The 55,221-nt window shown below is 71.4% G+C and carries 53 protein-coding genes and 1 tRNA gene (1 of these 54 only partly in view); 24 read left to right on the forward strand and 30 right to left on the reverse strand.

The genetic code is table 11. The annotated features are described in order from the left end of the window. The 3 genes from AC3RJ7_RS12485 to AC3RJ7_RS12495 all read left to right on the forward strand — a co-directional run. Positions 1–753, forward strand: a 753-nt coding sequence (locus AC3RJ7_RS12485) for an ABC transporter permease (protein ID WP_491456179.1), incomplete at its 5' end; no start/stop codon positions are given. Then, the gene (locus AC3RJ7_RS12490; RefSeq protein WP_491456180.1) at positions 750–1,673 is read left to right on the forward strand and encodes an ABC transporter permease; all 924 of its coding nucleotides are present in this window, start codon (positions 750–752) and stop codon (positions 1,671–1,673) included. The genes AC3RJ7_RS12485 and AC3RJ7_RS12490, both read left to right, overlap by 4 nt. Before the next feature lie 142 nt (positions 1,674–1,815). Beyond that, positions 1,816–3,471, forward strand: coding sequence for an amidohydrolase (locus AC3RJ7_RS12495; RefSeq protein WP_491456181.1), 1,656 nt, complete (start codon positions 1,816–1,818; stop codon positions 3,469–3,471). A gap of 123 nt (positions 3,472–3,594) precedes the next feature. Here the strand turns inward: AC3RJ7_RS12495 and AC3RJ7_RS12500 are convergent, their stop codons facing one another. After that, on the reverse strand, positions 3,595–4,056 hold the full coding sequence (locus AC3RJ7_RS12500) for a hypothetical protein (RefSeq protein ID WP_491456182.1): 462 nt from the start codon (positions 4,054–4,056) through the stop codon (positions 3,595–3,597). 147 nt (positions 4,057–4,203) lie between these two features. After that, positions 4,204–5,199 carry a helix-turn-helix transcriptional regulator gene (locus tag AC3RJ7_RS12505; RefSeq protein ID WP_491456183.1) on the reverse strand — a complete coding sequence of 332 codons (996 nt, stop codon included), beginning with the start codon at positions 5,197–5,199 and terminating at the stop codon, positions 4,204–4,206. 32 nt (positions 5,200–5,231) lie between these two features. Between AC3RJ7_RS12505 and AC3RJ7_RS12510 the strand changes: the two genes are divergently transcribed. Then, on the forward strand, positions 5,232–5,738 hold the full coding sequence (locus tag AC3RJ7_RS12510; RefSeq protein WP_491456184.1) for a VOC family protein: 507 nt from the start codon (positions 5,232–5,234) through the stop codon (positions 5,736–5,738). A gap of 113 nt (positions 5,739–5,851) precedes the next feature. Here the strand turns inward: AC3RJ7_RS12510 and AC3RJ7_RS12515 are convergent, their stop codons facing one another. Continuing rightward, positions 5,852–6,724 (reverse strand): NAD-dependent epimerase/dehydratase family protein, encoded by an 873-nt coding sequence (locus tag AC3RJ7_RS12515; protein WP_491456185.1) that lies wholly within the window; start codon positions 6,722–6,724, stop codon positions 5,852–5,854. Positions 6,725–6,801: 77 nt separating this feature from the next. Between AC3RJ7_RS12515 and AC3RJ7_RS12520 the strand changes: the two genes are divergently transcribed. Continuing rightward, positions 6,802–7,182, forward strand: coding sequence for a winged helix-turn-helix transcriptional regulator (locus AC3RJ7_RS12520; RefSeq protein ID WP_491456186.1), 381 nt, complete (start codon positions 6,802–6,804; stop codon positions 7,180–7,182). A gap of 17 nt (positions 7,183–7,199) precedes the next feature. Then, positions 7,200–7,775, forward strand: coding sequence for a cysteine hydrolase family protein (locus tag AC3RJ7_RS12525; protein ID WP_491456187.1), 576 nt, complete (start codon positions 7,200–7,202; stop codon positions 7,773–7,775). 53 nt (positions 7,776–7,828) lie between these two features. Here AC3RJ7_RS12525 and AC3RJ7_RS12530 read toward each other — a convergent pair whose 3' ends face one another. Continuing rightward, positions 7,829–9,295, reverse strand: coding sequence for a DUF1254 domain-containing protein (locus tag AC3RJ7_RS12530; protein ID WP_491456188.1), 1,467 nt, complete (start codon positions 9,293–9,295; stop codon positions 7,829–7,831). A 249-nt stretch (positions 9,296–9,544) separates the two neighbouring features. On the opposite strand from AC3RJ7_RS12530, the gene AC3RJ7_RS12535 reads away from it, so the two are divergent. Further along, complete coding sequence (locus AC3RJ7_RS12535; RefSeq protein WP_491456189.1) at positions 9,545–11,050, forward strand: helix-turn-helix domain-containing protein; 1,506 nt, start codon at positions 9,545–9,547, stop codon at positions 11,048–11,050. Between the two features lie 58 nt (positions 11,051–11,108). On the opposite strand, the gene AC3RJ7_RS12540 is transcribed toward AC3RJ7_RS12535, so the two are convergent. The 5 genes from AC3RJ7_RS12540 to AC3RJ7_RS12560 form a co-directional block, all read right to left on the reverse strand. After that, complete coding sequence (locus AC3RJ7_RS12540) at positions 11,109–11,513, reverse strand: DUF7144 family membrane protein (protein WP_491456190.1); 405 nt, start codon at positions 11,511–11,513, stop codon at positions 11,109–11,111. 140 nt (positions 11,514–11,653) lie between these two features. Further along, entirely contained in the window at positions 11,654–12,331 is a 678-nt protein-coding gene (locus AC3RJ7_RS12545; RefSeq protein ID WP_491456191.1) for a GAP family protein, read from the reverse strand. Positions 12,332–12,411: 80 nt separating this feature from the next. Beyond that, positions 12,412–14,766, reverse strand: coding sequence for an arylsulfatase (locus AC3RJ7_RS12550; protein WP_491456192.1), 2,355 nt, complete (start codon positions 14,764–14,766; stop codon positions 12,412–12,414). A 29-nt stretch (positions 14,767–14,795) separates the two neighbouring features. Then, a complete protein-coding gene (locus AC3RJ7_RS12555; RefSeq protein ID WP_491456193.1) occupies positions 14,796–15,098 on the reverse strand; it encodes an SHOCT domain-containing protein in 303 nt (100 codons plus the stop codon). A gap of 54 nt (positions 15,099–15,152) precedes the next feature. Further along, positions 15,153–15,575, reverse strand: a complete 423-nt coding sequence (locus AC3RJ7_RS12560) for a DUF6325 family protein (RefSeq protein ID WP_491456194.1) — start codon at positions 15,573–15,575, stop codon at positions 15,153–15,155. Between the two features lie 210 nt (positions 15,576–15,785). Here AC3RJ7_RS12560 and AC3RJ7_RS12565 point away from each other — a divergent pair, with 210 nt between their 5' ends. After that, positions 15,786–16,115, forward strand: coding sequence for a carboxymuconolactone decarboxylase family protein (locus AC3RJ7_RS12565; protein WP_491456195.1), 330 nt, complete (start codon positions 15,786–15,788; stop codon positions 16,113–16,115). Between the two features lie 3 nt (positions 16,116–16,118). On the opposite strand, the gene AC3RJ7_RS12570 is transcribed toward AC3RJ7_RS12565, so the two are convergent. Beyond that, positions 16,119–18,263, reverse strand: a complete 2,145-nt coding sequence (locus tag AC3RJ7_RS12570; RefSeq protein WP_491456196.1) for a winged helix-turn-helix domain-containing protein — start codon at positions 18,261–18,263, stop codon at positions 16,119–16,121. 361 nt (positions 18,264–18,624) lie between these two features. Here AC3RJ7_RS12570 and AC3RJ7_RS12575 point away from each other — a divergent pair, with 361 nt between their 5' ends. Genes AC3RJ7_RS12575 through AC3RJ7_RS12585 form a run of 3 tightly spaced genes read left to right on the forward strand, consistent with a single transcriptional unit; the run spans position 18,625 to position 21,874 of the window. Next, the gene (locus tag AC3RJ7_RS12575; protein ID WP_491456197.1) at positions 18,625–20,076 is read left to right on the forward strand and encodes an NAD(P)/FAD-dependent oxidoreductase; all 1,452 of its coding nucleotides are present in this window, start codon (positions 18,625–18,627) and stop codon (positions 20,074–20,076) included. After that, positions 20,073–20,465: a cupin domain-containing protein gene (locus tag AC3RJ7_RS12580; RefSeq protein WP_491456198.1), complete on the forward strand. Its 393-nt coding sequence runs from the start codon at positions 20,073–20,075 to the stop codon at positions 20,463–20,465. The genes AC3RJ7_RS12575 and AC3RJ7_RS12580 overlap by 4 nt, the downstream gene beginning before the upstream one ends. A 32-nt stretch (positions 20,466–20,497) precedes the next feature. Further along, entirely contained in the window at positions 20,498–21,874 is a 1,377-nt protein-coding gene (locus tag AC3RJ7_RS12585; RefSeq protein ID WP_491456199.1) for an NAD-dependent succinate-semialdehyde dehydrogenase, read from the forward strand. Positions 21,875–21,968: 94 nt separating this feature from the next. Here AC3RJ7_RS12585 and AC3RJ7_RS12590 read toward each other — a convergent pair whose 3' ends face one another. The 4 genes from AC3RJ7_RS12590 to AC3RJ7_RS12605 form a co-directional block, all read right to left on the reverse strand. Then, the gene (locus AC3RJ7_RS12590; protein ID WP_491456200.1) at positions 21,969–22,619 is read right to left on the reverse strand and encodes a hypothetical protein; all 651 of its coding nucleotides are present in this window, start codon (positions 22,617–22,619) and stop codon (positions 21,969–21,971) included. 121 nt (positions 22,620–22,740) lie between these two features. Beyond that, a complete protein-coding gene (locus AC3RJ7_RS12595; RefSeq protein ID WP_491456201.1) occupies positions 22,741–23,472 on the reverse strand; it encodes a winged helix-turn-helix transcriptional regulator in 732 nt (243 codons plus the stop codon). A 10-nt stretch (positions 23,473–23,482) separates the two neighbouring features. After that, the gene (locus AC3RJ7_RS12600) at positions 23,483–23,941 is read right to left on the reverse strand and encodes a VOC family protein (RefSeq protein WP_491456202.1); all 459 of its coding nucleotides are present in this window, start codon (positions 23,939–23,941) and stop codon (positions 23,483–23,485) included. A 204-nt stretch (positions 23,942–24,145) separates the two neighbouring features. Next, a complete protein-coding gene (locus AC3RJ7_RS12605) occupies positions 24,146–25,699 on the reverse strand; it encodes a PucR family transcriptional regulator (protein WP_491456203.1) in 1,554 nt (517 codons plus the stop codon). A 194-nt stretch (positions 25,700–25,893) separates the two neighbouring features. Here AC3RJ7_RS12605 and AC3RJ7_RS12610 point away from each other — a divergent pair, with 194 nt between their 5' ends. The 3 genes from AC3RJ7_RS12610 to AC3RJ7_RS12620 all read left to right on the forward strand — a co-directional run bounded on the left by AC3RJ7_RS12610 (position 25,894) and on the right by AC3RJ7_RS12620 (position 30,880). Continuing rightward, positions 25,894–27,444, forward strand: a complete 1,551-nt coding sequence (locus AC3RJ7_RS12610) for a CoA-acylating methylmalonate-semialdehyde dehydrogenase (protein WP_491456204.1) — start codon at positions 25,894–25,896, stop codon at positions 27,442–27,444. Positions 27,445–27,543: 99 nt separating this feature from the next. Continuing rightward, positions 27,544–28,953 (forward strand): aspartate aminotransferase family protein, encoded by a 1,410-nt coding sequence (locus tag AC3RJ7_RS12615; protein WP_491456205.1) that lies wholly within the window; start codon positions 27,544–27,546, stop codon positions 28,951–28,953. Between the two features lie 358 nt (positions 28,954–29,311). Beyond that, positions 29,312–30,880, forward strand: coding sequence for a flavin monoamine oxidase family protein (locus AC3RJ7_RS12620; protein ID WP_491456206.1), 1,569 nt, complete (start codon positions 29,312–29,314; stop codon positions 30,878–30,880). On the opposite strand, the gene AC3RJ7_RS12625 is transcribed toward AC3RJ7_RS12620, so the two are convergent. The 8 genes from AC3RJ7_RS12625 to AC3RJ7_RS12660 all read right to left on the reverse strand — a co-directional run bounded on the left by AC3RJ7_RS12625 (position 30,765) and on the right by AC3RJ7_RS12660 (position 38,887). Beyond that, positions 30,765–31,559 (reverse strand): Pr6Pr family membrane protein, encoded by a 795-nt coding sequence (locus AC3RJ7_RS12625; RefSeq protein WP_491456207.1) that lies wholly within the window; start codon positions 31,557–31,559, stop codon positions 30,765–30,767. The two genes, AC3RJ7_RS12620 and AC3RJ7_RS12625, sit on opposite strands and share 116 nt — an antisense overlap. A gap of 128 nt (positions 31,560–31,687) precedes the next feature. Next, complete coding sequence (locus AC3RJ7_RS12630; RefSeq protein WP_491456208.1) at positions 31,688–32,488, reverse strand: amino acid ABC transporter ATP-binding protein; 801 nt, start codon at positions 32,486–32,488, stop codon at positions 31,688–31,690. Next, the gene (locus AC3RJ7_RS12635; RefSeq protein WP_491456953.1) at positions 32,475–33,134 is read right to left on the reverse strand and encodes an amino acid ABC transporter permease; all 660 of its coding nucleotides are present in this window, start codon (positions 33,132–33,134) and stop codon (positions 32,475–32,477) included. Before AC3RJ7_RS12635 ends, AC3RJ7_RS12630 begins: the two co-directional genes overlap by 14 nt. Before the next feature lie 194 nt (positions 33,135–33,328). After that, positions 33,329–34,153 (reverse strand): amino acid ABC transporter substrate-binding protein, encoded by an 825-nt coding sequence (locus tag AC3RJ7_RS12640; protein ID WP_491456209.1) that lies wholly within the window; start codon positions 34,151–34,153, stop codon positions 33,329–33,331. Positions 34,154–34,369: 216 nt separating this feature from the next. Continuing rightward, positions 34,370–34,840 carry a hypothetical protein gene (locus tag AC3RJ7_RS12645; RefSeq protein WP_491456210.1) on the reverse strand — a complete coding sequence of 157 codons (471 nt, stop codon included), beginning with the start codon at positions 34,838–34,840 and terminating at the stop codon, positions 34,370–34,372. A 102-nt stretch (positions 34,841–34,942) separates the two neighbouring features. Then, a complete protein-coding gene (locus tag AC3RJ7_RS12650) occupies positions 34,943–36,457 on the reverse strand; it encodes an aldehyde dehydrogenase (NADP(+)) (RefSeq protein WP_491456211.1) in 1,515 nt (504 codons plus the stop codon). Between the two features lie 32 nt (positions 36,458–36,489). Further along, positions 36,490–37,686 (reverse strand): acyl-CoA dehydrogenase family protein, encoded by a 1,197-nt coding sequence (locus tag AC3RJ7_RS12655; protein WP_491456212.1) that lies wholly within the window; start codon positions 37,684–37,686, stop codon positions 36,490–36,492. Positions 37,687–37,729: 43 nt separating this feature from the next. After that, positions 37,730–38,887 (reverse strand): CaiB/BaiF CoA transferase family protein, encoded by a 1,158-nt coding sequence (locus AC3RJ7_RS12660; protein ID WP_491456213.1) that lies wholly within the window; start codon positions 38,885–38,887, stop codon positions 37,730–37,732. A 117-nt stretch (positions 38,888–39,004) separates the two neighbouring features. Between AC3RJ7_RS12660 and AC3RJ7_RS12665 the strand changes: the two genes are divergently transcribed. Both AC3RJ7_RS12665 and AC3RJ7_RS12670 read left to right on the forward strand, forming a co-directional pair. Then, on the forward strand, positions 39,005–39,766 hold the full coding sequence (locus tag AC3RJ7_RS12665; protein WP_491456214.1) for a FadR/GntR family transcriptional regulator: 762 nt from the start codon (positions 39,005–39,007) through the stop codon (positions 39,764–39,766). Further along, on the forward strand, positions 39,756–40,544 hold the full coding sequence (locus tag AC3RJ7_RS12670) for a cache domain-containing protein (RefSeq protein WP_491456215.1): 789 nt from the start codon (positions 39,756–39,758) through the stop codon (positions 40,542–40,544). The genes AC3RJ7_RS12665 and AC3RJ7_RS12670 overlap by 11 nt, the downstream gene beginning before the upstream one ends. A 3-nt stretch (positions 40,545–40,547) precedes the next feature. Here AC3RJ7_RS12670 and AC3RJ7_RS12675 read toward each other — a convergent pair whose 3' ends face one another. Continuing rightward, the gene (locus AC3RJ7_RS12675; protein ID WP_491456954.1) at positions 40,548–41,639 is read right to left on the reverse strand and encodes a sensor histidine kinase; all 1,092 of its coding nucleotides are present in this window, start codon (positions 41,637–41,639) and stop codon (positions 40,548–40,550) included. Positions 41,640–41,653: 14 nt separating this feature from the next. Further along, the gene (locus AC3RJ7_RS12680) at positions 41,654–42,343 is read right to left on the reverse strand and encodes a response regulator transcription factor (protein ID WP_491456216.1); all 690 of its coding nucleotides are present in this window, start codon (positions 42,341–42,343) and stop codon (positions 41,654–41,656) included. 128 nt (positions 42,344–42,471) lie between these two features. Here AC3RJ7_RS12680 and AC3RJ7_RS12685 point away from each other — a divergent pair, with 128 nt between their 5' ends. From AC3RJ7_RS12685 to AC3RJ7_RS12695, 3 genes are all read left to right on the forward strand, one after another. Next, a complete protein-coding gene (locus tag AC3RJ7_RS12685; protein ID WP_491456217.1) occupies positions 42,472–43,080 on the forward strand; it encodes a M15 family metallopeptidase in 609 nt (202 codons plus the stop codon). 137 nt (positions 43,081–43,217) lie between these two features. After that, the gene (locus tag AC3RJ7_RS12690) at positions 43,218–44,582 is read left to right on the forward strand and encodes an NAD-dependent succinate-semialdehyde dehydrogenase (RefSeq protein ID WP_491456218.1); all 1,365 of its coding nucleotides are present in this window, start codon (positions 43,218–43,220) and stop codon (positions 44,580–44,582) included. Positions 44,583–44,721: 139 nt separating this feature from the next. Continuing rightward, complete coding sequence (locus AC3RJ7_RS12695; protein WP_491456219.1) at positions 44,722–45,513, forward strand: tyrosine-protein phosphatase; 792 nt, start codon at positions 44,722–44,724, stop codon at positions 45,511–45,513. Between the two features lie 54 nt (positions 45,514–45,567). Here the strand turns inward: AC3RJ7_RS12695 and AC3RJ7_RS12700 are convergent, their stop codons facing one another. Beyond that, positions 45,568–45,939: an iron chaperone gene (locus AC3RJ7_RS12700; RefSeq protein WP_491456220.1), complete on the reverse strand. Its 372-nt coding sequence runs from the start codon at positions 45,937–45,939 to the stop codon at positions 45,568–45,570. A gap of 147 nt (positions 45,940–46,086) precedes the next feature. Between AC3RJ7_RS12700 and AC3RJ7_RS12705 the strand changes: the two genes are divergently transcribed. From AC3RJ7_RS12705 to AC3RJ7_RS12715, 3 genes are all read left to right on the forward strand, one after another. Then, positions 46,087–47,613, forward strand: a complete 1,527-nt coding sequence (locus AC3RJ7_RS12705) for an APC family permease (protein ID WP_491456221.1) — start codon at positions 46,087–46,089, stop codon at positions 47,611–47,613. 135 nt (positions 47,614–47,748) lie between these two features. Further along, positions 47,749–48,021, forward strand: a complete 273-nt coding sequence (locus AC3RJ7_RS12710; RefSeq protein ID WP_491456222.1) for an acylphosphatase — start codon at positions 47,749–47,751, stop codon at positions 48,019–48,021. 101 nt (positions 48,022–48,122) lie between these two features. Next, a complete protein-coding gene (locus AC3RJ7_RS12715) occupies positions 48,123–48,482 on the forward strand; it encodes an SPW repeat domain-containing protein (RefSeq protein ID WP_491456223.1) in 360 nt (119 codons plus the stop codon). A gap of 105 nt (positions 48,483–48,587) precedes the next feature. Here AC3RJ7_RS12715 and rplA read toward each other — a convergent pair whose 3' ends face one another. The 5 genes from rplA to AC3RJ7_RS12740 form a co-directional block, all read right to left on the reverse strand. Next, positions 48,588–49,277 carry a 50S ribosomal protein L1 gene (gene rplA / locus AC3RJ7_RS12720; RefSeq protein WP_491456224.1) on the reverse strand — a complete coding sequence of 230 codons (690 nt, stop codon included), beginning with the start codon at positions 49,275–49,277 and terminating at the stop codon, positions 48,588–48,590. Positions 49,278–49,426: 149 nt separating this feature from the next. Next, complete coding sequence (rplK, locus tag AC3RJ7_RS12725) at positions 49,427–49,855, reverse strand: 50S ribosomal protein L11 (protein WP_491425707.1); 429 nt, start codon at positions 49,853–49,855, stop codon at positions 49,427–49,429. 153 nt (positions 49,856–50,008) lie between these two features. Then, positions 50,009–50,932 (reverse strand): transcription termination/antitermination protein NusG, encoded by a 924-nt coding sequence (nusG, locus tag AC3RJ7_RS12730; protein ID WP_491456225.1) that lies wholly within the window; start codon positions 50,930–50,932, stop codon positions 50,009–50,011. A gap of 61 nt (positions 50,933–50,993) precedes the next feature. Continuing rightward, entirely contained in the window at positions 50,994–51,269 is a 276-nt protein-coding gene (secE, locus tag AC3RJ7_RS12735) for a preprotein translocase subunit SecE (protein WP_491456226.1), read from the reverse strand. A gap of 40 nt (positions 51,270–51,309) precedes the next feature. Next, positions 51,310–51,382, reverse strand: a tRNA-Trp gene (locus AC3RJ7_RS12740). A gap of 163 nt (positions 51,383–51,545) precedes the next feature. Between AC3RJ7_RS12740 and dgt the strand changes: the two genes are divergently transcribed. Together dgt and AC3RJ7_RS12750 are read left to right on the forward strand one after the other, a co-directional pair. Continuing rightward, positions 51,546–53,063: a dGTP triphosphohydrolase gene (gene dgt, locus AC3RJ7_RS12745; protein ID WP_491456227.1), complete on the forward strand. Its 1,518-nt coding sequence runs from the start codon at positions 51,546–51,548 to the stop codon at positions 53,061–53,063. Positions 53,064–53,165: 102 nt separating this feature from the next. Beyond that, positions 53,166–55,221: the 5' portion of an esterase-like activity of phytase family protein gene (locus AC3RJ7_RS12750; protein ID WP_491456228.1), read on the forward strand. 200 nt of this gene lie beyond the right edge of the window; the window shows 2,056 of its 2,256 coding nt (coding positions 1–2,056); it begins with the start codon at positions 53,166–53,168; its stop codon lies beyond the right edge, outside the window.

Raw genomic sequence — 55,221 nt, forward strand, 5'->3', positions numbered from 1 at the left:
GTCGGCACCCTGCTGTGCCTCGTGATCGGGCTCCCGGCCGCGTACTGGATGGCCGTCAAGGCGTCTCCGGCGCGGCGGGGCCTGCTCATCGCCCTCGTGATGGTGCCGTTCTGGACCAACTTCCTCGTGCGGACGATCGGGTGGCAGGTCATCCTCGCCCCCGAGGGGTGGCTGTCGACGACCCTGCAGCAGCTCGGGCTCATCGGCGGACCGCTCGACATCCTGTACACGCGCGGCGCGGTGCTCCTCGGTGTCGTCTACAACTACCTGCCGCTCATGATCCTGCCGCTGTTCGTGGCGTTCGATCGCGTCGGCGGGCCGCTCCGCGAGGCCTCGAAGGACCTCGGGGCGGGCCAGTGGACGACGTTCTTCCGGGTGACGCTCCCGCTCTCGCGGCCGGGCGTCGTCGCGGGCGTGCTGCTCGTGTTCATCCCCCTCATGGGCGACTACATCACCGCCACCGTGCTCGGCGGCGCCAAGGGCAACATGGTCGGACAGCTCGTCGCGAGCCAGTTCCAGACCGCGCAGAACTGGGCGCTCGGCTCGGCGATGGCGGTGCTGCTCATCCTCGTGATCATGCTCACCGTCGCCGTCGGCGCGCTCGTCGTGTGGCTCGTCACGCTGCCGTTCCGCTCGCGGTACCGGCTCGTCATCGGCGACGCCGCGAACGCCGCCCCGGCGCGCCCCGTGACGACCGCCATCGCCGCCATCCGCTCCCGGCCCGCGCCGGCCGACGAGGAGGTCTCAGCATGACGGCCACGCAGACGCAGGCGAACGGGCGCCCCGAGGCGCAGTCGCAGGCCCGGCCCGAGGGCGCGGTGCAACAGCACAAGCATCGCCGCCCATGGTCCGACATCGTGCTCAACGTCTGGGGCGTCGCGGTCTTCGCGTTCCTGTTCGCGCCGATCCTCGTCATCATCCTCTCGTCGTTCAACGTCGGCCGGCTCCTCGTGTCGTGGCAGGCGTTCGGCTTCGACTCGTTCCTCGCGATCGCCTCGAAGCCCGCCATCCGCGACGCGGTCGTGATCTCGGTGCAGACCGGCTTCATCGCGGCGATCGTGGCGACGCTGCTCGGCACGCTCGCCGGAATCGCGATGGCGAGGCATCCCGGCAAGTGGGTCTGGTGGTTCCTCGGGCTGCTGCTGCTCGTGTCGGTGACCCCCGAGATCGTCGACGCCGTCGCTCTGCTGCCGTGGATGGTGTTCCTCGGCCAGGACCTCGGCCTCGCGATCTTCAACGACGGCATCGTCCGCCTCGTGATCGGCCACTCGCTGTTCTCGGTCGCGGTCGTCTCGTACCTCGTCCGCGCCCGCCTCGTCGGCCAGGACGCGCAGCTCGAGGAGGCCTCCGCCGACCTCTACGCGAAACCGTTCAACACGTTCCGCCGGGTGACTCTCCCCCTCGCGATGCCCGCCGTGCTCGCCGGCTTCCTGCTGTCGTTCACGCTGAGCCTCGACAACACCGTCATCGCCGCGTTCGTGCAGGTGTCGGGCACCACGCCGTGGCCCGTGTACGTGCTGAGCGCCCTGCGCAGCGGCCTGCGACCCGAGATCGCCGCCGTCTCGACGATCATGCTCGTGCTCACGCTCATCGCGCTCGGCCTCGTCGCCTACGTGCTGCGCCGGGCCGGCGACTCGGCCGCCGACATCGCCCGCACCATGAGCGGCGGCTGATCGGCCGCACCGCAGCGAACCGCATCGCCGAGGGAGCGCGACGAGACCATCGCGGCTCGTCGCGCTCCCTCGTCGTTCGACCCTCGTTCATCCAGACCCCACGCCCCGACCGCACCGACCGCCCTTCAGGAAGGACCCCGCCATGCCCCACGCCGATCTCGTCTTCACCGGCGGCCCCGTCTTCACCGCGAACACGATCCGCTCGCGCGCCACGGCCGTCGCCGTGCGCGGCGGTCGCATCGTCGCCGTCGGCGCCGACCACGATGTGCGCGACCTCATCGGCCCCGGCACGGAGGTCGTCGATCTCGGCGGGCGCCTGCTCGTGCCCGGCTTCCAGGACGCCCACGTGCACCCCGTGTGGGGCGGCCTCGACATGCTGCGCTGCGACCTGCGCGACGGCGAGAGCGAGGCCGACTACCTCAAGACGATCGCGGCGTATGCCGCGAAGCACCCGGATGCCCCGTGGGTGCTGGGCGGCGGCTGGTCGATGTCGGCCTTCCCGGGCGGGACGCCGACGGCCGCCGTGCTCGATCGGGTGCTGCCCGACCGGCCGGCGTTCCTGCCGAACCGCGACGGCCACGGTGCCTGGGTGAACTCGGCCGCCCTGCGCCTCGCGGGCATCGACCGCCGCACGCCCGACCCGGCCGACGGCCGCATCGAGCGCGACGCCGACGGCGAGGCGACCGGCACGCTGCACGAGGGCGCGATGGACCTCGTGCGCCGCCACCTGCCCGAGACCACGCCCGAGGAGCTCGTCGACGCCGTGCTCGAGGGGCAGCGCTACCTGCACTCGTTCGGCGTGACCGCCTGGCAGGACGCGATCGTCGGCGACTACGGCGTCGGCGACGACCCGGGCCTCGCCTACCTCGCGGCGGCGGCCGCCGGCACCCTCACGGGCCGCGTCGTCGGCGCCCTCTGGTGGGACCGCACGCGCGGCCTCGAGCAGATCGACTCCCTCGTCGAGCGCCGCGAGCGCTACCGGGGCGGCCGATTCGCGGCGACGAGCGTGAAGGTCATGCAGGACGGCGTCGCCGAGAACTTCACGGCGTCGATGCTCGAGCCCTACTGCGACGGCCACGGCCACGCGACCGACAACTCGGGCATCTCGTTCGTCCCGCCCGAGATCCTGAACGAGGCCGCGCCGCGCCTCGACGCGCTCGGCTTCCAGCTGCACTTCCACGCGATCGGCGACCGCGCGGTGCGCGAGTGCCTCGACGCCGTCGAGCGGGCGATCGCGCGCAACGGCCGCAACGACCACCGCCACCACATCGCGCACCTGCAGGTCGTGCACCCCGACGACGTGGCGCGCTTCCGCGAGCTCGGCGTGGCCGCGAACATGCAGTCGCTCTGGGCGGCGCTCGAGCCGCAGATGGTCGACCTCACCCTGCCGTTCCTCGGCTCGCCGCGCGATGCCTGGCAGTACCCGTTCGGCGACCTGCTGCGCGCGGGCGCCGTGCTCGCGGCGGGCAGCGACTGGTCGGTCTCGACGCCGAACCCGCTGGCGGCGATCCACGTCGCCGTGAACCGGGTGTCGGCTCCGGGCGAGGAGGAGGGCGAATACCCGCCCTTCCTGCCCGAGCAGGCGATCGACCTCGCGACCTCGCTCACGGCCTACACGGCCGGGTCGGCGTACGTGAACCACCTCGACGAGACCGGCACGATCGAGGCCGGCAAGCTCGCCGACCTCGCCGTGCTCGATCGCGACCCGTTCGCCGGGCCGGCCGACGAGATCGGCGCGACCCGCGTGCTGCAGACCTTCGTCGAGGGCGAGCGGGTGTACGCCTCGGGCGACGCCTGATCCGGATGCCTCGGCGCGAGCCCGGCTCGCGGCAACGCGCGCCGGACCCGGCTGCCCGAGGCATCCTGCAGATGCGAAAGCGGGGGCGCACCCGAAGGTGCGCCCCCGCTTCTCGTTCGCGGGTTACGCGCAGACCGTGCCGAGCTCGGTCATCGTCTTCGAGAGCGCCTCGATGTGCTCGCCCATGGCCGAGAGGTCGGCGTTGGCCGGGTCGGCGAGCATGCCGTCGACGTACTCGACGTAGTCGTTCATCGCCGTCGCGGCGCCGTCGGCGACCGACTTGACGTCGGCGTTCGAGATCTGGTCGGCGGCGTCGTTGACCTGCTGCTGGGCACCCTTGAACGCCTCGAGCGCGGCGGTCGGGTCGTTCATGTCGACGTCCGAGAGCGACTCGAGCTCGGTGAGGGCGCCCTGCACGATCTCGCAGGCCTCCTCCTTGGTCTGGTCCGCGGCGGGCGCCGCGTCGGAGTTGCCGGCCTCGGCGTCGTCGGCGGAGCCGGTGCCGGCGCCGGCGGCGCTGCAGCCCGTGAAGAGCAGTGCGAGCAGCGCGAACGAGGCAGCGGCGATCGGGCGTGATGCAGTCATCGTGATTTCCCCTGGATTTTCGGTACCGAGTCGTTCCCGGTCCCCCGGTACATCCAAGCAGGCCGGTCCGACACGACGAAATGGGGACCCCTGCCCATGCCCGCGTGCCGTCGCGTCGGCAACCCGAGACGGGTCATCGATCCGGGGTCAGGCGTAGCGGGCCGACAGCGCCGCGCCCACCTCGGCGAGCCGATCGCGCACGCTCGCGGGCTCGACGACCTCGCTCTCGGCGGCCCACGCGGCGATGCGCCGCACGAGCACCGACTCGCTCGGCGCCGTGAGCCGCAGACGCACGCGCCCGTCGCCGCCTGCGCCCTCGTCGACGGGCTCGCCGCCGACCCAGCCGCGGAACTCGTCGGCGACCGCGCGATCGACGAGCGCGACCGCCTCGACCCGGCTGCGGGCGCTGCGCGCCGCCTCGCGGAGCTCGACCCACGCCGCGTCGAGGTCGAAGCCCACCGGAGGCTCGAACCGCTCGGCGAGCGCCTCGACGTCGGTCATGCGGTCGACGCGGTAGCTGCGTCGCTCCAGTGCGGGTACGGATGCCGGCTCCTGCTCGCGAGCGGCGCCGGTCGAGGCATCCGTCGCCCGATCGCCGATCAGGTACCAGGTGCCCCGGGTGTCGATCAGCCCGAGCGGGTGCACGGTCCGGATCGCCGGCTCGCCGCCCCACCGCGTGTAGCCGAAGCGCACGGCGCGCCGCTCGAGCACCGCCCGTTGGAGGACGTCGACCTCCTGCGCGGGCCGGGTCGCGGGCGCGTCCCAGCCGCCTGAATCGACGACGATCGACTCGGCGGCGGCCTCGGCGTCGGCGCGGAACGTCGGCGGCAGCGCGCGCATCACCTTGCGCAGCGCCGAGCGGGCCGCCTCGTTCTCGCCGGCACGCGGGCCGAGCAGGAGGAACAGCGCCCGAGCCTCCGAGGCGGTGAACCCGCTGAGGTCGGTGCGTCCCTCGCCGAGCAGCTGCCAGCCCCCGCCACGTCCGGGCTGCGGATACACGGGGATGCCGGCGGCCGACAGCGCCTCGAGGTCGCGCCGGGCCGTCGCCACGGAGATCTCGAGCTCGTCGGCGAGCTGCCTCGCGGTGACCCGCCCCCTCGCCTGCATGACGAGAAGGGTGGCCACGAGTCGGTCGGCGCGCATACTCCGATTCTCCGACGAAAAGTAGTCAGAAGGTGAGCACTTCTGCGTTCGATCATGGATTCATCGGGCGACGAACGGTCGCCGAGAACGAGGAGAACCCCATGCTGCGAGGCATCGCCACCATCAACTGCTACGTCGACGACCCCGCCGCGGCGGCGGCCTGGTACACCGAGGTGCTCGGCATCGAGCCGTACTTCAGCCGCCCCGGGCCCGAGGGCCGGCCGGCGTACGTCGAGTTCCGCATCGGCGACCACCAGCAGGAGCTCGGGTTCATCGACCGCCGGTTCGCGCCCGCCGTGCTCGGCGACGGCACGGGCGGTGCGCTCGTGCACTGGCACGTCGACGACCTCGAGCAGGCGGTCGCGCGGCTCGTCGAACTCGGGGCGACGCCGCTCATGCCGATCACCGAGTACGGCCCGGGCTTCGTAACGGCGTCGGTCGTCGACCCGTTCGGCAACGTGCTCGGCGTGATGACGAACGTGCACTACCTCGAGATGCTCGGCCGCGACATCGAACGGGCAATGGTCGTCCAGGAATAGGGCCATTTCGGACGACGAGTGCCCGTTCGATCGCCGGGCCGCGCGGCGTCGGCGCACAGCCCGCGAGCGCCGCGACGGCGCGCCCGGGCTCGCCGACCCGGGCGCCCCGTCGGTCAGGCGGCGGATGCCTCGTCGCCGACGACCTCGTCGATCACGCTCGTGTGCTCGGGCGACCACCCGAGCGAACGCGCCCCGGCCCCGAACGCTCGCTGGTCGAGCAGCAGCGCGTCGGCGAACGCCGCGCCGAGCCGCTCGCGCGACCGTCCGGCGCCCTCGGCGACGACGCCGGTCGCGTCGCCGCGGGCGACGACGGCCTCGGCGAGCGCCCGCACGCTCGTCGGCGATCCGTCGGAGGCGATGACCCGGTCGAGGCCGTGCCCGTGCTCGACCGCGAGCCGGTAGAGGCGGGCGAGGTCGTCGACGTGCACCCACGTCCAGTGCTGTTCGCCGTCGCCGATGAGCTCGATCCGACCGGCGTCGTCGCGCGGCGCGTCGACGACGAGACCCGCGAGCCCGCGCCCGCGTCCGTAGACGACGCCCGGGACGACGACCGTCACGGCGCCGGATGCCTCGAGCAGGCGCTCCTCGATCGGCACCCGCCACGCGACGAGGGCGGGCGCGTTCGGCGCGGCGTCGTCCGCGAGGTCGTCGCCCGCGCCGTAGGCCCAGATGCCGCCGGTGTGGACGTAGCGCCGACCGGTCGGCAGGAACGCGTCGATCACCACGCCCGCGATCGCCTCGTCGAACGCGGCGGCACCGTCGGCCGGAGCCGCGGTGTGGATCGCCGCGTCGACGCCGTCGAGCTGCGCCGCGAGCCACGAGGCATCCGTCAGCTCGCCGATCGCGGCGGTCGCGCCTCGCGCGACGACCTCCTGGGCCGCCCGCTCGCCGCGCACCGCCGCGACGACCTCGTGCCCCGCGCCGACGAGCTCCTCGAGCACGGCCGATCCGATGTATCCGGTTGCCCCGGTCAGTAGAATCCTCATGCCCGAGACGCTACGGACGCGTCGCCGGTTACTTCAACGGAAGTTCCCTCCGGGGAACCGCAGGTCACGGGGGTCGCATGTCAGAACCGCAGGCGGTCGCCGCCGAGCCGTGGAGCGTGCTCGCTCCCGACTGCCCGAGCCGGGTGATCTTCGGGCGCATCGGCGAGCGCTGGACGATGTTCGTGATCCTCGCGCTCTCGCGCGCCGGCACGCTCCGGTTCACCGAGCTGCGCGCACGCGTCGGCGAAGTCACCCCCAAGGTGCTCACCGAGACCCTGCGGGCGCTCGAGGGCGACGGGCTCGTCGAGCGTCGCGCCTTCGCCGACTCGCCGCCGCGGGTCGAGTACTCGCTGACCCCGCTCCGCGAGTCGCTCCTCGAACCGATCGCGGCGATGCGCGACTGGGCCGAACGCCACGTGCCCGAGGTGCTCGCGTCGCGCGAGCGAGCGCTCGGCTGAGGCGCTACGGTGAGCGGGTGACCCGCGCACTCGTCATCATCGACATCCAGCAGGACTACTTCGCCGGCGGCCGCCACCCGCTCGTCGGCCCCGACGCCGCGGCGGCCGAGGCCGCGCGGCTGCTCGCCGCCTGGCGCGAACACGGCCTGCCCGTCGTGCACGTGCAGCACGTGTGGGACGCACCCGACGCCGCGTTCTTCCAGCCCGGCACCCCCGGGGTCGAGATCCACCCGCTCGTCGCCCCGCTCGCGGGCGAGCCGGTCGTCACGAAGGCGAACCCGAACTCGTTCCTCGAGACCGACCTCGCCGAGCGCCTCGACGGGATCGCCCGGGCGGCGGACCGCTCGGGCCCGCTCGACCTGGTCGTCGCAGGCATGATGTCGAGCATGTGCGTCGACGCGACCGTGCGCGCCGCTGCCGACCGCGGCCACGCCGTCACCGTCGCGCACGACGCGTGCGCGGCGCCCGACCTCGAGTTCGACGGGGCGGTGGTGCCCGCCGCCCAGGTGCACGCGGCCTTCATGGCGGCGCTCGGCGACGGCTACGCGTCGGTCGAGCGCGCCGACGAGATCATCGCCGGCCTCGGCGGATGACGCGATCGGCATCATCCGCCGAAGCGGGGATCACCTGACCCGAGCGCCGCGAGCTACGCGCCGGACGGCTCGATGTCTCCGGGCTTCCAGCTGCCGTCGAACCACGGCTCGAGCGGGCCGTAGAGCCGGAAGATCGCGAACCAGCCCTTGCCGGGCACGGTCTGGATCCAGTTGGACGCGAGCCGCTCGGGCGCCTCGGGCCCGAAGACGAGGTCGACCGAGCCGTCGTCGTTGAACTCGAGCGCGTCGCGCTTGTTGTTGCGGCTCGGCAGGGGCTGTCCAGTCTGCAGCTCGGAGCGCGTCTGCGGGTCGTATACGACGACCGACCAGAAGTCGGCGGCCGGCACGTCGGCGGGGACTCGGAGACGGTAGGTCCTGCCGCCGTCGAGCGGTGCGTCGTCGCGGTCGACCATCGCGGCGGCGTACTGCGATCCCTTGCCCGGCATCTTGAGCGCCATCGCCGGGGTGTTCACCGTCGCGAGGTAGAAGAACGTCGTGCGCGCGTCGAGGTAGCGACCGCCCGTGCCGCCGTCGCGGAGGAAGCGGTAGTCGCCGCCCGGGAACGGGTTGATCCAGCGCCGATCGTCGTAGATGCGGTAGGCCGCGTCGCGCGCCCGGAAGCCCAGTGCGCGCGCCGTGCCGTTGCCGACGGCCACGGCGTCCGTGAGGATGCGACGCATGCGGTCGTCGGGAGCGAACGGGGCGCCCTTCACGATGCCGATCGACGCGAGCAGGCCGCGGGTCTCGGGGTCGATGACGTCGATCGGCTCCTTCTGGATGACCCCGGCGACCTCCTCGTAGAACGTGAAGTCATTCGCGTGCACCGTGTTGATCTCGGTCGCGGAGAGCGTCGTCCATTCCATCGCGGGCGGGTTCGCGCGCGACGCGAACGGGTAGACCTTCACGCCCGACTCGAACAGGCCGACCGCGGCGTCGGTCTTGCCGTCGACGAGGAACCCGCGGATGATGACGAGGTTGACCGCGCTCGGCGACTCGGCGACGAACCAGCCCTCGGGCCGTTCGCCGTCGTAGCCCGGCGGGACGACCAGGTAGGTGCCGCCGGCGCCGCGGTCGGGCCCCGGAGCACCCAGGTCGACGACGAAGCGGAACCACGCGTCATCCACGGTGCCGGGGCCGCACCCCGGGGGCACCTCGATGACGGTCGCGCCGTCGCGCTCGAGGTCGAGCATCGCGATCGCGTAGACGGTGTCGGTGTTGCCCGTCAGGAAGAGCGGGTTCGAGTCCATGAGGCGGTCGGCGATCGCGCCCTTGTGGCAGGCGTCGACGCCGAGCGCCGCCATGCCCCGGCGGATGCCCTCGAGCGATGCCGCCGGGATGCAGTTGAGGAACGCCTCGACCCCGCGCATGAAGTCGAGGTGGTCGTACAGCTTCGCCGTCGTCTCGTGCGTCGGCACGCCGTCGTCGAACCTCAACTCGCCGAGGCTCGTCTGCACCACCTCGGGCGTCATGATCTGCGCCGGAATCGGCGTGTTGTACCCGGGCTCCACGTCCGCGGCCATCGTCGTCCTCCCCTCGGCGCGCAGGCCGATCCCGCACGCCAGACCCGACCAGCATCGCGCACCGACCGGCGACGGGCATCACGTGATCGGGGTGATCTCGCATCGCCCGGCGCCGGCGCGAACGATCGCGAAACTTCTCGCTTCTTCGCACGGTCAGCACGCCGCGTCGCCCAGTGGCAGGACTCCTGGACGGAATTCCATGCATTCTTCCGTTTGCGTGAACGGCGGGCGCGTGTGACCATCGATGGCATGATCACCGTCGATCGCGCGAACCTCGCCCCCATCGATCCCGCGGGCGCGCCCGCCGCGCCCGACGGGCACGGCGAGCTCGACGCGCTCACGCTCGGCCGCCGCATCCGCGAGCGCCGCGTGGCACGGGGCCTCACCCTCGGCGAGCTCGCCCGCGCGATCGACCGCGCGCCGAGCCAGGTGTCCGCCATCGAGAACGGCAAGCGCGAGCCGCGCCTCTCGATGCTGCGCACGATCGCACTCGCCCTCGGCACCAGCGTCGACGAACTGCTGCGCGCCGACGCGCCGAGCGAACGCGCCGCCCTCGAGATCGCCGTCGAGCGCGCGCAGCGCGGCCCCGTCTTCGCCGCGCTCGGGCTCGATCCGTTCCGCGTCGCGAAGACGATGAGCGACCAGACCCTGCAGACGATCCTCGCGCTGCACAACGAGATCGACCGACTGCACCGCGAGCGTGCGGCGACGCCCGAGGAGGCGCGCCGCGCCAACGCCGAGCTCCGCGCCGAGATGCGAGCCCGCGACAACTTCTATCCGGAGCTCGAGCAGAAGGCCGCCGAGCTGCTGGAGGCCGTCGGCCACACCGGCGGCCCGGTCTCGCACCAGCTCGTGGCCGACATGGCGACCCACCTCGGCTACTCGCTCCACTACGTGGGAGACCTGCCGCACTCGACCCGGTCGGTGACCGACAAGCGCAACGGCCGCATCTACCTGCCGACCCAGCAGTCGCCGTCGCGCGACTCCCGCTCGCCCATCCTGCAGGCGCTCGCCAGCCACCTGCTCGGCCACGAGGAGCCCGGGAGCTACGGCGACTTCCTGCGCCAGCGCATCGAGACGAACTACCTGACGGCCGCCATCCTGCTGCCCGAGCAGGCCGCCGTGCGCTTCCTCACCGAGGCGAAGAACCTGCGTCGCATCTCGATGGAGGAGCTGCGCGACCACTTCGCGGTCTCGTACGAGACCGCGTCGCACCGGTTCACGAACCTCGCGACGGCCCGGCTCGACATCCCGGTGCACTTCATGAAGGTCCACGAGTCGGGCACGATCATCAAGGCCTACGAGAACGACCGGGTGCGGTTCCCCTCCGACGCGCTCGGCGCGGTCGAGGGCACCACGGTGTGCCGCAACTGGACGGCGCGAACCGTCTTCGACGTCGAAGACCGGTTCAGCCCCTGGTACCAGTACACCGACACGCCGTCGGGCACGTTCTGGTGCACGTCCCGCATCGAGAAGGCGAAGGAGGGCGAGTACTCGGTGTCGGTCGGCGTGCCGTTCGAGCACGTCAAGTGGTTCCGCGGCCGCGAGACACCGCATCGTGCGGTTTCGCGCTGCCCCGACCCGTCCTGCTGCCAGGCGCCCGCCGGCCTCGCCGAGAAATGGGCGGATGCCTCGTGGCCGGCCGCTCGCACGCCGACCTCCCTGCTCGCCGCCCTGCCGACCGGAACGTTCCCCGGCGTCGACCAGACCGAGGTGTACGAGTTCCTCGAGCAGCACGCCCCGACCGGGGAATGACGAAGGGCCCCGGGCGGGCCGGCTCGACGCCGGCCCGCCCGGGGCCCGTTCACTCGGCTCAGCGCGCGGCGGCCTTCAGCTCGCGGCCGTGCACGGTCAGTGCGTAGATCACGAGGATGTCGAGCACGATGAGGATGATCGACAGCCAGGGCTGCGCGGGGATCAGGAAGAGCTGCCCGACCGCGTTCACGATCGCGAGGATGATCGCGATCACGCGCGCCCAGGTCGCACCGCCGAAGAGGGCGAGCGAGGTGATGATCAGGAACGCGCCGATGATCAGGTGCCACCAACCCCACCCGGCGACGTTCAGCATGAACAGGTTCTCGCTCGTGAGGAAGTAGGCGCTGTCGGGGCCGATGATGGCCATGAGGCCGTAGATCGCGTCGAAGATACCCGCGATCAGCAGCACGATCGCGGCGAAGTATCCCCAGCCGACCCAGCCGGTGGTTTCGGTGTCGCTCATTTGGTTCCTCCCTGTGGGGTACGGCGGCTCGCGGACGTGATCGCCGCGCATCGCGTCGGTTGTGGCCACGCTATCGAGCGCCGCGACGCACAGGCATCACTCAGGTTGCATGATTCCGGGCGCTCGGCGCGCGGGGAGTCTCAGAGTCGGCCGATGCCCGTGACGATGACGAAGACGCCGATCACGAGGAGGATCAGGCCGGTGACCGTGCGGCTGTGCCGAGCCATCCACTCGCGCATGGCGGTGAGCTTCGGCTCGGTGCGCGCCGGAGAGACCTTCGCGGCGATGATCGGGACGGCGACGCTCGAGGCGCCGATGACGACGAACACGACGAGCACTACGGCGGTGTCGACCGCCGTCAACTCGGCGCCCCGCACCGAGAGGGCCGCGGCGACGATGAGCAGCAGGCTCTTCGGCCGGAGGTTCAGCACCATCCCGAGGGCGAAGCCCTCCCACGGACCCAGCCGGTTCATCGACGCGAGCCACTTGGGCGGCTCGTCGGAGACGACACCCCGCTTGCGCAGTCGGCCGATCACGGCGATGAGGATGATGAGCACGCCGACGATGATCTCGGCGATGCCGACGGCCTCGTTCGGCTTGCGCGCGGATCCCTCGCGGGGCAGCGCCTCTGCGAGCAGGGTGCAGCCGATCACGAGGGTGGTCATACCGACGAGCCAGCCCGCGAGGAACGGACCCGACAGCCGGTCGGCGTTCGGCGACAGCAGGATCGTCAGGGTGACGAGGATCGGCACCGAACTGGCCGCGACGGCGATCGCGATCGGCACGACATGTGCGAATGCCTCAAGCGTTCCGCTCATGCCGCGCCGATCGCGGATTCAGTGCTCGCCTCGTCCAGACCGCTCAGGCCCTTCCTCGTTCGTCGTCGCCCGGCGGAGAGTCACGCCTTGGCCGGAAGCCTATACGCGATGTGCACCCGGCCGATCTCACCGTCGAACGCGAAGGGCATCCTGTCGGCGTAGGCGCGCGAGACGGCACCGCCGTACGCGCGGCCGATGTCGAGGCAGTCGTTCGCCGAGAACAGGAGCGGCGCGCTGATGGGCACCGTGCCCGAGCCGACCTCCGAGCCGTTGACGCGCAGCACGACGCTGAGCGGCCCGCCCGGGCGGGGCTCGACGTAGTTCGTCTCGATCTCGATCGTGACGTCGCCGGCCGGCAACGGCTCCGACGCCGCGATCTTCGTGCGCTGCACGAGGAACAGGTTGTACTCGTAGTTCAGGACGCCGTCCTCGACGAAGGCCGTCAGGCCGCCGCCGGCACCGCCGAGCTTGTAGAGCACGCCGTTCGCCGCCTCGCCGACCTTCGCCTCGATCGTGACCACGTTCGGCTTGTTGCCGAGCGCGGGCGCGACGAACTCGGGCATGCGGACGGTGTCGCCCGTCATCTCCCATTCGGAGTACGGCGACGAGATGCGCAGCTCGGGGTGGTAGACGGGCACCCAGAGGCCGCCGCCGATCGGCAGCACGTCGTTCTTCGCCGCCTCGATGGCGAACGACTCCTTGAGCGCGGCCAGCTTCTCGGGATGCTCCGCGGCGAGGTCGTGGGCCTGGCTCCAGTCCTCGTCGAGGTTGTAGAGCTCCCACCTGTCGTCGTCGGGCGTCCACGTGGCGATGCCGGGAGGCGCGCCCGGAACCCACGGCAGGCGCGGGCCGGTCGTGGACGCCATCCAGCCGTCCTCGTAGATCGCTCGACTCGCCATCACCTCGAAGTACTGCACGCGGTGCCGCCCCTCGGCCGACTTCTCGTCGATCGAGTACGCGAAGCTCGTGCCGTCGATGGGATCCTGGTGGATGCCGTTGACCGTCTCGGGGTGCGAGATGCCGAGGATCTCGTAGATCGTCGGCGCGACGTCGATGACGTGATGGAACTGCGTGCGCGGCTCGGGGTCGTGCGGGATGCGACCAGGCCACTGGATGAACATCGGGTTGCGCGTGCCGCCGAGGTGCGACGCCATGAGCTTCATGCCCTGGTACGGCGTCGAACCGGCCCAGGCCCACGCGGCATGGTACTGGTTGTCGGTCGCCGGCGTGCCGAGCGCGTCGAGCCCGCCGAGCTCCTCGAGGGCCGCGATGTGCTGGTCGATCGTGGTCGGGATCATGTTCTGCGCGAGCAGCTCGCTGATCGTGCCGTTCTGGCCCTCGCCCGACGATCCGTTGTCGCCCCAGATGTAGATGACGATCGTGTTGTCGAGGTAGCCGAGGCGCTCGACCTCGTCGATGAGACGGCCGGCCTGCACGTCGGCGTGCTCGCCGAAGCCGGCGCACACCTCCATGAGGCGCCTCTGGAACGGCTTCTGGTGGTCGGGGATGTCGTCCCAGCCCTGCAGCGACTCGGGCCGCGGCGTGAGCTCGGCGTCCTCGGGCACCCAACCGGCCGCCTTCGCGCCGGCGAGCGCCTCCTCGCGGTAGACGTCCCAGCCGTCGTCGAAGACTCCGGCGTACTTGTCGGCCCACTCCTTCATGATGTGGTGCGGTCCGTGGATGGCCCCGGTCGCCCAGTACATGAAGAACGGCTGGTCGGGGGCGAGCGCCTTGTGGTCGCGCAGCCAGGCGATCGCGTCGTCGGCGATGTCCTCCGAGAGGTGGTAGCCCTCCTCCGGCGACTTCGGCGGCAGCACGCTCGTCGTGTTGCGCACGAGGTTCGGCTCGTACTGCGAGGCCTCGCCGGCGAGGAAGCCGTAGAAGTACTCGAAGCCGTTGCCCGTCGGCCAGTTGTCGTAGGGCCCCGCCTTCGTCGTCTCCTCGGCGGGCGTGTTGTGCCACTTGCCCCACGCCGCGGTCGAGTAGCCGTAGTTGCGCAGCACCTCCGCCATCGTCGCGCTCGACTTCGGGATGTGCCCCGAGTAGCCGTCCCAGTCGTTCGCGAGCTCGGCGATCTGGCCGGCTCCCACGCGGTGGTGGTTGCGCCCGGTCAGGAGCGACGCGCGCGTCGGCGAGCACATGGAGGTCGTGTGGAACCGGTTGTAGCCGAGGCCGTTCTGCCGGATGCGCTCGAGCGTCGGCGTGTTCACCTTGCCGCCCAGCGGCGCCGGCAGGGCGGGGCCGGCGTCGTCGATGAGCACGACGAGCACGTTCGGCGCACCCTCGGCGAGGTGGCGCTCGGGCGGCAGCGGCGAGTAGGTCGACTCGGCGAGCGTGCGGCCGGCGAAGCTCCCGGAGGGCTTCGGCGGGAACGGAAGCGTTCGAGCCGGGGGCAGTGGGTCCCCGATGACGGAGCGGCGGTCGTGATCGGCCATGTTCATGTCTCCTCGTGGTTCCGGGCGTCTCAGCCGAGCAGCTTCGCCTTGGCCGCCTCGAACTCGGCATCGCTCAGGATGCCCTGCGCCTTCAGGTCGGCGAGCTTCTGGAGCTCGCCGACGACGTCTGCGCCACCGGCCGGCGCCGCCGGAGCCGGGGCGGGCGGCGGCGCGTACTGCGGCTCCGCGTACTGCGCCTGTGCGGCGGCCTGCTGCTGCATCTCGTACTGCTGCGCTTCGTAGCGCTCTTCTTCCTTGCGCTGCTGGTGGCGCATGACGCCGCCGCTCACCGCCGTCGCCGTACCGGCCACGACGGCCGTGCGGGCCGCCATGCCGATCAACCCGGGCCGAGCCATCCTTCTCAACAGTGGCATCGTCTCTCCCCCTTAACCCGCGACGCGCGCTTCTGCGACGACCGCGTTGACCACCGGTGCGGGGATCCGCACCGAATCGACGACCGCACCGCCGGCCGCCAGCAGGCGGCTCGCGAGGTGCCTCGCCCACACGAGTTCGACGACGAGCAGCAGGGCGGATGCCCCGACCGGGAGTCGCCCGCCGAGCTCGTGCACGTCCTCTTCACCGACGAGTCCCTCACCGGCGAGCTCGATCTCGCCGAGCGTGATGCCCGACTCGTCGATCTCGAGGAACTCGACCCCCTCCTCGGTGCGCGACACGTGCACCAGGTCGAGCAGGCGGACTGTGCCGGCCTCGACGAGGTCGAGCACCGCCTCGATCACACCCGCGTCGGGCGTGTCGCCCTCGTACGCGGCGAGCACCAGCTCGACCGGACCGAATTCGAGATCTTCCATGGATCGCGCCCCCTCGGCGGTTCAATGCGGAGCTCGGCGCTCCGGCGGACGGGTGCGCGGAACACACCCGCTCCCATCGTGCTGGCGCGTCGGACCGGCTGCATCACGCAGATCATGTGATGAGGTGCCGCAGACGCGATCGTCTGTTCTGCGTGATGTGGAATCGCGTGATCCGCGATGGGATCGAGAGCATCGATTGGAGCACCCGCCATGGACCACATCGAAGCGCTGCGCCGCCTCGCGATCGCCGATGACCGCCTGTCGAGCGATGCCTTCGTCGAGCCCGACTCGTGCTCGCTGACGGCGAAGTCGCTCGCGCTGTCCCGGCTCGGTGCGCTCGTCGGCGTCGGCGGAACCGACGCGTCGTTCGCCGCCATGGCCGACGCCGCAGTCAGGGCGGGAGCGACGGCACCCGAGATGGTGCACGTGGTGGTCGGCGTGATCCCCATCGTCGGCGTGCCGCGCGCGGTCGCCGCTGCGCAGCACCTCGCGGTGGCCCTCGGACTCGATCTCGAGACCTTCGTCACCGGCGACGTGTGACGGTCAGCCGAGCAGGCCGAGATCGGCCGCGCGCTCGACGGCGGCGCCGCGCGTCGTGACCTGCAGCTTCCGGTAGATCGACCCGACCTGCGAGCTCACGGTGTTGCGCGAGACGAACAGTCGCTCGCCGATCTCGCCGATGGTGAGGTGCGTCTGCAGGTACGGCAGCAATCGCAGCTCCGCCGGGGTGAGGGGCGACGTGCCGAGCACCTCGCGCGAATGCTCGAGCGACGTGCGGAACTCGTCGACGTCGTCGACGAGTGTGCCGAGGCCGGGGCGGGCCCGCAACAGGTCGTCGATCTCCTGGAGCAGGTGGGCGGCCGTCGCCGCCCGGCCGAGCGCGGCGAACGCCTTGGCGAGTTCGAGGCGTACCTTGACGGCGAACACCGGCATGACGTGCGTGCAGAGGCCCCGATCGCGCATGGCGCTCGCGAGCAGCCGCTCGGCCGTGGTGAGGTCGCGCCGCCGGATGGCGATGCGAGCGCCGATGGCGAGAGCGAGCATCGTCGTGGCGTAGCCGTGCATGTTGCTCGACTCGATCACCGTCAGGGCCCGATCGGCGTGGGCCGCGGCATCCTCGATCGAACCGCGCTCGAAGGCGATGACGGCGAGTTCGGCCTCGCTCAGCAGGATCGTGTCGGAGTTGCCGAACAATTCGGCCTGCGCGGTCGCCTGGCCGTACGCGAGCACCGCCCCGTCGACGTCGCCGCCGAGCTGCTTCGTCCAGGCGACGAGGTGCAGCGCCTGGTCGCGCCACAGGCTCGACGGCGACTCCTCGCCGAGCGCGTAGGCGGCATCGGCGGTCGCCGCAGCGAGGCCCTCGCGCCACATGATCACCCGCACCATCGCCCGGGCCGACTCGTACTGCGGGAGGCCGAACTCGGGTGGCGCGTCGTACTCGATGCGGTCGAACATGCGAGCCCAGCGATCGGCCTCGGCGGGCTGGCCCGCCAGGATGGCGCGAAGACCCGCGTGCACGACGAGGGGCGGGAACGAGGCGATGGCCTCATCGCCGAGCTCCTCCATCCAGCGCGTGAGCGCGGCGAGTTCACCGGCCTGGTATGCCGTCAGCCCGCGTTCGGCCACGAGGCGGACGGACTGCTCGTGGTCGCCCGCGGCGAGGAGGTGCTCGATCGCGAGGTGCACGTGGTCGTGCGATTCGCACCAGGCCGCTGCGAGCCGGTGCAGGTCACGCGCTGCGCCGGGCTCGGCCCGATCGAGTTCCGCGAGCAGGAACTCGCGGAACAGCTGGTGGTAGCGGTACTCGCCGCGGCGGCGGTCGATCGGCACGAGGAACAGGCCGCGCCGTTCGAGATCGCGCAGCCGCGCGCGCGAGTCGTTCCGGTCGAGCACCTCGTCGCAGCAGCCCGCGGAGAGGTGTTCGAGCAGCGCGGTCCGCCGCAGGAAGGACTGGTCGTCGGGCGAGAGCGCGACGTAGCAGGCGCGGTAGAGGTAGTCGGCGACGAACCGGTCGTCGCCGCCGACGTCCACGGGGTCGCCTCCGTCGCGCGCCACGAGCGCGGCGAGCGTGATGCCCGTCGGCCAGCCCTCCGTGTGCGCCACGATCTGCTCGAGCACCTCGTCGGCGGCTTCGGCGTCGAGCACGTCGAACACCCGGCGGGCGTCGTCGACGCCGAGCCGCAGGTGCTCGGCGCCGATCTCGACGACATCGCCGCCGAGCCGGAGGCGCGACAGGAACGGCGGGACGTGCCGGCTCGCCATCACGACCTGCGAGCCCTCGGGGATGCGGGCGAGCGCGACCTCGAGCACGTCCTGGCAGTCGGGGGAATCGGCTTCGTGCACGTCGTCGAGCGCGAGGACGAACGGGACGTCGACGAGCTCGATCGCCGAGGCCAGCAACGGCGCGGCGCGCCCGAGCACCGCCGGCCCGGTCATCGGCAGGGCGGCGACGCCCGCGATGCGCTCGTCACCCGGCAGGGCCTGGTCGAACGCCTGCGCGATCACGCTGACGAGCGCGGCCGGATCGTCGTCGAAGCGGTCGAGCGAGACCCACACGAGCACGCGCTCGTCGAGGTCGGCCCACTCGCGCAGCATGGTCGACTTGCCGTAACCGGCCGGCGCCACGAGGCTCACCAGCGGCGCGCGCGACGTGCGGGCCCGCTCGATCAGGCGTCGGCGACTCACCATCGCGCCGCGGGTACGGGGCGGCGAGAACTTCCGTTCTCGCCGTTCGGCAACGGGCAGGCTCTCGAGCGCCGAGACGGTGCTGGCACCCGACCCCGACGAAATGTCCCCCCGCACGGCCGTCATACCGTCCATATGGTGGAGTCTATTCACGAGAACGGGGTACCCCGGCATGACATCTCGCGCCATTCCGGGCCTTGCCCCGCGAACGGGGGGTACGGATCGGGGTGCTGCGGCACGGCGGACGCCCCGCCGGTCGGACAAGTCGTTCGGCCGCGCGGCCAGATCACGACAACCACCGGTGGCGACCTCGACCCGCCGCCGTCAGGATGGATGACAACCAATCGCATCGGAGTGATTTCCCGTGGGCACCACCGTCTTCGAACGACGCATCCCCAACCCATCCGTCATCGAGCACTCGCTCGCCCGCACCGACCACTCGGTGTTCTGGCGCGACGACCTGCCCGACGCCCTCAAGCCGAGCCGGCCGAAGCTCTCGGGCACGAAGGTCGCCGAGCTCGTCGTCGTCGGCGGCGGCTACACCGGCCTCTGGACGGCGCTCCTCGCGAAGGAGCGCAACCCCGACGCCCGCGTCGTGCTCGTCGAGGCCAAGCGCATCGGCTGGGCGGCCTCGGGCCGCAACGGCGGCTTCTGCGAGGCGAGCCTCACGCACGGCGACGAGAACGGCCAGGCCCGCTGGCCGAAGGAGATGGAGCTGCTCCACCGCCTCGGCATGGAGAACCTCGACGCCATCGAGGCGAGCGAGGCGAAGTTCGGCATGGACTTCCAGTTCGAGCGCACGGGCCAGCTCGCCCCCGCGATCGAGGAGCACCAGGTCGAGTGGCTGCGCGACTGGGCCGACGAGGCCGCGAAGCACGGCGAGGGCGACGACGTCGTGTTCCTCGACGAGGCCGCGGTCCAGGCATCCGTCAAGTCGCCGACCTATCTCGCGGGCGTGTGGGAGAAGCGCACGAACGCCATGGTGCACCCCGCCCGCCTCGCCGCCGAGCTCGCGCGCGTGGCCGAGGAGCGGGGCGTCGAGATCTTCGAGCACTCGCCCGTGCGGCGGCTCGAGACCCCCGGGTCGACGGGCGCGGTGAGCGTCGTCACCGCGGGCGGCCGCGTCGACGCGAAGCACGCGGTGCTGGCGACGAACGTGTTCCCGTCGCTGCTCAAGCGCAACCGGCTGATGACCGTGCCGGTCTACGACTACGTGCTCATGACCGAGCCGCTGTCGGCCGAGCAGCTCGACTCGATCGGCTGGAACGACCGCCAGGGCATCGGCGACATGGCGAACCAGTTCCACTACTACCGCCTGTCGAAGGACAACCGCATCCTGTTCGGCGGGTACGACGCGATCTACCACTACGGCCGCAAGGTGCGCGACGAGTACGAGAATCGCCCCGAGACGTGGCGCAGGCTCGCGAGCCACTTCTTCACGACCTTCCCGCAGCTGGAGGGCCTGCGGTTCAGCCACCAGTGGGCGGGCGCGATCGACACGTCGACGCAGTTCACCGCGTTCTTCGGCACCGCCCGCGACGGCCGCGTCGCGTACGCGCAGGGCTTCACCGGCCTCGGCGTCGGTTCGACCCGCTTCGCAGGCGAGGTCATGCTCGACCTCCTCGAGGGCCGCGAGAACGAGCGCACCACCCTCGAGATGGTGCGCAAGCGGCCCCTGCCGTTCCCGCCCGAGCCGGTCGCGGCCATGGGCATCAACGCGACGCGCTGGTCGCTCGACCGCGCCGACCACAACCGGGGCAAGCGCAACGTGCTGCTGAAGACGCTCGACGCGCTCGGCCTGGGGTTCGACTCGTGACCGGCTCCGAGGGCATGGGCGCCGACCTGCGGCTCGTCGCGGGTGCGCTGACGGATGCCTCGGGCCTGGCGCTCGAGCACGAGCCGGTGCCGGCCGACCAGGTCGTCGCAGGCAGCCCGACGACGGCGTACGTCGCGCTCGACTCGTCCGACGCGGGCGAGATCGGCGTGTGGGAGATGTCGGTCGGCGCGATGCGCGACGTCGAGGTCGACGAGGTGTTCGTCGTGCTCGCGGGCGCGGCGACGGTCGAGTTCGAGCACGTGCCGTCGACCGGACGGCCGGGCGACCCGATCGTGCTCGCCCCGGGCGCGGTCGTCCGCCTCGAGGCGGGCATGAAGACGATCTGGACGGTTCGCGAACCGCTCCGCAAGGTATTCATCGAGCGCTGAGGCTCGGAGAGAGATTTCAGGAGGAAACGAACATGGCGAAGTATCGGGTGCAGAACCCCGCGACGGGCGAGATCGTCGAGACCTTCGAGTCGGCGACCGACGCCGAGATCGAGCAGACCCTGGCGGCGGCCGACGGCGCGTACCGCGAGTGGCGCGAGCGCAGCGTGCAGGAGCGCGCCGCGGCCGTCAAGCGCGTGGCCGAGCTCTTCGACGAGCGACGTGACGAGCTCGCACGGCTCATCGCCGTCGAGATGGGCAAGTCGATCGCCGAGTCGCTCGACGAGGTCGAGTTCGCCCGTTCGATCATCGAGTACTACGCGGTGTACGGGCCGAGCCTCATCACCGACCACGAGATCCCCTCGACGATCCCGGGCAAGGCGGTCATCGAGCAGCTGCCGGTCGGCGCCCTGCTCGGCGTCATGCCGTGGAACTTCCCGTACTACCAGGTCGCCCGCTTCGCGGCGCCGAACCTCGTGCTCGGCAACACGATCATCCTCAAGCACGCCGACATCTGCGCGCGTTCGGCCCTCACGATCCAGGAGATCATGGAGGAGGCCGGGGTGCCGGTCGGCGGCTACCAGAACGTGTTCGCGTCGCACGACCAGATCGCGACGATGATCGCCGACCCGCGCGTGCAGGGCGTCTCGCTCACCGGCTCCGAGCGGGCGGGTGCGATCATCGGCGAGCAGGCCGGCCGTCACCTCAAGAAGGCCGTGCTCGAGCTCGGCGGCATCGACCCGATGGTCGTGCTCGACTCCGACGACGTCGCGGCCGTGGCGAAGGCGGCGTGGGACTTCCGCGTCTACAACGGCGGCCAGGTCTGCAACTCGAACAAGCGCATGATCGTCATGGACGACATCTACGACGAGTTCGTCGCCGAGCTGACGAAGCTCGCCACCGGCCTCGAGCCGGGCGACCAGCTCGACCTCGGCGAGGGCCAGTACGCCCCGCTGTCGACGCGCACCGCCGCCGAGACGGTGCACGCCCAGGTGCAGAAGGCCGTCGCCGAGGGCGCGACCCTCGTCGCGGGCGGCGTCCTCGCCGACGGCCCGGGCGCGTACTACTCCCCCGCCGTGCTCACCGACGTGCCCCGCGACTCCGAGTCGTACCGCGAGGAGATCTTCGGCCCGGTCGCGACGGTCTACCGGGTGCACAGCGACGAGGAGGCCCTCGAACTCGCGAACGACTGCGCGCTCGGGCTCGGCGGGTCGGTGTTCTCCACCGACGAAGCGCGCGCCGCACGCATCGCCTCGCGCCTCGAGGTCGGCATGACGCACGTCAACACGATCGCGGCCGAGGCCGCCGAGCTCCCGTTCGGCGGCGTGAAGCGCTCGGGCTTCGGTCGCGAGATGGGCCCCGTCGGCATCGGCGAGTTCTCGAACAAGCGCCTCTCGTTCGTCGCGAAGTAGTCGCACGACCCGAGAACGGGCCCGCCGGCATCACGCCGGCGGGCCGTTCTCGTTCCGGCGCGGTCGACCTGGAGCCTCCTCGCCGCTCCGGCCGTTACGCGCAGAACTCCGAGGGCGTGTACTTCGAGTCGGATGCGGCGATACCCACGACGGCGCCCTCGACGACGGTGAAGTCGATCCATCCCGATTCGTCGTCGCCGACGGCGTACCCCGTGGAGCTCGGTCGCTCGATGACCAGTTCGAGCTCGGGGTAGGCGGCCTCGAGATCGGCCGGGGTCGAGCCGAGGCGGATGCCGGCCTCGGTGGCTCCGCCGTCGCGGGGGCCGCCGGGGTCGCGGGCGGAGCCGAACACCCACACTCGGTCGACCGTGGCGCCGTCGTCGGACAGGATCAGCAGGACGCGCGCCGTGTCCTCGCGCTCGAGGTACACGAGCTCGGGACACAGGTTCGACGGCTCGACGTCGAAGGTCGTGAGTTCCTCGAGAACCTCGGGGTACGGTGCGCCCCGTTCGATCGGCCCGATCCCCGACGCAGTGATCACCCACGTCGAGACGTCCGCCGGGTCGGCGGCGACCGGCGTCGGACTGGGCGACGGCGCCGCGCTCGGGGTCGCGGCGGGCGTGACCTGCGCAGTCGGCCCCGCCGTCGGCTCCTCGGCCGAGGAGGACGGCGTTGCACACCCGCCGAACGCGAAGACCGCGCACGCGGCGAGGACGAGGGCGGTGATGGGCGCGGTGCGGGTCATGCGGCTCCTCCGGGTCGAGCGGACGAGGCCGCGTCATGTCAACGTAGCCGCCGCACCACGACCCGCGCGGACGTGCCGCGTATCGCTTCGGTAACGCCCGCCCCGGGCACCGCCCCGCCGGTCAGGCCACGGCCGAATGCGCCGTGCCGGGCGCCGGGCCGGCCGGATCGATGCGGAACGTGGCGCAGAACCTTGCGAGCAGCTCTGCGTCGCCGCCGAACGACTCGGTCACCTCGCCCGCGAGCAGCGCGCGCAGCCGCCCCGGCGCGAGCTCGAGCTCGAGCACGGCCTGCGGCACGGGCTCGTGCACCGACCGTCGGGGCTGGGGCAGCGCGCCCGGCCCGACGGGCGCGACGTCGAGCGTCGGTCCGACGACGATCGCGGAGACCGAGACGGCCGCCTCGGGATCGGCCGCACCGTCGCCGGCCACGTGAAGCACGTATTCCGTCGGCGGCATCGACGCCGCGGCATCCGCCCTGAAGGCCGAGCGCAGTGCGAAGGCGACGGAGTCGGCGCTCACCGTCTCGCCGTCGACCGGGTCACCGAGGACGGCCCACCCCCAGCGCTCGAGGGCGGCCACCACCGGGGCGAGCTCGCGGCCGAGCTCGGTGAGCTCGTACCCGCCGCGCACCATCGGCACACGGCGGATGACGCCGGCCTCGCCGAGCTCGCGCAGCCGATCGCTCAGGATGTTCGTCGGAATGCGGGGCAACGACGCCTTGAGATCGCTGTAACGCCGGGCGCCCCCGAGCAGGTCGCGCACGATGAGCAATGCCCACCGTTCGCCGACCCGCTCGAGGGCCCGGGCCACGCCGCTGTACTGGCCGAAGCCGCGAGCGGCGCGCGTCGCCATGCGGGATGCCTCAGGCCGAGGCCGCGCCGCCGGCCGCCTGCTGGGCCATGTACGCGTCGGGGCCCTGCTCGACGGCCGCCTGCTCCATGAACAGGAAGCCGAGGATGTTGCCGTCGGGGTCTTCGAGGTCGCGCGAGTACATGAAGCCGTAGTCCTGCGCCTCGCGCGGCTCGCTGCCGCCCGCGGCGAGGCCCTTGGCGAGCACCGCGTCGACCTCGTCGCGCGAGTCGCGGGTGAACGAGATGCTCGTCTGCGCCTGGGTCTTGGTGTCGATGATCTGCTTGTCGGTGAAGGTGCCGAGGTACTCGCGCGTGAGCACCATGAAGTAGATGTTCTCGTCGAGCACGACGCACGCGGCGTTCTCGTCGGTGAAGAGCGGGTTGATGCTGAAGCCGAGGGCCTCGTAGAACGCCTTCGCGCGCTCGAGGTCGGTCGTCGGCAGGTTCACGAAGATGCTGGTCGCGGTCATGATCTCCCCCATCGGGATCGTGGTTGTTTTCGTGGTTGCGAGCACCAGCTTGCTCTTAACAAGTTCACTTGTCAATAGCAAGTAACGACCGATTCGGGATGCCTCAGCGCGAGCCGCTCGGCGAGCGAGCCGCAACGATCGAACGGGCAATGGTCGTCCGATATCGCGCGACAGCGGACGACCATTGCCCACTCGATTCGAGGATCAGCGCGCGCCGCTCCGACGAACGAGCAGTGCGAGGTGGAGTGCGGTGAGGGTCTCGCCGTCATCGAGGTCGACGTCGAGCAGGTCGGCGATGAGCGCGAGCCGCTGGTAGAAGACCGATCGCGACAGGTGCGACGCCGCCGCGGCCGCCGTGCGGTTGCCGGGGTGGGCGAGCGTCGCGCCGAGCACGTCGAGCAGGTCGCCGCCGCGCGCGAGGTCGTACTCGATGAGCGGCGCCAGCATCTGCTCGCTGTGCCGCTGCAGGCGATGGTCGTCGCGCAGCGAGGTCACGAGCCGCACGAGCGGGCGGTTCTCGGCGCGGCGCAGTACGGGCCCGCGCGCCGGGCGGGCACCCGGCGCGCGCGCCAGGTCGAGCGCCTCCTGCACCGAGCCGAGCAGGCCGTCGAGCCCGGTCGCGCGCGATCCGATCGCGACCACCATCCGCTCCACGGAAGCCTCGGAGCCGGCGACCGCGCGGGCGAACGCCCGGGCGCGGTCATCGTCGAGGACGGCGTCGGCGCGCAGCGAGAGCAGGACGACCGCGGTGGCCGCCGCCCCCGGCGCCGTGCCGGCGAGCGCCCGCCCGCCGAGTTCGCGGGCTGCGGCGTCGACCGCGCGGAGCTCGATCGGAGCCCCGATCACGACGAGGCCGTACAGGGTCGCCTGGTCGACCGGGAACCCGGCCGCCGAGAGCCGGCCGGCCGCCGCGGGCAGGCCCGCGAACCGACCGTCGAGCAGGGCCTCGATGAGCCGCTGACGACCCGCGCGCACCCACTCGTCGACGTCGGTGCCGTCGGCGAGCCGGCCGAGGGCGAGCGCGATCGCCCCCTGCTCGAGGACGCCGGTGCGCCCGGCGGGGTGACTCGGCCCGGGCAGGGCGATGAGACGTCCCCACCGGATGCCGCGGGCTTCGACCGGAACGATGAGCAGGGCGTCGTCGTCGTGCGCGTGGCGCGAACGGGTCTCCCAGTTCGCGAGGAGCTCGGCCTCGTCGCCGGCGGGCACCTCGGCGGCCACGACCTCGTGCGCGAGGTTCTCGAGCACGACCGGTGCGCCGAGCGTCTGCGCGAGCTGCTGGACGATGTAATCGGCCGGCGAGCCGCGCAGGCTGAGCGCCGTGAAACGCTCGCGGACCTCGTCGCGGGCGCGCAGGGCGGCGGTCTGCTCGGAGATGATGCGGCTGTGCACCGCCTCGGTCAGGGCGACGAACTTGACCTCGCGGTGCAGCGCGACGAGGGCGAGGCCGTGCTCCTGCGCCGTCTCGACGACCACGGCCGGCACGTACCGGTAGTGCGCGCCGAGTTCGAGCACGAGCCCCGAGAGCCCCGCGTCGACGAGTCCGCGCACGAAGGCCGCGAGTTCGTCGGGCTCGGTGGGCCACCCCGATCCGGTCGACAGGAGCAGTTCGCCGCCGTCGAGCAGGCGTGCCACACCGGCGCTGTCGGACACGTGCGCCCAGCGCACCGGAGCGTCGAGCCCGTCGCCGCCCACGAGCAGCTCGGGCACCCCGTCGGTGAACGCCTGGAGCGCGAGGATCTCGCGCACGGTCGGCATCGCCGCTCCGTCGCCGACCGCCGGCATCACCGGGTTCCAGCCACTCGGACGATCCGTTCGGATCGACACATCTTCGCGACGAACTGCCATCGCCTCGCTCACTTCGCCTCTGCAACACTTGGAATCTGAAGCTTAGCCGAGCATCGGCCATTCTGTCCGACCGGACACCCGCACGACCAGCTGAAGGAGCTGCGATGAGCATCACCGAGACCGCCTCGTCATCCACCACGACTTCCGAGACACCGGTGATCGGGCACTGGATCGACGGCGCAGTTCGCGCCTCGACGTCGGGCCGCACGGCCCCGGTGTACAACCCCGCGACCGGTGTCGTGCAGGCCGAGGTCGCGCTCGCCGACCAGGCCGAGATCGACGCGGCGATCGCATCGGCCGTCGCCGGCTTCAAGGTCTGGTCCGAGTACTCGATCGCCAAGCGCCAGTCGGTGCTGTTCTCGTTCCGCGAGCTGCTGAACTCGCGGAAGGGCGAGCTGGCCGCGATCATCACCGCCGAGCACGGCAAGGTCCTCTCCGACGCCGCCGGCGAGATCGCCCGCGGCCAGGAGGTCGTCGAGCTCGCGACCGGCTTCCCCAGCCTCGTCAAGGGCGCCTTCTCCGAGAACGCCTCCACCGGCATCGACGTGTACTCGATCAAGCAGCCCCTCGGCGTGGTCGGCATCATCAGCCCCTTCAACTTCCCGGCCATGGTGCCGATGTGGTTCTTCCCGATCGCGATCGCCGCGGGCAACGCCGTCGTGCTGAAGCCCTCCGAGAAGGACCCGTCGGCCGCCCTCTGGCTCGCCGAGCTCTGGAAGGAGGCCGGCCTGCCCGACGGCGTCTTCACCGTGCTGCAGGGCGACAAGCTCGCCGTCGACGGCCTGCTCACCTCGCCCGACGTCCAGTCGATCTCGTTCGTCGGCTCGACCCCGATCGCGCAGTACATCTACGAGACCGCCTCGAAGCACGGCAAGCGCGTGCAGGCCCTCGGCGGCGCGAAGAACCACATGCTCGTCCTCCCGGACGCCGACCTCGACCTCGCCGCCGACATGGCGATCAACGCCGGCTACGGCGCCGCGGGCGAGCGCTGCATGGCGATCTCGGTCGTGCTGGCCGTCGAGCCCGTCGCCGACGAGCTCATCGCCAAGATCACCGAGCGCATCGGCAAGCTGCGCATCGGCAACGGCGCGGGCGTCGACGGCGTCGAGCCCGACATGGGCCCGCTCATCACGGGCGTGCACCGCGACAAGGTCTCCTCGTACGTCGACATCGCCGAGCAGGACGGCGCCGAGATCGTCGTCGACGGCCGCGGCTTCACCGTCGACGGCCACGAGGACGGGTTCTTCTTCGGCCCGACCCTGCTCGACCGCGTGCCCACCACGTCGCGCGCCTACACCGAGGAGATCTTCGGCCCGGTGCTCTCGGTCGTGCGCGTCGAGACCTTCCAGGAGGGCGTCGACCTCATCAACTCGGGCCAGTTCGGCAACGGCACCGCGATCTTCACGAACGACGGCGGCGCGGCCCGCCGATTCCAGAACGAGGTCGAGGTCGGCATGATCGGCATCAACGTGCCGATCCCCGTGCCCGTCGCCTACCACTCGTTCGGCGGCTGGAAGCAGTCGCTGTTCGGCGACTCCAAGGCGTACGGCGTGCAGGGCTTCGACTTCTTCACCCGCGAGAAGGCCATCACGAGCCGCTGGCTCGACCCGGCCACCCACGGCGGCATCAACCTCGGCTTCCCGCAGAACCACTGACCCGTTCGCCGGTCGAGTAGCGCGAAGCGCGTATCGAGACCCTCGGTGGTCTCGATACGCTGCGCTACTCGACCGACGGTGCTCCGAAAGGCATCCGAAATGACCGACACCCTCATCGACGGCCCGGCCTACACCGACCGCCACGGCGCCGTGCACCAGCTGCCCGACGCCGCGGCCGACGCGCAGGTCCGCGCCGACGACCGCGCCCACGTGTTCCACTCGTGGAGCGCGCAGGCCCTCATCGACCCGCTGCCCATCGCGGGCGGCGCAGGTGCTGCCTTCTGGGACTACCAGGGCAACGAGTACCTCGACTTCTCGTCGCAGCTCGTGAACCTCAACCTCGGCCACCAGCACCCCGACCTCGTCGCCGCCATCCAGCAGCAGGCCGGTCGTCTCACGACGATCCAGCCCTCGATGGCGTCCGACGTGCGCGGCGAGCTCGCCCGCCGCATCGCCGAGGCCGCCCCCGGCGACCTCGACAAGGTGTTCTTCACCAACGGCGGCGCCGACGCCAACGAGTACGCGGTGCGCCTCTCGCGTGCCGTCACCGGCCGCCGCAAGGTGCTCTCGATGTACCGCAGCTACCACGGCGGCACCGCCACGGCGATCTCGCTCACGGGCGACCCGCGCCGCTGGGCGAACGAGCCGAGCGACGGCAGCGTCGCGCACTTCTTCGGCCCGTACGAGTACCGCTCGTCGTGGGGCGCGACCACGCCCGAAGAGGAGGCGCAGCGCGCGCTCGCCCACCTCGAGCAGGTCATCGTGCTCGAGGGTGCCTCGACGATCGCCGCGATCATCATGGAGACGATCGTCGGCACCAACGGCGTGCTCGTGCCGCCGCCCGGCTACCTCGAGGGCGTCCGCGCGCTGTGCGACAAGTACGGCATCGTGTACATCGCCGACGAGGTCATGGTCGGCTTCGGTCGCGTCGGCGAGTGGTTCGCCGTGAACCACTTCGGCGTCACCCCCGACCTCATCACCTTCGCGAAGGGCGTCAACTCGGGCTACGTGCCGCTCGGCGGCGTCGTGATCTCGCAGAAGATCGCCGCGCACTTCGACACGGTCGCGTTCCAGGGCGGACTCACGTACTCGGGCCACCCGCTCGCGTGCGCCCCGGGCGTCGCGACGTTCGAGGTGTTCGAGCGCGACGGCATCCTCGAGCGGGTGCGCGACCTCGGCGAGCGCGTCGTCGGCCCGCGTCTGCGCGAGATCGCCGCGAAGCACCCGTCGGTCGGCGAGGTGCGCGGCCTCGGCCTCTTCTGGGCGATCGAGCTCGTGAAGGATGCCTCGACCCGTGAGCCGCTCGTCCCGTTCAACGCCGCCGGCGGCGACGCGGCGCCGATGGGCGCCGTCGCCGCCGCGTGCAAGCAGGCCGGGCTGTGGCCGTTCATCCACTTCAACCGGATGCACGTGGCCCCGCCGCTCGTCATCAGCGAAGAGGAGCTCGTGCGCGGCCTCGACATCATCGACGAGGCCCTCACCGTCGCCGACGGCTACGTCACCGCGTAACCGCGCCGGTCGGCGGGTCGGTCGGTCGAGCAGCCAAGCGCATCGAGACCACCCGATCAGAACGAATCGCCCGTATCTGCACGGATACGGGCGATTCGTCGTTTCCCGAGCGCACGAGGGCACCCGCCGACGGGTCGCAGGAGAAATCGGCCGAAATCGCCGCGCACGCGTCCCGTCGCGCCGTTTCCGCCTGCGACTCGTCGGGCGGCACGCGTGAGCCGTGACGAGTCGCAGGAGCAATCGCCGGGTGAGCCCGAGAACTCGCCCCACCCAGCCGTCTCCTCCTGCGACTCGTCGGGCGGCCGGGTGGTCGAAGAGCGCCGCGACGGAAATCGCTGAGCGCGGATAGCCTGAGAGCATGCGAGAGCGGGCTGGCGGGGGCGGCGTGAGCCGTCGCGGATTCCTCGCCGCGGCGATCTCCGGCACGGCGACCGTCGTCCTCGCGAGCTGCACCGGTCCAGAGCCGAAGCCCTCCCCCACACCCACGCCGACGCCGACGACCCCCGCGCCGACGGCGACGCCCGGCGGCGTTCCCCTGCCGACGGCGATGCGCCGGTCGCGCTGGGCGACCGACCCGTTCGCCCGCGGCGCCTTCGGATTCCGGGCCGTCGACACGACGCCCGACCTGCGGGCGGCGCTCGCGGAGCCGGTGGGCGACCGCATCTGGTTCGCCGGCGAGGCCTGCTCGGCCGACGCGCCCGGCACGCTGCAGGGCGCGCTGCGCTCGGGCGTCGACGCCGCCGCGTCGCTCATGTCGGTCGCCGAGCCCGGCGAACGCGTCGCGGTCATCGGCGCGGGCATCGCCGGCCTCGCCGCAGGGCGGGAGCTCGACCGCGCCGGGTTCGAGGTCATCGTGGTCGAGGCGCGCACGCGCATCGGCGGGCGTATCGACACGGTCGCCGACGACGCGTTCGGCCGCCCGGTCGAGCTCGGCCCGCTCTTCGTCGACGACGACGAGGCGCTCGCGGCGCTCCTCGACGAGGCATCCGTCGCGACCGTGCCGTTCAGCGCGCAGACCGAGACCCGCACGCTCGACGGCCGCACCGTCGCCGTGCCGGCGACCGGGCCCGACGCGGTCGCGGCGGCGCACGCGTGGGCGGCCGAGCAGCCCGCCGACGTGTCGCTCGCCGCCGCGTTCACGGGCGCGGGGATGCTGCCGCCCGCGGGCGGCGCGATCGAGGGCGTCGAACCCGGCGAGTGGCTGAGCCACACCGTGCGCTCGGGCATCGAGCCGTTCACGGGCGCGGGTTCGACGCTCGTCTCGGCGAACACCGATTTCGCGGGGCTCGCGTCGACGCCGCGGCGGCTCGTCACCGGCCGCCTCTCGGACGTGGCCGACCTGCTCGCCGACGGGCTCGACATCGCCGTCGGCAGCGCCGTGACCCGGCTCGACGCGACCGAACGCCGGGTCTCGCTCCGGCTCGACTCGGGCGAGTCGGTGTCGGCCGACCGCGCGATCGTCGCGGTGCCGCTCGGGGTGCTGCAGTCCGACGCGTTCGTGTTCGACCCGCCGCTGCCCGCGGGGCACCTGCGATCGCTCGCGCGGCTGCGCACGGGCGCCGTCGACCTGGTCTGGCTGCGGTTCGACGAGGCGTTCTGGCGCCCCGCGCAGCCCGCGTCGGGCGAGACGACGGGCGATGCATCCGCGTCGGCACCGGACCTCTACACGGTCGTCGGCGTCGGTGCGCAGGTCTCGGCGTGGATCGACCTCGGTGCGGCGAACGGGTATCCGAAGCCCGAGGCTCCGGAGGTCGACGGCGCGGAGACCAGCGTTCCGTTCACCGGCGGGCCGCCCGTGCTCGTCGGCATCCTCACTGCGGCACAGGCGCGCCTGCTCGACGATCTCGACGATCGGGCGTTCCAGGCAGCGGTGCTCGACGATCTCGTGCCCTTCGCGCCTCCGCCGCCCGCTGCAACCACCGGTTGACGGCGACGAGCACCGCCGTGAGCGTCACGAAGATGACGAGCACGAGGGCGCAGTAGAAGGCCACCCCCATGGCGCCGCCGACCTGCGCCTCGTCGAGGAAGAAGTACGGGTACCAGCCGACGTCGGCGCCGCGGAGGAGCGTGTAGACGAGCCACACCGACGGGAAGACGAGCACCCAGCCGATCGTCGACCACGGCACCGGCGGGTTCACGCCGATGACGCTGTCGGCCGCCCATGCGATCACGGCGAGCGCGGGCACGACGAAGTGCAGCAACGTGTCCGACCAGGGCACGTCGACGCGGTAGTCGCGCGTCGACGCCTGCGTCACGATGAGGGCGAACACGATGCCCGAGACGAGCACGTACACGGTCACCATGGTGCGCACGATGCCGAGCCAGGGCGGATCGTGCGTCGCGAGCAGCGCGAATGCGCCGGCGACGCCGAGCGTCACCACGGCGAGGAACGCCGACTGCACCGTGAAGTAGCTGAAGAAGTTCGCCGTCGCGAAGAAGCGGAACCCGAGCACGTACTGGAAGTTGCCGATGAGCGCGATGACCTCGAGCGCAGCGATGCCGAGCCGGAAGACGCCGAGCGCGACGCGCGCCCGCCGAACCCGCCGGGTCCGCGCCTCGACCGCGCGCACCGCACCCGCGTCGCTCTCGGAACGCGGGGCGGCCATGTCTCCACGCTATCCCGCACCCGCACCCGCTCCCGCCGGCCGGGTGGCGACGAAGCAGCGTATCGCGACCACGCGCCGGCGGACCGTGGTCTCGATACGGCGCTGCGCGCCCACTCGACCGACCTCCCTCAGTCGAGCGGCCGCAGGATGCGCTCGAGGAACCGCTTCGTCCGCTCCTCGCGCGGGTTCGCGAACAGGTCCTTCGGCGCGCCGCGCTCGACGACGACGCCGCCGTCCATGAACAGCACCTCGTCGGCCGCGTGCCGGGCGAAGCCGAGCTCGTGGGTGACCACGACCATCGTCCAGCCCTCGGCGGCGAGCTCGTCGATGACCTGCAGCACCTCGCCCACGAGTTCGGGGTCGAGCGCGCTCGTCGGCTCGTCGAAGAGCAGCAGCTGGGGCTTCAGCGCGAGCGCGCGCACGATGCCGACGCGCTGCTGCTGGCCGCCCGAGAGCTCGAACGGGTAAGCGTCGCGCTTCTCGGCGAGGCCGACGCGTTCGAGCAGCGCGGTCGCCTCGGCGATCGCCAGCGCGCGCGGCACCTTCTGCACGCGAACCGGGCCCTCGATCACGTTCTGCAGCACGGTCATGTGCGGGAACAGGTTGTGCTGCTGGAACACCATCGCCGAGCGGTCGCGCAGCGCGTACCGCTCGGCCTTCGAGATGGGCGCGGAGAAGTCGAGCGACGGCCCGCCGGCGATCGAGACCGTGCCGGCGTCGGGCGTCTCCAGGCCGTTGAGCGAGCGCAGCACGGTCGTCTTGCCCGAGCCGCTCGGCCCGATGAGCACGACGACCTCGCCGCGACGCACCTCGAGGTCGATCGAGCGCAGCACCTCGTTGTCGCCGAACGACTTGCGGATGCCTCGGGCCTCGAGCAGCACGCGGTCGTCGGGTGCTTCGACGGGGGCGAGCGGGTCAGTGGGCGACATAGCGGTCCAGCCTCTTCTCGACGAGGTTCTGCGCAGCGGAGAGCACGAAGCAGAAGATCCAGTAGATGAGCGCCGCCTCGATGTAGATGAGGAGGAACTTCTGGCTGAACGCGGCGATCTGCTGGGCGATCCGGAACATCTCGGTCACGAGGATCGTCGAGGCGAGCGACGTGTCCTTCACGAGCGAGATGAAGGTGTTCGAGAGCGGCGGCACCGAGACGCGCGCCGCCTGCGGCAGGATGAGGCGCCTGAGCGTCGTGCCCGGCGACATGCCGATCGTGTACCCGGCCTCCCACTGGCCCTTCGGCACCGACAGGATCGCCGCGCGGATCACCTCGGCGGCGTAGCCGCCGACGTTGAGCGAGAACGCGATGATCGCGCTCGGCCACGGGTCGATCGTGATTCCGACCGACGGCATGCCGTAGAAGATCACGAAGAGCTGCACGAGCAGCGGCGTGCCGCGGATGGCCGAGATGTAGAACCTCGCGATGCCGTTCAGGACCCGGTTCTTGGAGATGCGCATGAGCGCCATGCCGAGCGCGATCACGAGCCCGAGGGCGAACGACGCCAGCGCGAGCGGGATGGTGCCGGTCAGCCCGCCGAGGAGGAGTGGCCAGAAGGATTCGGCCACGAGTTGCCAGTCGATCATCGCTCCACCGCCTCGAGAAAAGTGACGGCGGATGCCGCGTCACCCCATGATTCCACTCGGGAACCGGGGGCGGAACGCGACATCCGCCGGGTGATCGATTCGCTCGTCGGTCGAGCGCCGGGTTGAGTAGGCGCGCCAGCGCCGTATCGAAACCTGGCGACGAAGGAGCGAATCGAGACCACGCCTCCGGTCTACTGCGAGACGTCCTCGCCGAAGTACTTCTCGCCGAGCTCGGCGAGCACACCCTCCTCGCGGAGCTCCGCGAGGGCGGCGTCGACGGCCTCGACGAGGGCGGTCTTGTCCTTCGTGAACGCGAGCGCGCTCTCGCTCGGGTCGGTCTCGGCCGCGACGGCGAGCTTCGCGTCGGGAGTCTGCTTGACGTAGTCGAGGTAGGTGAGCTTGTCGTTGACGGTCGCGTCGACACGGCCCTGCTCGAGGAGGGCGACGGCCTGCGCCCAGCCCTCGACGGCCTCGACCTTCGCGCCGGCGTCGACGGCGAGCTGGTAGAAGTTGCTCGTGAGCGACTGGGCGGTGGTCTTGCCCTCGAGGTCCTCGAAGCTCGAGATCGAGGTGTCGCCCTCGTTGACCACGACGACGCTCGGCGAGACGGTGTACGGCGTCGAGAAGAGGTAGCTCTCCTTGCGCTCGGGGTTGATCGAGACCTGGTTGGCGATCACGTCGAAGCGACCGGCGTCGAGGCCCGCGAAGATCGCGTCCCACTGCGTCTCCTGGAACTCGACCTCGAGGCCGAGCTTGTCGGCGACGGCCTCGGCCACCTCGACGTCGTAGCCGACGAGTTCGCCCGCCCCGCCCTCGTGGTAGGTGAACGGCTTGTAGGTGCCCTCGGTCGCGACCGTGAGCGTGCCGGCCTTCACGAGGCCGTACTCGTCGCCCTTCGCCGATGCGTCGGCGCCGGTGTCGTTCGACCCTGCCGACGAGCACGCCGCGAGCGCGACGACGGCGAGGGATGCGGCGGCGAGGCCGAGCAGGGTACGAGCGCGAGGGGCGCGAGACATGTGGTGCTCCGTTCGTGGGGAGGGGTGCGGCCGCGAGTGCGCGGCTTCGATGCGGACGAGTCCATCACGACCCGGCCGCAAGGTGAAACGGCGTTACCCCACGTTGCATTCCCTGTTCGCGCCGGCGACGCCGTATCGGAGGCCGCGCTGCGGACGACCGATCGACTTCTCCGTCGGGTAGGAACATCCCAGTATCTGGGCTTCACCACCCCGCGGTCATTCGTTCAGTTCGCACTCCTCGACGGGGATGGTCCCGACGAAGATGCCCGTCTGGGCCCATGACCACTCTCCGACTTCAAGATCGTTGCGCTGGAACAGGCCCTCCACCGTCGACGCGATGGTCTCTCCTGCGCGAGTCGTGTACTTGCCCTCGATGATGACCTCCACCCGATCCCAGTCGTCGGTCGCCGGCGCCGGGATGTGGATGACATCACCGGCAGCCACATCTTCAGGCAGATCGCCGGGAGAGAGATTCGCAACACCCGCATGCAAGTCGTTCTCGCGGAGGTACGCGTCAGCGGTTCCGCCGCTGACGTCATCCAGCGCGTGACACGTGCCGAAGTCGAACGAGCCATCCTCATTCAGCCTCAGGGCAGTGCGATGCACCGCTTGGCAACCCGTCAACAAGACGATGCCGGCGCAGACGACGAATGCAGCGATGGCGTGTCGAGTTCGGCGTGGGCTCATTGCCACGATGCTAGAGCTCAGCCATCACACCTCACCACGATCGGGTGAGCTCGAGCATCGAGGGACCCACGGCACCCCTGCCGAGCGCCATGCAGCTCCACCTCACCCGAACGAAGCCACCAACACCCCGTCCTCACGGCGGGGAACGCCGAGCGGGTTGCCGTCGGCGAGCTCGGGCGGCAGCACCGACGCCGGGGCGTCCTGCCAGGTCGCCGGGGTCAGCCAGCGGCGGATCGCCGTCGCACCGACCGACGTGTGCACCGACGCGGTCGTCGCGGGCCAGCCTCCGCCGTGGTGCTGGCCCCACGCGATCGCGACGCCGGTCGGCCAGCCGTTGAAGACGAGGCGCCCGGCGACCTGCATGAGTCGGTCGGCGAGTGCGGCGACGTCTTCGCCGGGTGCGTGGTGGATGGACGCGGTGAGCGAGCCCTCGAGCACGTCGAGCGCCGCGGCGAGCTGCGCGTCGGAGCCGTAGCGCACGAGCACCGTCAGCGGACCGAAGCACTCCTCGAGGAACGTGTCGTGCGCGGCGACGAACGCGTCGGCGGAGGTCGCGACGACGACGGGCGCGGCGACGTCGGCCGCACGCTCCCCAGCGAAGACGAGCTCGGCGTCGTCGCGCTCGGCGAGCGCGACCGAGCCGCGGTCGAAGGCCGCGGCGATGCCATCGGTGAGCAGGCGCTGCGGGGCGGCCGTGTCGAGCGCGTCGACGAGTGCCGCCTCGAACCCGGCGCCCTCGGGCACGAGCACGAGCCCGGGCTTCGTGCAGTACTGCCCGCCGTCGCGCGTGAACGAGCCCGCGAGGCCCGCCGCGACGCCCGCGACCTCGGCGGGCGTCGCCACCGCGGCTCGCGTCACGACGACGGGGTTGATCGAGCCGAGCTCCCCGTAGAACGGGATCGGGGCCGGCCGCGCGTTCGCGAGGTCGAAGAGCGCGCGCCCGCCGCGCGTCGAGCCGGTGAACCCGACCGCGGTCACCAGCGGGTGCTCGACGAGCGCGGTGCCCTGCTCCATGCCCTCGACGAGCTGCAGTGCGTCAGCGGGCCCGCCGGCCGCCGCCAGCGCGTCGCGCGCGATCTCGGTGATGCGCCGCGAGAGCCGCGGGTGCCCGGGGTGCGCCTTCACGACGACGGGGCAGCCCGCCGCGAGCGCCGAGGCGGTGTCGCCGCCGAGCACCGAGAACGCGAACGGGAAGTTCGACGCCGCGAACACCGCGACGACCCCGATCGGGCGCAGCATGCGTCGCAGCTCGGGCCGCGGCGGGATGAGCGAGGCGTCGGGCGAGTCGATCGCCGCCTCGAGGTACGACCCCTCGTCGACGACGTCGCCGAAGAACCGCAGCTGCGTGGCCGTGCGCGTGACCTCGCCGTTCAAGCGGGCCGCCGACAGGTGGGTCTCGTCGCCCGCGATCGCGACGAGCTCGTCGCGGTTCACCTCGACGGCGTCGGCGATCGCGCGCAGCCACCGGCCGCGCTCCGCGCGCGCCGAGCGTTCGAGCCCGGATGCCGCGGCGAGCCGCACCGCGAACTCGACCTCGCTCGCCGGCGTCGGTTCGACGCGGTCGTCGCTGAACGCCGGCTCAGTGCGCGGCGCGATGCCCGAGGCATCCGTGTTCATGCTCTTCTCGTCTCTCTCGCCGTCCCGCGGGTCTAGAACGCGTTGAGGCCCGTGAGGGCGCGGCCGAGGATCAGCTGGTGGATCTCGTCGGTGCCCTCGTAGGTGCGCACCGACTCGAGGTTCGCCGCGTGCCGCATGACCGGGAACGCGTTCGTGATGCCGTCACCGCCGAGGATCGTGCGCGCCTGGTGCGCGATCTCGAGCGCCTCGCGCACGCTGTTGAGCTTGCCGACCGAAATCTGTGCGGGGGTCAGCTTGCCGGCCTCCTTCAGGCGGCCGAGGTGCAGGGCGAGCAGCGTGCCCTTCTCGACCTCGAGGAACATGTCGGCCAGCTTCGCCTGCGTCAGCTGGTTCGCGCCGATCGGCTTGCCGAACACCTCGCGCGTGATCGAGCGCTCGAGCGCGACCTCGAGGCACGAGCGGGCGGCGCCCATCGCGCCCCAGACGATGCCGTAGCGGGCCTCGTTGAGGCAGCCGAAGGGGCCCGACAGTCCGGCCGCGTCGGGCAGCATCGCGTCGGCGGGCAGGCGCACGCCGTCGAGGTCGATGTCGCACTGCACGCTCGCGCGCATCGAGAGCTTGCCGTCGATCGCGGTCGCCGTGAAGCCGGGGGTCGACGTCGGCACGATGAAGCCGCGCACGGCCTTCGCACCCTCGCCGAACTCGCCCGAAGGGTCTTCGACGCGCGCCCAGACGACCGCGACGTCGGCGAGCGCGGCGAGGCCGATCCAGCGCTTCGCACCGTCGATGACCCACTCGTCGCCCTCGCGGCGGGCGACCGTGGTCATCGCGGCCGGGTCGCTGCCGCCCTGCGGCTCGGTGAGTGCGAAGCAGCCGATGAGCTCGCCCGCGGCCATGCCCGGCAGCCACTGCTGCTTCTGCGCTTCGGAGCCGTACTTGTAGATCGCGCTCATCGCGAGCGAGCCCTGCACCGACACGAGGGTGCGCCAGCCCGAGTCGGCGGCTTCGAGCTCGAGGCAGACGAGGCCGTACGAGACCGCCCCGGCGCCCGCGCAGCCGTAGCCCTTCAGGTGCATGCCGAGGAAGCCGGCCGCGCCGAGCTCGCGCACGAGCTCCTTGCGGAAGTGCTTGTTCTCGAAGTCCTCCTCGATGATCGGGAGGATGCGCTCCTGGGCGAAGGCGCGCGCCTTCTGCTGCCATTCGCGCTCCTCGTCGGTGAGCAGCGCGTCGAAGTCGAAGACCTGGTCGATGCGGGGTGCGGTCGTCATGGGGTTCCTTTCGGTGGGTCTCGGGTCGCGCCGGGGCGCGGGTTCAGGCGAGCCAGTCGGCGCCGGCGTGCTCGTCGAGCGCGGGCGGCGGGGTCAGGTAGCGGGGGGATGACTCGGCGAGCCCGATGGGGTTCGCCACGGTGCGGCTCGGGCCGAGCTCGACGACGGGTTCGAGGCCGAGCCCGTCGGCGAAGGCGATCGCCTCGGCGACGTCGTTGACGAGGCCCGCCGGCACGCCCGCGGCACTGCACACGGCGACCCAGTGCGCCGCGGGCGCCGTCGCGAGGGCCGCTTCCAGTTCGGCGTGCAGGTGGTCGCGGTGGGCGACGCGAGCCTCGTTGGTCGCGTAGCGCTCGTCATCGGCGAGCGAGGCGGCCTGCGGGGATGCCTCGGCGAGCAGCCGCACGAGGGAGCGGAACTGCTTGTCGTTGCCGACGGCGATCACGAGGTCGCGGTCGGCGGCCGGGAACACGGCGTAGGGCGCGATCGACGGGTGCGCGTTGCCGAGCCGGCGCGGCGCCCGCCCGGTCGCGAGGGTCGATGCCGCCTGGTTCGTGAGCGCCGAGAGCAGGCTCTGCAGCAGGTTCACCTCGACGAGCTGTCCGCGGCCCGTGCGGTCGCGCTCGCGGAGCGCGAGCAGAATGCCGGCGAGCGCGTTCTGCGCGCACAGCACGTCGACGAGGGCGACGCCGGCCTTGGCGGGCTCCCCCTCGGGCTCGCCGGTGATCGACATGAGGCCGCCGACGGCCTGCACGAGCAGGTCGTACCCGGCGAGCGCCGCGCCCTCACCCGCGCCGAAGCCGGTGATCGAGCAGTAGACGACGCGCGGGTTGAGCGCGCGGACCTCATCGTAGGAGAGGCCGAACCGCGCCATCACCCCGGGCCGGAAGTTCTCGATGACGACGTCCGCCGAGGCGGCGAGGCGGCGCGCCTCCGAGGCATCCGCCTCGTTCGTGAGGTCGAGCGCGATGGACCGCTTGTTCCGGTTGACGCTGCCGAAGTACGTCGCCATGCCGCTCGCGTCGACCGGCGGCTTCCAGTGCCGGGTGTCGTCACCGGCCGGCGGCTCGATCTTGACGACGTCGGCGCCGAAGTCGGCGAGCATCATCGTCGCGTACGGGCCGGCGAGCACGCGGGAGAAGTCCGCGACGCGCAGCCCGTGGAGGACGCCCTCGGTCGCCGGTTCGGGTCGCTCGCTCATGGTCCATCCGCCTTCGCATGCGTGCGGCCGACCGGCCGCACGTTCATTCATCCTATAGTGAATCTTTTTTGCGCGCGCCGCCACTCGGCGGCCGGACCCTCGACTATCGTGAACCCCATGGAATCGAGGGTGGGCCCGGGCGCACGCGAAGCCGTGTTCGCCCAGCTCGCCGATGCGGGCCGCGCCGAGCAGGTCGCGCAGCGCCTCACCGACGGCATCGTGCTCGGCGTGCTCGATCCGGGCGAGCGCCTGCCGAGCGAGCCCGAGCTCGCACGGCGCTTCGGCGTCGCCCTAATCACGGTGCGCGAGGGACTCGGCATCCTCCGGGAGGCCGGGCTCGTCGAGACCCGCCGCGGCCGCGAAGGCGGCAGCTTCGTCGTGCACGACGACGCCGAGCACCGCACGATCCTCACGGCCCGGTTGCGCTCGCTCGCCCAGGTCGAGCTCAGCGACATGGCCGTGTACTTCGGCGCCGTCCTCGCGGGCGTCGCCGAGCGCGCCGCCGAGCGCGCGAGCCACGCCGACGCCGAGCGGCTCGCCGCCTGGCTCGACGCGGCCGACTTCGCCACCGCGGCCGCGGCCCGTACCAACCAGGGCGGGTTCTTCCTCGAGCTCGCCGTGCTCAGCCAGTCGGCGCGGCTCGTGCGCGAGCAGATCCGGCTGCAGGCCGAGTTCGGCCCGCTGCTGCTGCTCGGGCTCGGCGACGACGCCGAACGGGCCGAGGCCTCGGCCGTGAACCGCCGCATCGTTCGCGCGGTCGCGGCCGGCCGCCCCGCGAAGGCCAGGGAGGCGGCGGGCTCGCTCGTCGAGTCTCTCGCAACCCATCTGCTCCAGGCGAAGGCCCGCGTCGAACGGGGAGGCTCCATCGATGAGCGCTGAGCACGGACTCCCAGCGGGTGCGGCGGAGGCCGCCGACGCCGTCGCGCGCCTGTTCGCCGGCGCCTTCGATCTACTGGCCGAGTGGCGCACGCCCATCGAGCACGCGATCGCCCCCGGCATCCGCGCCGTCGCCGACGCCGCCGCGCAGTCGACCGACGCCGCCGTCGGCGAGGTGCGCCCCGCCGAGCTCGACCAGGTCGTCGCGGGACTCGTGCTCCCCCGGCTGATCGAGCCCGAGCCGCTCCTCGTCGGCGCGGGCTTCATCGCCGACGGCGAGATCGTGCGCGGTCGCGACGTGCACTTCGCCTGGTGGCTCGGCCCGCTCGACGACAACCCCGTGCTCGGCTCGACCGACGCGCCCACCCGGCTCGACCTCTCGACGCGCGGCTACACCGAGTACCTGCGGGACTTCCGCGCGCTCGAGTGGTACCGCATCCCCGCGACGACGCGGCACGCCCACGTGACCGGCCCGTACGTCGACCACCTGTGCACGTGCGACTACATCCTCACGCTGACGATGCCCGTGCACGCCCCCGACGGCGAGCGCATGGTCGGCGTCGTCGGCGCCGACATCTCGGTGCGCCGCCTCGAGCAGGAGCTGCTCCCCCGATTCCTCGCGGTCGACGCGCCCCTCGCGCTCGTGAACGCCGACGGTCGCATCGTGCTCTCGACCGACCCGCTGCTGCAGGTCGGCCGGCTCGCGGATGCCTCGGCGGGGATGTCGCTCGAATGCCCGGGCACCCCGTTCCGGGTGCTCGTGGCGGGCGCGCGCTCCTGACGGTCAGGCGCCCGCGCGGCGCCCGGCGGCCAGCTCCGGCGGCGCGGCCGGCAGTCGCACGGCGACCCGCAGCCCGCCCTCGGGTAGCGCCGTGATGACGAGCGCGCCGTCGTGAGCCTGCACGATGCTCTTGACGATCGCAAGCCCGAGGCCGACGCCGGCGTGGTCGTCGCGGATGCGCTCGGTGCCGCGCTGGAACGGCTCGGTGAGGGTCGCGACCGACTGCGGGCCCAGCACGCGGCCCGTGTTCTCGACCGTCAGGGTCACGAAGTCCGTTCCGGTCGCAGTGTCGACCCGCACCGTGCCCCCGTCGGGCAGGTTGTGCACGATCGCGTTGTGCACGAGGTTCGTCGTGAGCTGCAGGAGGAGCGGTGGCGACCCGAGCGTCGGGGCGACCTCGCCCGAAGCCTCGATGCCGACGCCGCGCGCCTCGGCGATCGGCAGGAGGCTCTCGACCGCCTCCTCGGCGAGCAGCGACAGGTCGACGCGCTCGCGGGTGAACGACCGCCGGTCGGCCCGCGACAGCAGCAGCAGGGCCTCGGTCAGCTCGATCGCCCGGGTGTTCACGATGCGCAGGCGCTCGAGCAGCACGTCGCGGTCGGCGGCAGGGTCGGCGGCGACCTCGAGCAGCGTCTGCGTGATCGCGAGCGGTGTGCGGAGCTCGTGCGAGGCGTTCGCCGCGAAGCGCTGCTGTTCGGCGACGTGCGCCTCGAGCCGCCCGAGCATGTCGTCGAAGCTGTCGGCGAGCTCGCGGAACTCGTCGCGGCGGCCCTCCATCTCGATCCGGTGCCCGAGCGACCCCGTCGCGGTCTTGCGGGTGGCTCTCGTGATGCGGGTGAGCGGCGCGAGCATCCGTCCCGCGAGCCACCAGCCGCCGAGCAGGCCGAACACGAGCAGGAACAGCAGCGCCCAGCTGACCGCCGGGGTGAACGCGCGAACGAGGTCGTCGCGGCCCGGCACGAAGCCCTCCATCGTGGCGATCGCGTCGGCCGGCACGTACCGCAGCAGGTAGGCCCACACGACCGCGAGCAGCAGGGCGCCCGCGACCATGAGGAAGCCCGCGTAGCTGAGCGCGAGCTTGAGCCGCACGCTCATGCCGGGCGGGCGGGTCACGGGCGTACCTCGGCCGACGCGTCGGCGCCCGCGTCGATGCGATAGCCGACACCCGGCACCGTGGCGATGAGCCACGGCTCGCCGAGGCGCTTGCGCAACGCCGAGACGGTGATGCGCACGGCGTTCGTGAACGGGTCGGCGTTCTCGTCCCACGCCCGCTCGAGCAGCTCCTCGGCGCTCACCACCCCGCCCTCGGCCGAGACGAGCACCTCGAGCACCGCGAACTGCTTACGCGTGAGGGCCACGTACCGGCCGTCGCGGTAGACCTCGCGGCGGAACGGGTCGAGCCGGAGCCCGGCGATCTCGCGCACGGGCGGACGGACGTGCGCACGACGGCGGTCGAGCGCACGAAGCCGGAGCACGAGCTCCTTCAACTCGAACGGCTTCGTGAGGTAGTCGTCGGCCCCGAGCTCGAACCCGCTCGCCTTGTCGTCGAGCCGGTCGGCCGCCGTCAGCATGAGGATCGGCATCCCGCTGCCGGAGGCGACGATCGCCGCGGCGACCTCGTCGCCCGACGGGCCCGGGATGTCGCGGTCGAGTACCGCGATGTCGTAGGCGTTGACGCTCAGCAGCTCGAGGGCGGTGTCGCCGTCGCCCGCGAGGTCGGCGGCGATGGCCTCCCGGCGGAGCCCGTCGCGGATGGCCTCGGCCATGAAGGGCTCATCCTCGACGACCAGAACCCGCATGCCCCCATGCTAGGAGGGGACGCATATCGTCGGCGTATCGGAATCGCGAGACGCTCTCGCAACATCGCCCCACGTTGAGTGGGGGCATGCACTCCGCACGATCAGCATCATTCCGGCGGCGCCGCGCCGTGCGCGTCCGCCGGGCCGTCGCCACCCTCGTCGTCGTTCTCGCCCTCGTCCTCGTCGCGGCCCTCGCCGGCGGCCTCCTGCTTCGATCGGTGACGTCGTCGGCGCAGCCCTTCGGCGGGCCCGACGTCATCGGCGGGGTCTCCGACGACGGGGCGGCGACGGGTGAGGCGGGCGGCGACCTGCCCGACGGCGCGACCCCGTTCGACGACTACCCGGCGGTCACCGGGCTCGATCCCTCGCTGCTCGACGCCCTGCGTCGTGCCGCGACCGACGCGGCGGCCGAGGGCGTCGAGATCCTGGTGAACAGCGGCTGGCGCTCGCCCGCGTATCAGGACCGGCTGCTCGACGAGGCCGTGTCCGAGTACGGCTCCGAGGCGGAGGCGGCACGCTGGGTCGCGGCGCCCGACAAGTCCGCCCACGTCTCGGGCGACGCCGTCGACATCGGCGACTACGACGCCGTCGACTGGCTCGCCGAGCACGGCACGGCGTACGGACTCTGCCAGGTCTACGACAACGAGGCCTGGCATTTCGAGCTGCGCGCCGATGCGCCGGAGGTCGGCTGCCCGGCGAAGTACTTCGATCCCACCGAGGATCCGAGGCTGCGGTGAGCCGAGGCTGAGCATCCGCTGCGACCGGGTCGAGAAGAATCATCCGTTGTTATATCTTTGACCTCGAGCGTATGCACCGCGGCAGACGACCCCTCGGTGGAGCCGCTGCGCGAGTGCACCCGAGAAGGAGAAACCCAATGCCCTATGCCGTGACCAACCCCGCCACCGGCGAGGTCGTGAAGACCTACGAGACGATCACCGACGAGGGCCTGCAGGCCGCGATCGCGTCGGCCGCCGAGGCGCACCGCACCTGGTCGAAGAACTCCACCGTCGCCGAGCGCGCCGCCCTCATCCGCCGCGTCGCGGAGCTGCACAACGAGCGCGCGCAGGAGCTCGGCGAGATCATCGTCCGCGAGATGGGCAAGCCGATCGAGCAGGCCGTCGGCGAAGTCGAGTTCGCCGCCGCGATCTACGAGTACTACGCCGACAACGCCGAGTCGCTGCTCGCCGACGAGAAGATCGACCTGCTCGCGGGCGAGGGCTCGGCCCTCATCCGCCGTTCGTCGCTCGGCGTGCTGCTCGGCATCATGCCGTGGAACTTCCCGTACTACCAGGTCGCCCGCTTCGCCGGCCCGAACCTCATCATCGGCAACACGATCCTGCTCAAGCACGCCGAGCAGTGCCCCGAGTCGGCCGCCGCCATGGAGCAGATCTTCCGCGACGCCGGCTTCCCCGAGGGCGCCTACGTCAACATCTACGCCTCGCACGCGCAGATCGAGACCGTCATCGCCGACCCGCGCGTGCAGGGCGTCTCGCTCACGGGCTCCGAGCGCGCCGGCGCGATCGTCGCCGAGATCGCCGGCCGCCACCTGAAGAAGGTCGTGCTCGAGCTCGGCGGTTCCGACCCCTTCATCCTGCTCTCGACCGACGACCTCGACGCGACCGTCGACCAGGCCGTCTTCGCCCGCGTCGACAACAACGGCCAGGCCTGCAACGCGGCCAAGCGCTTCATCGTCGTGGAGGACCTGTACGAGCCGTTCCTCGAGAAGTTCACCGCGAAGATGAACGAGGTCGTCGAGGGCGACCCGTCGAAGGAGGGCACCGCCCTCGGCCCGCTCTCGTCGGCCAAGGCCGCCGAGGGGCTCGCCGAGCAGGTCTCCCGCGCCGTCGCGCAGGGTGCGACCCTGCACTCGGGCGGCACGAAGAACGGCAACTACTACTCGGCCACGATCCTCACGGACGTCAAGCCCGACTCCGACGCCTTCCACGAGGAGTTCTTCGGTCCGGTCGCGCAGGTGTTCAAGGTCGCCGACGAGGACGCCGCGGTCGAGCTCGCGAACAACACCCCGTTCGGCCTCGGCTCGTACGTCTTCACGACCGACGACGACCAGGCGCTCCGCGTCGCCGACAAGATCGACGCCGGCATGGTCTTCGTCAACGTGGTCGGCGCCGACGGCGCCGAGCTGCCGTTCGGCGGCGTCAAGCGCTCGGGTTCGGGCCGTGAGCTCGGCCGCTTCGGCGCCGACGAGTTCGTCAACAAGAAGATGATCCGCATCGGCTGATCATCCGATTCGGGTGAAATCCGGATGCCTCGGGGCCGCGTGCCCCGGGGCATCCGTCGTTTCCAGTCGCGACGTCACTAGGATGCCGAACGGCGGTCGCCTTTCGCGTCGCCGCATCGCCGTACGAACTGGGGGAACCGTGAGCATCGATGGCCTGTACAACTTCCGCGACACGGGCGGCATGCCGCTGCGGGGCGGCGGCACGACGAGGGACGGCGTGCTCTTCCGCTCCGACGCGCTGTCCGCGCTGAGCGCGCAGGGGCTCGACGAGCTCGCGGCGACGCAGGTCGGCGTGATCGTCGACTTCCGCACGCCCGCCGAGCGCGAGTCGGCACCCGATCTCGTACCCGAATCGCGCCCGTTCACGGTCGTCGACCTCTCGATCCTCGAGGGGGCCGTGGCCGACTCGATGCAGCAGCTCATGAAGGGCGGGGCCTCGTCGGCCGCCGAGATGGCGACCGCGATTCCCACGCTCGGCGAGCTGTACGTCGGCATGCTGCAGCACGGCGGCGAGGCGTTCGCGCAGGTCGCCAGGCTGATCGCCGCCTCGACCGACGACGCCCCGACGGGCGTGCTCGTGCACTGCACGGCCGGCAAGGACCGCACGGGGGTCGCGACCGCGCTCATGCTCGATGCGGTGGGCGTCGAGCGCGACGCGGTGGTCGCCGACTACGCCGCCTCCGAGGCGAATCTGTCGGGCGCGTGGGCCGACGGCATGCTGCACATGGTGGCGTCGTTCGGCATCCCCCTGACCCCCGAGCTCGAGGCGCTCGTCACCGGCACACCGCCCGAGGTGATCGAGACCGCCCTCGCGTGGGTCGACCGCGAGCACGGCGGCGCGGCCGCCTACCTCGGCGCCGCCGGCCTCACCGACGGCGAACTGGCAGCGCTGCGGGATCGGCTCGCCGGCCGGGCAGCCGAGGCCGCCTGACCCGCTCGACGTGACGGATGCCTCGGGGCGGCATGCCCCGAGGCATCCGCCGTCTCAGCGCCGCTTCTTGTCGAGCTGCGCATCGATCTGCGCAATGCGCTCGGTGAGGATGCGGCGCAGCAGGTCCTCGGGCACCGGATGCTGCGCCGTGAACTGGAGCGCGCCCGTCGACCAGTTGAGGCCGGCCGCGTCGAGTTCGTCGGCGAGGCCCGGCAGGATCTGCCCGCTGAACGGATAGAGGCCGAGGTGCTTCTTGGCTTCGAGAGCTGCGGCGAACGCCTTGCCGCGGTGCAGCAGCGCCGGCATGCCGTAGCTCTCACCCTCGGTCGCCTCGGGAGCGAGTTCGCGCGCGACGTCGATCACGTGCTCGAGCGCTGCCCGGTTCTCGCCGTCGATCGAGGCGAGGTAGTCGGTGACGGTTCCCATGGCGGCATCCTTCCACGACGTCGGCCGCGAGGCATCCGAATAAATCATCTGGTGCTATAGCTTTAGCACCAGAGGTATGGCTATGCTGTCCCATACCGTGCGCCCGCGGGGGACGGGCGCGAGATCAACGTCGATCGAAAGGGCGACATGTCGCAAGAAACCAGCCAGCCGAAGCACCTCGGCGACGACGAGCACCTGGGAGTCCTCGGCTACGAGGGCTCCTTCAACCGCTCGATGAGCCTCTGGGCCAACTTCGCGCTCGGCTTCACCTACCTCTCCCCCCTCGTGGGCGTGTACTCGCTGTTCGCGCTCGCCCTCTCGGTCGGCGGTCCGCCCTCGATCTGGTGGATCGTGATCGTCGGCGCCGGGCAGCTGCTCGTGTCGCTCGTGTTCGGCGAGGTCGTCTCGCAGTACCCGATCCACGGCGGCATCTACCCGTGGGCCCGCCGCCTCTGGGGTCGCCGCTACGCGTGGATGGCCGCGTGGGTCTACATCTGGGCCATGATCGTGACGATCACGGCGGTGTCGGAGTACGGGTCGGGCTTCCTCGCGAGCCTGCTCGGCATCGAGATCACGCCGATGTCGACCCTGCTGCTCACGCTCGGCCTGCTCGTGCTCGCCCTGGTCTTCAACTTCTCGGGCACGAAGACCCTCGCCCGCGTCGCGCAGATCGGCCTCGCCGCCGAGCTCGTCGGCGTCATCGGCGTCGGCCTCTACCTGCTGATCTTCCAGCGCAAGCAGGAGTTCGGCGTGTTCTTCGACACCATGGGCGTCGAGGGCGACGGCAGCTACGCCGCCGCGTTCCTCGGTGCCGCCCTCGCGGGCCTCTTCCTCTTCTACGGCTTCGAGGCCTGCGGCGACGTCGCCGAGGAGGTCGCGAACCCCGCCCGCCGCATCCCCAAGGCGATGATCATGACGATCCTCGTCGGCGGCGTCTCAGCGCTCTTCTCCTTCGGCGGCTACGTGCTCGCGGCGCCCGACCTCGCGTCGATCGTCGCCGGCGACGACACCGACCCGATCCCCGGCATCCTCGAGGCGACCCTCGGCCCCGTCGGTGCGAAGATCTTCCTCGTCGTCGCGGTCACCGCGTTCATCAGCTGCGTGCTGAGCCTGCAGGCCGCCGCGAGCCGGCTGCTCTACTCGTTCGCCCGCGACGGCATGATCCCGGGCCACCGCTGGCTCTCGAAGGTCTCGCCGCGCAGCAAGGTGCCGACGAACGCGCTCATCGTCGCGTGCACGATCCCCGTGCTGCTCGCCGTGCTCATCTACATCGAGTCGACGCTGCTCACGGCGATCACCTCGTTCGCGGTGCTCGGCATCTACGTCGCGTTCCAGATGGTCGTGCTCGCCGCGCTGCGGCAGCGGCTCAAGGGGTGGAAGCCGGCCGGCCCGTTCTCGCTCGGCGGCCTCGGCCTGGTCGTGAACATCGTCGCGCTCGCCTACGGCATCTTCGCGATGATCCTGCTGGCGACACCGGGCACGAGCGGCACGTTCCTCACCGACTGGATCGTGCTCATCGGCCTCGGCGTCGTCGTCGTGAGCGGGCTCCTCTACCTCTTCATCGCCCGCCCCGACCGCAAGTCCGACGCCCCCGCCGGCGACGCGATCGCCGTCGCCGACGAGATCCGCGCCCGCACCGGCGCAGTCGCCGCGGTCGGCGCGCCGACCCGCTGACGCCGTCCCTCCGTTCCGGGGGTGCATTTCCGACATTCTCGAGCCGTTCATGCGCTCGAACCGTCGGGAACGCACCCCCGGAGTGCGTTCGCGCACCGGCGCGCCCGGCCCGCCCCTCGCGTGTAGGGTGAGCGGGTGATCCGTCGGCACGTCATCGTGAGCGGGGCCGTGCAGGGCGTCGGCTACCGCTACCTCGCGCGGAAGCACGCCGAGCGCCTCGGCGTCACGGGATGGGTGCGCAACCTGCCCGACGGCACCGTCGAGGCCGAGGTCCAGGGGCCGTCGCGCACCGTGCGCGAGATGATCCGCCGCCTCCAGCAGGGCCCGCCCGGCTCGCAGGTCACGGGCGTCGCGGTCGACGACCTCGAGCCCCGCGACGACGACGAGGGCTTCCGCATCGTGCGCTGACCGCCCCTGGCGGCCACAACTTCATTGACCGGACGATCGGTCGGGAATACCGTTGTAGTGACCCCCTGATGGGAGCCACCACCTTGAGGAGGCTGGTTTCTATGAAGAAGTGGACACGCTGGGAGGACTGGGTCGCGATCGCGGCCGGTGCCGCCGCGATGATCTCCACGCTGTTCGTCCCTCCGATGGGCGCCTCGGTCGCCCTGATGCTCACGCTGGGAGCGCTCCTGGTCGTCTCCGGAATCGTCAACCTCGCCATGCCCGGCCTGGTCGCGATGGAGTACATCCAGGCCGCACTCGGCGCGCTGCTCCTCATCTCGCCGTGGATGGGCGGCTACGCCGACGCCATGACCTTCGGGGCCGCCTGGATGTCCTGGATCTGCGGCGCGGTCGCGCTCGTCGCCGCCGTGCTCGCCATCCGGCCGAGCATGCAGGCCCACCACGGCGCCGTCACCCACTGAATCGATCGCTCCCGAAGGGGAACGACGAAGGCCCCGCCGGCGAACCGGCGGGGCCTTCGTGGTGGTCTCGATACGGCGCTGGCGCGCCTACTCGACCGACGTGTGTCAGATGGCGTTGACGTCCAGCGGGATGCCGGGGCCGAACGTGGTCGACACGGCGCCCTTCTGGATGTAGCGGCCCTTCGCGCTCGACGGCTTGAGACGCAGCACCTCTTCGAGGGCGGCCTTCAGGTTGTCGCCCAGCTGCTCGGCCGAGAACGACGACTTGCCGACGACGAAGTGCACGTTGGCGTGCTTGTCGACGCGGAACTCGATCTTGCCGCCCTTGATGTCGGAGACGGCCTGGCCGACGTTCGGGGTGACCGTGCCGGTCTTCGGGTTCGGCATGAGGCCGCGCGGGCCGAGCACCTTGCCGAGACGGCCGACCTGGCCCATGAGCTCGGGGGTCGAGACGGCCGAGTCGAACGCGGTGTAGCCCGCGGCGACCTTCTCGATGAGCTCGGCGCCGCCGACCTCGTCGGCGCCGGCCGCGATGGCGGCCTCGGCCGCGGGGCCCGTCGCGAAGACGATGACGCGAGCGGTCTTACCGGTGCCGTGCGGGAGGATGACGGTGCCGCGCACCATCTGGTCGGCCTTGCGGGGGTCGACGCCGAGCTTCAGCGCGACCTCGACGGTCGAGTCGAACTTCGCCGAGCCGGTCTCCTTCGCGAGCGCGACGGCGTCGGTCGGGGTGTAGTACTTGCCGGCTTCGATCTTCTCGGCCGCGGCCCGGTAGGCCTTGGACTTCTGTGCCATGTTGGTTCTCCTTGCGAGAGTGTGGTCATCGCGCCTGGCGGGCGCTGCCACGAATGAGAGTTCTGAAGACGGATGCCTCGGGGCGAGGCATCCACGATCTCGTGGTCTCGACACGCGCTTCGCGCTGCTCGACCGACGAGATCAGCCGATTACTCGACCGTGATGCCCATCGAGCGAGCGGTGCCCGCGATGATCTTCGACGCGGCGTCGAGGTCGTTCGCGTTGAGGTCGACCATCTTCTGCTCGGCGATCGCGCGGACCTGGTCCTGCGTGAGCTTGCCGACCTTGGTGGTGTGCGGGACGCCCGAGCCCTTGGCGACGCCGGCGGCCTTCTTGATGAGCTCGGCGGCGGGCGGGGTCTTCAGGATGAAGGTGAAGGAGCGGTCCTCGTAGACCGTGATCTCGACGGGGATCACATTGCCGCGCTGCGACTCGGTCGCCGCGTTGTAGGCCTTGCAGAACTCCATGATGTTCACGCCGTGCTGACCCAGCGCCGGACCGATGGGCGGTGCGGGGTTGGCGGCGCCGGCGTTGATCTGAAGCTTGATCAGACCAGTGACCTTCTTCTTCGGTGCCATGATTTCTCTCTTTCTGTTCGAACGCCCTGGCGGGCACTCTCCCGTCGTTCCGGCGGTTCCGGGCGGCGGTGGTTCGTGCGGGTTCGGCCGGGCCGAACGCAGCACAACCCTCCGAGTATACCGGAGGGCTGGCTGTGGAGCTTCTGAGCCTGTTTAGAGCTTCGTGACCTGGTCGAAGCTGAGCTCGACCGGGGTCTCGCGCTCGAAGAGCGAGACGAGCACGGTGAGCTTGCCGCTCTCGGGCTTGATCTCGCTGATCGTGCCGGGCAGGCCCGCGAACGAGCCGTCCTTGATGGTGATCGTCTCGCCGATCTCGAAGTCGACCTCGGCGGGGATCTGGCGGGCCGCGCCGGCGGCGGCGGCCTTCGCACCCTTGGCGGGGGCGACGTCCTTGGGCTCGACGAGGCTCTTCAGCATGCCGAAGGCCTCTTCGAAGCGCAGCGGGGTCGGGTTGTGGGCGTTGCCCACGAAGCCGGTGACGCCCGGAGTGTGGCGGATGACCGACCAGCTCTCCTCGTTCAGCTCCATGCGGACGAGCACGTAGCTGGGGATGCGCACGCGGGTGACCATCTTGCGCTGGCCGTTCTTGATCTCGACCACGTCTTCCATCGGCACTTCGACCTGGTAGATGTAGTCGGCCATCGCCATCGACTCGCGGCGCTGCTCGATGTTCGCCTTCACGCGGCGCTCGAAGCCCGCGTACGAGTGGATGACGTACCACTTGCCCGGGAGGAAGCGCAGCTCGTTGCGGAACTCCTCGTACGGGTCGAACTCGCTGTCGGCCTCTTCCTCGACCGCCTCGAGCGCCGCCTCGGCCTCTTCGGCCGAGTCGATGTCGAGTGCGTCGTCGACGACGGCGTCGGCCTCGGGGTCGCCGGCCTCGGCGATCGCGTCGAGCACCGCCTCGAGGTCGATGTCGTTGCCCTCGTCGTCGACGAGGTGCACGGCGCGGTGCTCGGCCGGCTCCGAGGACTGCTCCTCGTGCTCGTTGACGTTGCCCGTCTGCGCCTCGTCGTCTTCAGCCGACTGCTCGGCAGCCGTGGCCCAGTCGACGTCGTCGCGCTCAGTCCTTGACACTTCTCGATCCTTCTCTTCGTGCGCCCCCGGCGCCCTGCGGGTCGTGCGACCGAAGGCCCGATCAGACCCCGGTCGTTCCGAAGACGTACAGCACCAGCCATCCGAACAGCTGGTCGAGGCCCCACACGAGCGCCATCATGATGATGACGAACACGAGCACCACGACGGTGAAGCTGACGAGCTCCCGTCGGGTGGGGGTGACGACCTTCTTCAGCTCACCGATGACCTGCCGGATGAACAGGGCGATGCGCGAAAAGGGATTCCGACGCGCTGCGCGATCGCGCTTCGCGTTGGCGACGACGTCCTCACTGGGTTCGTCGATAACTTTTCGTGCCACCTCGTACACCTTTCGTGGGCCGGCAATCACTGCCGGCTCGCAGGGCGGACAGGACTCGAACCTGCAACCTGCGGTTTTGGAGACCGCTGCTCTACCAATTGAGCCACCGCCCTAGGGCCCCGGTTGCTCGGGACACCTCGGAATCGCCCGCCCGACACCGCCGCACGCGCTTCGAAACCGTGATTTCGGGCGCAGTGAAGCTTTGCCGAGGCAAGCAACCTCAACCAGTGTAGGCGACGCGAGCGCCTCGCGCGAACCGACGCCTACATTGGGAGGATGAGCCCCGACCGCGCCGCCCGTCGCACCCCCGAGCCGAGCTCGAGCGTGGAGGTCGTCGGCGAGCACTCGCAGTTCCGGCTCGACCTCGAGCGCATCCGGTTCTCGCCCTACTTCTCGCGGCTGTCGGCGGTCACGCAGGTCATCGCGCAGCCCGGCGCCGGCCCCCTCATCCACAACCGGCTCACCCACTCGATCAAGGTCACCGCGGTCGCGCGGGCGATCGCGGTCGGCTTCGCGGATGCCTCGTCGCCGGGCCACTCGCTCGCGATGCAGCACGGCTGCGACGCCGTGGTGGTGCAGGCCGCCGCGAGCGCGCACGACCTCGGCCACCCGCCCTTCGGGCATCTCGGCGAGCGCGTGCTCGACCGGCTCGCCCGCGAGACCCTCGGCCTCCCCGACGGGTTCGAGGGCAACGCGCAGAGCTATCGCATCATCGCCACGCTCGACGTGAGCGCCGCGGCGCCGCACGGGCTCAACCTCACCGCCGCGGTGCGGTCCGCGGTCGCCAAGTATCCGTGGACCCGGTTCGCGACGCCGGCGCCGTTCGCCGACGGCGGGCTGCCGCGCGGGTGGCGACGCGTCGGCGACGCGGTCGAGGCGGCGAAGTTCTCGGCCTACGATCTCGACGCGGCCGACCTCGCCGAGGCGCGCCGCGGCCTCGCGCCGATGGTGCAGTCGCTCGAGTGCTCGATCATGGACACCGCCGACGACATCGCGTACTCGATCCACGACGTCGACGACTTCTACCGCGCCGGCCTCCTCAGCCAGGGTGCAGTCGCCCGCGAGTTCCGCGGGTGGATGGAGGGGTCGAGCGCGCTGCGCGGGCTCGACGACGAGGCGCTCGCGCAGCGCGCCGCTCCGGCGGGCGCAGCCCTCGAGACGCTGCGCCGCAAGCTCCGCGTCTCCGACGCGTGGATGGCCGACGACGACGCGTTCGCCGCGGCGGTCGACGTCGTCGCCGACGACCTCGTCGACGGCCTGCTCGCATCGCCGTTCGACGGTTCGATCGCGTCGGAGAAGGCGCTCTCGTCGTTCACGAACCGCTGGATCGGCCACCTGCAGACCTCGGTCGTGCCCGCCCCCGACGGGGTCGCCCGCACCGGCCTCGTCACGCTCGACCGGGGCGCCTGGCACGAAGTCGAGATCCTGAAGTTCGTCCACCGGCATTTCATCCTCGATCGCGCCGACATCGCCATGTACCAGCGCGGGCTCAGCCGCGTGCTCACCCGGGCCGTGAAGGGGCTCACGGCGTGGGCGACGGACGAGGTCGACCGGCATCGGGTGCCGCAGCGGTTGCGCGAGCTCATCGAGATCGCGACGGACGGGTACGCGCAACTGCGCCGCACGCGGCCCGACGGCGTGCCCGTTCCCGACGCCGGAGACCTGCTGCGACTCGGCGCCGGCCGCGGCGTCGTCGACTACGTCGCGTCGCTCTCCGACGACCAGGCGCTCGCCGTCTCCGAGGCGATCGACGGCCGCCCCGACCGGCTCTGGGACATCGGCCAGAACCTCTGACCGAGCGACGGCGCCCGGCACGAGGCATCCGTTCACCGGGTCGTCGCCGAACCGTCGCCTGACCGACACGGCGCCGCACACCGTGCCCGGTTGGCTCGCGGCATGAGCCGAAACCTCACGAGACGCGCCCTGCCGCGTGCCATCGCCACCACCGCCGCGACCGCCACGGCGGCCGCCCTGCTGCTCGTCGCCCCGGCCGCCCAGGCCGTCGGCAACGGGCAGACCACGCCGACGTCGCCGATGCAGTCCTTCGAGCCGACGCTCGTCGCCCGGGCGACGCTGTCGGCCGACTTCCTCGCCGAAGGCCCCGCCTCCGGCGCCCTCGCCTCCGCGGCCAACGGCCGCCACGGCCCGTGGGAGGGCCAGGTCATCCCCGGGTTCTCGGCCGTCATCGAGAACGGCGACGGCACGTTCTGGGCCCAGCCCGACAACGGGTTCGGCGCGAAGGGCAACTCGGCCGACTTCCTGCTGCGCAGCTACCTCGTGCGCCCCGACTGGCAGACCGCCGACGGCGGCGACGGCTCGCTCGGAGTCGAGCGCTTCATCTCGTACAACGACCGCAACGGGGTGCTCGACTTCCCGATCGTGAACGGCGACACCGACGAGCGGCTGCTCACGGGCGCCGACTTCGACATCGAGTCGGTCGTGCGCGCGAAGGACGGCAGCTTCTGGGTCGGCGAGGAGTTCGGACCGTTCCTGCTGCACTTCGACGCCGAGGGCACGCTGCTCGAGAAGCCCTTCTCGCTCGACGGGGCGAAGTCGCCGCAGAACCCGTACCTCGCCGCCGGCGAGACCCCCCGGGTGCGCGCGAGCCGCGGCTTCGAGGCGCTCGCGGGCTCGGTGAACGGGCGCTACCTCTACCCGATCGTCGAGGGCGCGTACGCCGACGACGCCGACCCGCGCCGTCGCGAGGTCCACGAGTTCGACACGAAGCGCGGCGCCTACACCGGCCGCACGTGGAGCTACCAGACCGACCAGGAGGCGAACGTCATCGGCGACGCCTTCACCGTGAAGAACGACGTGCTGCTCGTCGTCGAGCGCGACGACTTCGAGGGCGAGCAGTCGGTCACGAAGCGCGTCTACCAGGTCGACCTGAAGCGCACCGACGCGGAGGGCTACCTCGAGAAGACGCTCGTGCTCGACGCCCTGCGCATCTCGAACCCCGACGGCATCGGCGCCGGCGACGGCTACGGCACCGGTGAGGTGTTCTCGCTGCCCGTGCAGTCGTTCGAGACGATCGTGCAGCTGAAGGACGGGCGCCTGCTCATCGGCAACGACAACAACTACCCCGGCAACGACGCCCGCGTGCCGGGCACGCCCGACGACACCGAGTTCGCCGTGATCGACCTCGGCCGCACGAAGATCGAGCCCGAGCAGGTGACCGTCATCGGGCACCGCGGCGCGAGCGGCCACCGCCCCGAGCACACGCTCGCGTCGTACGAGCAGGCGATCGTGCAGTGCGCCGACTACATCGAGCCCGACGTGGTCTCGACGAAGGACGGCGTGCTCGTCGCCCGGCACGAGAACGAGATCAGCGGCACCACGAACGTCTCCGCCCGCCCCGAGTTCGCGGATCGCAAGGCGACGAAGACGATCGACGGCGCGAAGGTCACCGGCTGGTTCACGGAGGACTTCACCCTCGCCGAGCTGCGCACGCTGCGCGCGAAGGAGCGGCTGCCGCAGACCCGCCCGGCCAACACGGCGTTCGACGGCCTCTACCAGGTGCCGACGCTCGACGAGGTCATCGACCTCGCCCGTCACTCGATCAGCTGCGACGGCCGCCAGGTGGGCGTCTACCCCGAGACGAAGCACCCGACGTACTTCGACTCGATCGGCCTCTCGCTCGAGGAGCCGCTGGTCGCGGCCCTGCAGGCGAACGGCGTCGACGACGCCGACGCGCCCGTGATCGTGCAGAGCTTCGAGGTCTCGAACCTGCAGGAGCTCGACGGCCTGACCGACGTCGCCCTCGCCCAGCTCGTGAGCTCGTCGGGCCGCCCCTACGACTTCACCGCCACGGGCGACCCGCGCACGTACGCCGACCTCGTGACCCCTGCCGGGCTCGCCGAGATCGCCGGCTACGCCGACGGCGTCGGACTCGAGAAGTCGGTCATGATCCCGCGCACCGCGGCCGGCACGCTCGGCGTGCCGAAGCCGGTCA

The sequence above is a fragment of the Agromyces solani genome (assembly GCF_058349925.1).

What these genes read in the sequence shown, in the direction of transcription:
- AC3RJ7_RS12585 (WP_491456199.1), top strand. Translation starts at nt 20,498, where the DNA reads ATGGCGAAGTATCGGGTGCAGAACCCCGCGACGGGCGAGATCGTCGAG.
- AC3RJ7_RS12590 (WP_491456200.1), bottom strand. Translation starts at nt 22,619, where the DNA reads ATGACCCGCACCGCGCCCATCACCGCCCTCGTCCTCGCCGCGTGCGCG.
- AC3RJ7_RS12600 (WP_491456202.1), bottom strand. Translation starts at nt 23,941, where the DNA reads ATGACCGCGACCAGCATCTTCGTGAACCTGCCGACGACCGACCTCGAG.
- AC3RJ7_RS12700 (WP_491456220.1), bottom strand. Translation starts at nt 45,939, where the DNA reads ATGGGAACCGTCACCGACTACCTCGCCTCGATCGACGGCGAGAACCGG.
- AC3RJ7_RS12490 (WP_491456180.1), top strand. Translation starts at nt 750, where the DNA reads ATGACGGCCACGCAGACGCAGGCGAACGGGCGCCCCGAGGCGCAGTCG.
- AC3RJ7_RS12615 (WP_491456205.1), top strand. Translation starts at nt 27,544, where the DNA reads ATGACCGACACCCTCATCGACGGCCCGGCCTACACCGACCGCCACGGC.
- AC3RJ7_RS12650 (WP_491456211.1), bottom strand. Translation starts at nt 36,457, where the DNA reads ATGAACACGGATGCCTCGGGCATCGCGCCGCGCACTGAGCCGGCGTTC.
- AC3RJ7_RS12505 (WP_491456183.1), bottom strand. Translation starts at nt 5,199, where the DNA reads ATGCGCGCCGACCGACTCGTGGCCACCCTTCTCGTCATGCAGGCGAGG.
- AC3RJ7_RS12565 (WP_491456195.1), top strand. Translation starts at nt 15,786, where the DNA reads ATGGACCACATCGAAGCGCTGCGCCGCCTCGCGATCGCCGATGACCGC.
- AC3RJ7_RS12625 (WP_491456207.1), bottom strand. Translation starts at nt 31,559, where the DNA reads ATGGCCGCCCCGCGTTCCGAGAGCGACGCGGGTGCGGTGCGCGCGGTC.
- AC3RJ7_RS12550 (WP_491456192.1), bottom strand. Translation starts at nt 14,766, where the DNA reads ATGGCCGATCACGACCGCCGCTCCGTCATCGGGGACCCACTGCCCCCG.
- AC3RJ7_RS12680 (WP_491456216.1), bottom strand. Translation starts at nt 42,343, where the DNA reads ATGCGGGTTCTGGTCGTCGAGGATGAGCCCTTCATGGCCGAGGCCATC.
- AC3RJ7_RS12515 (WP_491456185.1), bottom strand. Translation starts at nt 6,724, where the DNA reads ATGAGGATTCTACTGACCGGGGCAACCGGATACATCGGATCGGCCGTG.
- rplA (WP_491456224.1), bottom strand. Translation starts at nt 49,277, where the DNA reads ATGGCACAGAAGTCCAAGGCCTACCGGGCCGCGGCCGAGAAGATCGAA.
- AC3RJ7_RS12675 (WP_491456954.1), bottom strand. Translation starts at nt 41,639, where the DNA reads ATGAGCGTGCGGCTCAAGCTCGCGCTCAGCTACGCGGGCTTCCTCATG.
- AC3RJ7_RS12630 (WP_491456208.1), bottom strand. Translation starts at nt 32,488, where the DNA reads ATGTCGCCCACTGACCCGCTCGCCCCCGTCGAAGCACCCGACGACCGC.
- AC3RJ7_RS12535 (WP_491456189.1), top strand. Translation starts at nt 9,545, where the DNA reads ATGATCACCGTCGATCGCGCGAACCTCGCCCCCATCGATCCCGCGGGC.
- AC3RJ7_RS12530 (WP_491456188.1), bottom strand. Translation starts at nt 9,295, where the DNA reads ATGGCCGCGGACGTGGAGCCCGGGTACAACACGCCGATTCCGGCGCAG.
- AC3RJ7_RS12665 (WP_491456214.1), top strand. Translation starts at nt 39,005, where the DNA reads ATGGAATCGAGGGTGGGCCCGGGCGCACGCGAAGCCGTGTTCGCCCAG.
- AC3RJ7_RS12690 (WP_491456218.1), top strand. Translation starts at nt 43,218, where the DNA reads ATGCCCTATGCCGTGACCAACCCCGCCACCGGCGAGGTCGTGAAGACC.
- AC3RJ7_RS12555 (WP_491456193.1), bottom strand. Translation starts at nt 15,098, where the DNA reads ATGGCGGCCCGCACGGCCGTCGTGGCCGGTACGGCGACGGCGGTGAGC.
- AC3RJ7_RS12545 (WP_491456191.1), bottom strand. Translation starts at nt 12,331, where the DNA reads ATGAGCGGAACGCTTGAGGCATTCGCACATGTCGTGCCGATCGCGATC.
- AC3RJ7_RS12640 (WP_491456209.1), bottom strand. Translation starts at nt 34,153, where the DNA reads ATGTCTCGCGCCCCTCGCGCTCGTACCCTGCTCGGCCTCGCCGCCGCA.
- dgt (WP_491456227.1), top strand. Translation starts at nt 51,546, where the DNA reads ATGAGCCCCGACCGCGCCGCCCGTCGCACCCCCGAGCCGAGCTCGAGC.
- AC3RJ7_RS12645 (WP_491456210.1), bottom strand. Translation starts at nt 34,840, where the DNA reads ATGAGCCCACGCCGAACTCGACACGCCATCGCTGCATTCGTCGTCTGC.
- AC3RJ7_RS12705 (WP_491456221.1), top strand. Translation starts at nt 46,087, where the DNA reads ATGTCGCAAGAAACCAGCCAGCCGAAGCACCTCGGCGACGACGAGCAC.
- AC3RJ7_RS12595 (WP_491456201.1), bottom strand. Translation starts at nt 23,472, where the DNA reads ATGGCGACGCGCGCCGCTCGCGGCTTCGGCCAGTACAGCGGCGTGGCC.
- AC3RJ7_RS12620 (WP_491456206.1), top strand. Translation starts at nt 29,312, where the DNA reads ATGCGAGAGCGGGCTGGCGGGGGCGGCGTGAGCCGTCGCGGATTCCTC.
- AC3RJ7_RS12500 (WP_491456182.1), bottom strand. Translation starts at nt 4,056, where the DNA reads ATGACTGCATCACGCCCGATCGCCGCTGCCTCGTTCGCGCTGCTCGCA.
- AC3RJ7_RS12495 (WP_491456181.1), top strand. Translation starts at nt 1,816, where the DNA reads ATGCCCCACGCCGATCTCGTCTTCACCGGCGGCCCCGTCTTCACCGCG.
- AC3RJ7_RS12655 (WP_491456212.1), bottom strand. Translation starts at nt 37,686, where the DNA reads ATGACGACCGCACCCCGCATCGACCAGGTCTTCGACTTCGACGCGCTG.
- AC3RJ7_RS12570 (WP_491456196.1), bottom strand. Translation starts at nt 18,263, where the DNA reads ATGGTGAGTCGCCGACGCCTGATCGAGCGGGCCCGCACGTCGCGCGCG.
- AC3RJ7_RS12610 (WP_491456204.1), top strand. Translation starts at nt 25,894, where the DNA reads ATGAGCATCACCGAGACCGCCTCGTCATCCACCACGACTTCCGAGACA.
- AC3RJ7_RS12520 (WP_491456186.1), top strand. Translation starts at nt 6,802, where the DNA reads ATGTCAGAACCGCAGGCGGTCGCCGCCGAGCCGTGGAGCGTGCTCGCT.
- AC3RJ7_RS12540 (WP_491456190.1), bottom strand. Translation starts at nt 11,513, where the DNA reads ATGAGCGACACCGAAACCACCGGCTGGGTCGGCTGGGGATACTTCGCC.
- AC3RJ7_RS12715 (WP_491456223.1), top strand. Translation starts at nt 48,123, where the DNA reads ATGAAGAAGTGGACACGCTGGGAGGACTGGGTCGCGATCGCGGCCGGT.
- AC3RJ7_RS12605 (WP_491456203.1), bottom strand. Translation starts at nt 25,699, where the DNA reads ATGCCGACCGTGCGCGAGATCCTCGCGCTCCAGGCGTTCACCGACGGG.
- rplK (WP_491425707.1), bottom strand. Translation starts at nt 49,855, where the DNA reads ATGGCACCGAAGAAGAAGGTCACTGGTCTGATCAAGCTTCAGATCAAC.
- AC3RJ7_RS12670 (WP_491456215.1), top strand. Translation starts at nt 39,756, where the DNA reads ATGAGCGCTGAGCACGGACTCCCAGCGGGTGCGGCGGAGGCCGCCGAC.
- AC3RJ7_RS12660 (WP_491456213.1), bottom strand. Translation starts at nt 38,887, where the DNA reads ATGAGCGAGCGACCCGAACCGGCGACCGAGGGCGTCCTCCACGGGCTG.
- AC3RJ7_RS12560 (WP_491456194.1), bottom strand. Translation starts at nt 15,575, where the DNA reads ATGGAAGATCTCGAATTCGGTCCGGTCGAGCTGGTGCTCGCCGCGTAC.